Raw genomic sequence first — 57,671 nt, forward strand, 5'->3', positions numbered from 1 at the left:
CGGTGAGTTAAATCTAGACGCGGTATTTCATACATACGATGAAGAAATGAACTGAAGAGGATGGAACCTAATTGACGACTGTGACTTTTGAAGAGGTAACCGAACAACACCTCCCTGAAATTAGAGAGATTTATAACTATTATGTAATGAATACAACGATTTCATTTCATACGGAGGAATTAGATCTTGATCAGATTAAATCCTCTGTGATGAACAAGGATACGCGGTATAAAACTTATGTAATTCTTGAAAACAATCAAATGATGGGTTATGTTCTGATCACTCAATATAAGAGTAAACAGGCATATGACATTTGTGGTGAAGTCACCATATATCTAAAGCCCGACATTTTGGGAAAAGGCTTGGGGAAACAAGCACTACGTTTTATTGAGAAGGTTGCAAAAGAACAAGGATTCCATACCTTAATTGCGACAATTTGCATGGAGAATACAAGAAGTAAATCATTATTTGATAGAAATGGTTATGAACAATGTGCTCTGTTTAAAGAGATTGGGTATAAATTCGATAGAAAACTGGATATTGGAAGTTTCCAAAAGATATTGTAAGGAGAATAGAGAATGAGTAGAAACCTATATATTATATCTGGCCCCCCTGGAGTAGGGAAATCTACAACTTCCAAGCTGCTGATTCAGACTTTAGATAAAAGTGCCTACATTTCTGGAGATGCGGTTAGTCACATTCCGGTCAAAGGGCGAGGTAAACCCTGGCTTGATAAGGATACAAACGACTTAACTTGGAAAAATATATCTAGCCTAGTGAAAAACTTGTTGGATTATAAATACGATGTAGTGCTGGACTATGTGGCCTTTCCTGAAGACATTGATGGATTAATGACGGAATTGGAAGACTATCATGTTCGCACAATCTATGTTGTACTCATGGTTGATCGTCAAACGATTATTCGTAGAGACCGTCTAAGAGCGGAAGAATATCAAATGAAAGAAAGAAGTATAATTCTGCTGGATGAGTTTGAAAATCATCCCGATCTGAGAGTAGATAACAAGCTGTATACTAATCATTTTACAGAAGCACAATTACCTGAAATAGTAAGTGGAATTATAAATAACGAGAAATATCGAGTGAAATAACTGTACTGTTATTGTGCTTCGAATTGAAAATAATAAGAGGGTGAGTAGATGAACAGAGGAATACGTTTTGAAATACCAAATGCCTATGGTCGCTTTCTTGGGGAGATTTTAAAACCAATGGAAGTATCTAATTTCGATTGGTTTATTGGTGAGGAGGAGTCCTATTTCGTTGTTGATGATACGTTAGGGGATGATCTTTTTCCGGATATGATTATGGGCATGAATGGAGAAGAATTACAGAAGCTTATTGATAACAACGAGTATTATTTAATATTTGCGAATTTAAAAGCATTTCCAAAAGGCACACAAATAACAGATATTATCACCTATGAAGATTATATGTTGAGTGACTGTCAGATGGTTCTTCTTGTGATCGATAGTACCTACGTCACGGTTTATTGTAAGGATTTAGAGAAAGTCGAGGAATTGTATAATCATATAAATAGACAGGGATTTGAATCTCTCGAATATTTAACAGATGAGAATGATGCTAGGACAAAACTATCGGTCTGGTGATAAAGGAGCATGGGATTAATAGCGATGAGTTTAGGTGTTAACGCTAACGAACCTGACACATCTTATTCGGGAATTTGAAACGCCCTCCGAAATCTAAGGAACCTGAGACACGCTATACCAGGTAAAATAGCCTTTTGTAGCGTTTTTATCAGATGATTTTGGAAAATAAGATGTCTCATGTTCCTTACAATTTTAAAAGAGGACGTGAAGGCCGAATAAGATGTCCTGTGTTCCTTAGAAAATCGCCTGGCGATTCGCCAGCATCAGTCACTCTGAACTTCAGCAATTTTCGGACGGTAAGCTGGCACCCATCACTGTTTACTTGCCTGAGTTTTCAGACACGCTCTAGTCCGTTTCCCTATGATATTTGAATGTTTATGAATACGATTACATCTTTATGAAGCAGGGGAATTGCCTTGTCTGATTACTATTGGGATGACCAAATTGAATATCTGAGAAATATGCGGTGGCTTTACTATAACGATGATTATCTTGAATTTTTGTTTTTGGTTCAACGTGTATGGAAGATTAAAAATTTAGTAGATATTATCAACTTGGTTAACCTATGCTCCGAACATGAAAATTACATCGGGAATTGTGACGAGATAGGTGTACTGCTTTTATTACACATAAGGAGGTACACATGATGATATATAGGAGAAAAACCTATATTATTGCGACTTCTTTTGTAGATGAGTTTAATGCTCTGTTTAATGATATTTTGCTGCCATCCCAGTTGAAATACGGATCAAGACTTATTGGGAGATGGCACACAACAATCGATGATGAAACCAGCGAAATTTTTGCGATGTGGGAATACGATACCTTTGAACAATACGAAGAGATTGAGAAAAAGATAAAATCAGATACAGAACACGTAATGCGAGTTCAAGCCCGTTTTGATCAGATTGGAAGACATCGGTATAAAGATGTATTTCGAGAAGAGATTAGGCAAGCGTTTTTCACATCGACAGTAGAGCGCGAACAAACGATTTTGAAGTGAATGAAAAAGGAGTTGAGAGAAAGATGGAGACAGAACGACTTATATTTCGGAAATATACCAAAAATGATTTCGATTTACTTTTTGAAATGACTCGTGAGCCAAATATGATGAAATTTATAAGACATGGAGGACCCTGGACCAATGAAGAAACCATGCAAAGCCTGGAAAAGTTCATCAACTGGAATAAAGACGATAAAGGGCTGTTACTCGCATTTAACAAAGAGGATAACAAGTTAATTGGAACCTCTGGTCTGATTCCTCAAATCATTGAAGGCACTGATGAGCTTGAAGTTGGTTACTGGGTTATAGAGCAATACTGGGGAATGGGTTACGGATATGAACAAGCAAAAGCGTGGAAAGAATATGGCATGGATCACTTGAAGCAGAAAAGATTAATATCGTTAATTCAACATGGCAATGTGGGTTCTATGAAAGTCGCGCAAAAGAATGGCATGAAACACGAGAAGGATGTAGACATAATAGGGAAAAATGTAGCAGTATACTCGATTGAGGTGAAGTGAATATGACTCCATTTCCTGAGCTAGAAACCAAAAGATTGCTGTTAAGAGAGATTAAACAGAGTGATTCCCAAGACATATTTCAATATTTTTCTTCAGATGAAGTTACAAAGTTCTACGATGTACAAAGTTTTACGAATACCAAACAAGCAGAAGAACTCATACAAAGATGGAAAGAACGATTCGAGAATGGTCAGGTCATCCGCTGGGGAATTGCTTTGAAATCGGACAACAGAATTATTGGAACATGCGGATTTCATGGTTGTATGAAACAACATTATAAAGCTGTGATGGGATATGAGTTAGCACCGGAGTTTTGGCGACAGGGTTATATGACCGAGGTAACTCAGAAAATCGTTGAATATGGATTCAAGAACCTTGAATTAAACAGAATTGAAGCATTTGTAGAGCCAGAGAACGCGGGATCAAGAAAGTTGCTTGAGAGAATTGGGTTCAGTGAAGAAGGCATATTGAAAGAACATTTTTATTGGAAAAATCGATTTGTTGATAATGTCATCTATGCAATTTTGAAGAAAGAATATGTATGAGAATCCGAATTATTGGATCTTGCGGTAGTGGGAAATCAACATTAGCCCAAGAATTGTCGGATCAATACGGTATTCCTTCTTATGAATTAGACAATCTCATCTGGGACAGAAGTGCCGAAAATCTGAGATATCCTGAACATGTTAGGGATGAATCCCTCCAATCTATTGTCAGTTCCGAAACTTGGATCATAGAAGGAGTACAGTGCAAAGATTGGACAATAAAGTCCATCCAGGAAGCGGATTTGATTTTTGTATTAGCTCCAAATGTTTTCATTAGAGATTATCGGATTATAAAAAGGTTTGTATTGTCCAGAATGGGTTTGCAACCGTGGAATTACAAGCAGTCATTTAAGAACTTATGCAAGATGATTGTGAAATGGAACCATCAATATAATATAGAAGAAGTTATATGTACAATTAACAAAAACCATAAGACTGCAACAATCACGAAGAATAAAAAACAAGTGATACAGTTGATTGAACATTATTTGGAAGTGGTTGTAAGTGAGAGTGAAAAGAACCTTAGAGGTAATCAGAGATTATCGAAAGAGGAGATACAGTGGTGAATATAAAGATACAACCCGTCACACGAGAGAATTGGGAAGAGGCGCTGAAGATCTCTTTGTATGAACACCAAGTCTCATTAGTTCCATCTGTTATTGAGGGGATCGCTTACGCCTATATAAAACCGTGGGATGAAGCATTCGATCCTTACGTACTTGAGATTGATGGGGAGGTATTTGGTTTCTTTTATCTGAGTTACACTCCCGATAGTACAGATAATTACTGGATTGGTGGTTTTCAAATCGATCAATCCTATCAAGGCAAAGGAATGGGAAAGCGCGCTATAAGAGCCATTCTAGATTACATTACAAAACAGCATCCGTTGTGCAAGGTTATTTCATTAACGGTTGAACGGGATAACGAAATAGCACAGAATTTGTATAAGAGCATGTCCTTCATTAGTGAGAACAGAACCAATTCAGATGATGAAGTGATCTACAGGTTGGCAATGAAATGAAAGACTCAACATTATATCTACATGAAGAAGGCTATAGAGCCTTTGGTAAGATAGATGAGTATCTGGCTAAACAAAACGGAACTAGGAAGTGATAAGATGATTAGTTTGAGGAAAATTACGCTGAATAATCGTCGTGCCATATTTAATCTGGAGGTCTCGGATGATCAACGTCAATTCGTGGCCTCCAATCTGTCGAGTGTAGCCTCATGTTACGTTCTTTCGCAAAATGGAGGTCATCCATTTCCTTTTGCTATATATATGGACGATCAACCGGTAGGATTTGTGATGATTACCTATGGTATTACTGGATATGACCTACCCTCTATCGCGGATAGTAGTTATTGCATTCTGAGACTGATGATTGATCATCAATATCAGAACCGCGGATATGGACGACAAGCTATGGTAGAAATTTTGGAGTTTATTCGTACATACCCAGCTGGACTTGCACAATATTGCTGGATTTCTTATAGTCCCGAAAATGTCAGCGCGAAAAAATTATATGAAAGCTTTGGTTTCGTTGACAACGGCGAGATCTGTCATGATGAGTTAATAACCGTGTTGGAGCTTTGAATCACAGGAGAAGGGAGTGTTATATATCGCTGAATTTAATGATCTTGAACGAGAGATAAAAAGAAATAAAGCGGAGAGCTGCATGATATACCGAGAAAACTCAATTCAATATGAGTATTATCGGAATCGAAAAACGAAAGAAAAACAACATAAAGTGAATTCAATTACAAAAAGTGTGCTCTCCGCATTGGTGGGAATAGCTATAGAACAGGGCTACATTGAGAATGAGGATATTCCAATTGTGAATTATTTTAACGATCTGGATGACAGCAAAAAGGGGATTACGATTAAGCATCTGTTAACGATGTCTTCGGGCCTGCACTATCCAGGGAATGAAGCGATGATTCCATCTAAAAATTGGACGAAATTTGTTCTTGAGCAACCTCTTGAATTCGAACCTGGAATCCAAATGAAATATAGTTGCGGGAGTTCGCATATACTTAGCGCCATATTGCAGAAGGCGACTGGTATGAACACTTCGGAATTTGCAAAAAAATACTTATTTGCACCTCTAGGTATTAACGATTTTCACTGGTATCAGGATACACAAGGGATTGCGATCGGTGGTTTTGGTTTGCGAATGAAGATCGAAGATATGCTGAAGTTTGGAGTGTTATACGCTCAGAATGGGGAGTGGAATTCGAAACAACACATCTCTGCTGACTGGATCGCTAGAAGTGTAAGTCCTTCTCTTACTTCCGAAAACTTATATAGCTACCACTGGCGCATAATGAAAAGCATCAAGGAAGAAGACGCTGAAAATAAAACGTTCTATGCTATGGGTATGGGCGGAGGGAGAGGACAATACATATTTGTTAACCAAGGTCGAGGATTGGTTGCGGTATTCACAACGATTATATCCGATGATAGCTTGTTACCACTTCAATGGTTTAACAATTATATATTGAAACAATAGTTGTTTATAGGAGAGATAACATGAGCCACTGGTTTGATCTAGATGAACTTGATCCGGAGTTAATCAAATTTGCAGTTATGATCGCTAAATACAATAATAAATTCATCATTATAAAAAATAGGAAAAGAGGAGGTTGGGAGATCCCAGGAGGCAACAAAGAAATAGGGGAAACACTTTTACACACGGCAAGTCGAGAACTCTATGAAGAGACAAAGGCAGTACACTTCGAATTAATACCTTATGGTGTATATGAATGGGATGGGAGCTTTGGTATGGTTTCTTATGCTGAGGTTAAATTGCTGGAGAGCTTACCGGAGTCTGAAATCGATGAAATAAAGCTTGTGGATGTATTACCTGAAGGGATGAACTTCGGAGATATGTTTTATCGTTTCTCAGACAGATGGGATAGACTTGAGAACCATAAGCTTAAGAAATACACTATCGAAATAAATCATTTGAATGAGTTACCTGAAATTAAAATAAGCTAGTTTTAGTTGGAGGAACTCTGTTTTGAAACTAAAGGAGATGAAAAGAACTAGTGAATAAGAATAAGGGACTCATCATGTCACTATTACTTTTATTGATTTTAATTTTGTTATGGAATTCCTTTCGAACTTCAATTTTTGAAGCAGTTACTGTTCAAAAGATTAGTGAAAATGAAATGACTGTAATTAATTTTAATAATCTTGAAAGAACAATAGCCGTTCCAATGGATATGTCAAAACTAATTGAAGAGAACAAGGAATACACTATTTTGTACGATAAAAGGGTCTTTGATAAATACAGACTTCGATCAATAAAGCCATAGGATCTTAGAAATAACATGGGGAAGGAGAGATGGCAACAATCATGATAACGTATAGAACGATGACCCTTGATGATGTGAATCAGCTGCAGGAAATAGATCGCTCGGAACATATTGATCTCATTTATGAAATGAGAGAGAACCGATTGGTTGAACTTGAACAAAATCATGAATGCTCAAACTGGGATGAGATGCTTTTGAAAGAGATTCAAAATCGATATGTGTACGAATTAGAACAAGGTGGCATAGCATATGGTGCGTTTGCTGGCGATCAATTCATCGGATTTGGAGTACTGGCACATCAATATAGAGGAAAAGAACGAAATCAATTACAAGTTGACTTGATGTATGTCTCACGCGGGTACAGAAGACAAGGTATTGGAAAACGTATTCTAAACGAGTTAGGTGAAGAGGCTAAGAAACGTGGTGCACAGTATCTGTATATCTCCTCCACAGAGACGAAATCAGCGGTATCCTTTTATAAAAGTCAGGGCAGTCAGATTGCAAGTGAGATTGATCAAGAACTCTATGACAAAGAGCCGAAAGATATACACATGATAAAGGAGCTGGGCACATGAAAACGGTTGGGATACTCGGAACCATTCATAATCCAGAACTCAGAGAGCGATATCATTGTTCTCTTTCTCTTTACAAGAATGTGATAACTGAGTTTAAACCAGATCTCATTTGTGGTGAAGTTCATCCGCAGAGTTGGTTGAGGTATCTGAAGGACAAACATGATAGAGGATACTGGGGAGAACCAGCCAGTGAGTATTGGGAATTGGTCTTCCCTTTATGCGAGGAGCATAACATCCCATTTGTCCCTATTGACTGGTTTGAATTGGATGTGTGGAATGCTTTTGATCTATTCAACGGTTATTCGGACGTGGAACGCAAAGAACTTGAACAACGGGATGATCATTGGTTTGCAGAGCAAATGGAGACGTATCAGTTTGGCGAGATTCCTTTTAATTCAAAGGAGTTCGATCGTGTAACCAGACAAAAATATGAATGGTTGCATCAGGTAAACGCGAAGGCACAGAACTTTCGCTGGGTGGTCCGTAATCAGATTATGATTCAAAGAGTCAAAAATACAATTGAAGCTCATCCAGGAAAACGAATCCTCTGTATCGTTGGAGCCGATCACAATTACATCTTCCAAGAAGAGCTGATGATAGAACCCGTTGAATTGTTGTATCCGTTACGATAAAGGAACCGTTGGTAGAATTACAAATGAAACTTGTTACTTAAGGAGCATTACATGCGCAAAAAAATACGCAAAACACTCAAATACAGCATACTTAGTATTATTTTAATGGTTATAGTAGCTCTGATATTTCCCACATGGACACCCAAAATTAAAGGTGAAAACAGTATCAGCATGTTAGAGCAGGTCGAAATTAACGGTACAGGACATGAAGTCATGATCAGGGGTGTTGATCGGACTAACCCTATCCTGATTTTTGTGCATGGCGGGCCGGGATGCTCGGAGATTCCATACGTAAGGAAGTATCAGAAAGAGCTTGAGCAACACTTCACGGTGGTGCATTACGATCAACGTGGGAGTGGGAAGTCCTATCACTTTTTTGAAGATTACTCGAATCTCACAACAGATGTATTAGTAGATGATTTGTTAGCGGTAAGGGATTATGTATCTAAGGAGTTAGGTCAAGAGAAGGTTATATTAATCGGTCATTCATTTGGTACATACATCGGGATGAAAGCTGCGGCTAAAGCACCCACTCAGTTTCACGCTTATATAGGCATTGGACAGATGGCTAATACACTTCAGAGCGAACTGGAAAGTTTGGAGTACACGTACGAGCAAGCGAAACAAGCCGGTAATGCAGAGGACGTTAAAAAACTGGAGCTAATCCGCAGCTCGATCGAGCAAGGAAAGGAACTTACGCCTAGAATTTTGTTGCAAAAGTACGGTGGTGCAGCCAGACTCATCAACGAGAATAGAGATTATATTTCAGGATTCCTTTTAAATCCCGAATATAATGGGCTGGATATGATTCGCTTTTATTCAGGGATGTTCAGTTCACAAGACATCTTACTGAGGGAAGCATTTTATCAAAATTTACCTGATATTGTTGATCATCTGGAGATTCCTACCTATTTTGTAACGGGTAAATATGATTATATGACCACTGCAAATGCAGCACGTGATTATTTTGACGTATTGGATGCACCGATCAAAGACTTCATTGTATTCAACGAGTCGGCGCATTACCCACAGTTTGAAGAGAAAGAAAAATTCGTAAAGTGGTTAAATGAGCTATTTTAATATGCATTGAGAGGAGCAAGATCATATTGTTAAATGAATTCATTGAGCTTGAAGAAGAGAGTGATGAGAGTTACCGGTGTTACACTCTGCAAAATACTGTGCAAATATTTAAACATTGCATACAGGATGAGGATTTAAATGACTTTCGAATATATGTGTCCACTAATACACCGTTAGATTCAATTGTTCATAAAATAGAAGATTACATTAAGTGGTTTTCAACTTGTGAGACTGTCTTTCGAGATTATTATGAGAATGAACTTCAGGAAAAAGTACATCAGAATTGGTTTAATGAGATTGAAGTCTATCGTGTGGATATCACATTTAACAGTATAGCCGATTACGGCGCAACAATATCTTGCGGAGATCATATTTTGCGCGATCACATTATGATTATTGATTTTGATAGAGAACAAATCCAAGCAATCCACTTAAACGGATAGATGGATTATTTTGTAGTAAATAGTCACAAAAAACAATAAATATATCGCTTTATTTTCCATAAATGTGTTATTATGTTGTTGTTGGACGAAGAATTCATTTGTTTGATCGATAGAGAGAGGAGGCACGTATTCTCGAATCATTCAATCTGTATGCATAGATTAACTGCACTGCTTGTTAAAAATAATAGAATAAGCGGAGGTATGGTTATGTTCAAAAAATGGAAGAAATTTGGCATCAGTAGCTTGGCACTGGTATTGGTGGCTGCGGTAGCCTTTACGGGATGGAGCGCTAAAGCATCAGCAGCGGACGCTTCGCAAATAGTGTCTGAGATGGGTGCAGGATGGAATCTCGGCAATCAGCTGGAAGCATCGGTGAACGGTACACCGAATGAGACAGCTTGGGGCAATCCTACGGTAACTCCAGAGTTAATCAAAAAGGTAAAAGCGGCAGGCTTCAAATCCATTCGTATTCCCGTTTCCTATTTGAGTAACATTGGAAGCGCTCCCAATTATACGATCAATGCGGCATGGCTGAATCGAATTCAGCAAGTCGTGGATTATGCGTACAATGAAGGTCTGTATGTGATCATCAATATTCATGGTGATGGGTTTAATTCCGTACAGGGTGGATGGCTACTCGTGAATGGTGGCAATCAGACTGCCATTAAGGAAAAATATAAGAAGGTGTGGCAGCAGATTGCCACCAAGTTTAGCAACTACAATGACCGTCTTATTTTTGAATCCATGAACGAAGTATTCGATGGTAACTATGGCAATCCAAACTCGGCCTATTACGCCAATCTGAACGCATACAATCAAATCTTCGTGGATACAGTTCGTCAAACTGGAGGTAACAACAATGCCAGATGGTTGCTGATTCCAGGCTGGAATACCAATATTGACTATACTGTTGGTAATTATGGCTTTGCTCTTCCGACAGATAATTACAGATCCTCGGCTATTCCTAGTTCGCAGAAGAGAATCATGATCTCGGCACATTATTACTCTCCTTGGGATTTTGCAGGTGAGGAAAACGGTAATATCACACAGTGGGGTGCAACTTCTACGAACCCTGCCAAAAAGTCTACTTGGGGCCAAGAGGATTATCTTGAATCGCAGTTTAAGTCCATGTACGACAAATTTGTAACTCAGGGCTATCCTGTAGTGATTGGTGAGTTCGGTTCTATTGATAAAACGTCCTACGATTCCAGCAACAATGTATATCGTGCTGCATACGCCAAAGCAGTTACCGCAAAAGCTAAAAAATACAAAATGGTTCCTGTTTATTGGGATAACGGGCATAACGGTCAACATGGATTCGCATTGTTTAACCGTTCAAACAAAACCGTGACGCAGCAAAATATCATTAATGCCATCATGCAAGGTATGCAATAAATTACTGTCTGGCTGTATCCGTGTAAACGGCGTGTTCCTGTAAAAGGGACATGCCGTTTTTTTGTGCTACCGGAGATGAAGATGAACAACATTTACCAATGCATTTTACATAAGCCACATACAGAATTCATTAAATCCCACAATAGCTTTTATATACTTAATTTGCTTGATATAGCGAACTAAAAGGACTAGGTGGTAGACAGAATGTTAAAAAAACGTGATTTGCAGGAATGCCTTTCACTGTACAGCTTAATGATGGACCCCGCAGTTTCTCCTTACGTTCGTTATCAATGCCAATCGTATGAAGAATATCTATTCCTGACCAAACAATTGATGGTCGAAGAAGAGCAAAAGACAGTGATTTCCCGAACGATTTTGAATGAAACAGGGCAGCCTATTGGAACCATTGATCTATATCATATTGAGCATCAAACCGGTTTTTTAGCCACATGGATTGGATCACCGTTTTTTGGAAATGGGTATAGCCAAAGAGCCAAATCAGCCTTTTTTGTTGAATTGTTTCTGGAACATGGGATTGAAACGGTATTTATGAAGATACGCAAGCAGAATATAAGATCCAGAAAAGCAGTACAAAAACTGCCTTATGTGAAGTTAGCCAATGATGTGTATCCAGATGTATATCAACGGATTAATATGAACGAACAGATGTATGATCTGTATTATGTTGAACGGTCAGCCTTTTTCGAAAATAGTATGGATCTGCACCAAGTGGTAGCTACGTAACTTATACCGATAATATAACATGCAGGAATATAGACTAGAGAATCGAAAGACATTAAGTAGATAACCTCATAAAAAGTGGATGGTTAATTAAGGAGGCATGAAATGAATAATATTAACAAGATTTTGGGTGTAGTCCTCATGCTTGGCAGTGTGTTTATTTCAACGATGGAGAGAATTTCAATACGAGTCTCTGTCGCTATAGTAGAAGCAGGATATGCGTCAGGAGGGACGAACGTACCCCAGTTTGCTCAGATGAACGAGCATCCAACAGGTTTACTCGTATACTTCATGTTTTTTGTTGGATTCATACTATTGGTAGCGGGATTCCCCGGGAGTTATAAGAAAAATCGTAATCATGGGTATAACAAGGAAGTTTAGCTTGAGGAGGGATGAAAGTGGCCCAACAGGAGGAAGTGTTATCGGGAGGTAATGTGAATCAGGTCGTCAGAATAGGTGAGACGGTTCGCCGGCATGTGAAACCAAATCCATATGTGGTTGAACTGCTTTTACATCTCGAAAAAGTTGGTTATGATCATGCCCCTCTATTTCTGGGAATAGATGAACAGGGGAGAGAAACGCTCTCTTACCTTGAAGGCATCGTTCCAGGCAATGACTACCCTGATCTAGAAGAGTATATGTGGTCAGACGAATCTTTGATTGAAGTCGCAAAACTGTTGAGGAGTTACCATGATGCGACCGTTGGATTTACAACAACATCAGTTTCAACGAACAGATATCCAGGCATAACAGAAGATGAAGTTGTATGTCATAACGATTTTGCGCCGTATAATGTGGTGTACAAGGATGGCCGTCCTCAAGGCATTATTGATTTTGATATGGCGGGTCCGGGTCCGCGAATGTGGGATATCGCCTATGTCTTGTATACATCCGTTCCACTCGCAAATTTCTCACCAGAGATGGACGGAAAGGGTGTAATGCCATACGTCAGCCAGGCACACGGAACTGTTCGAAAAGAACGGATTGCCTTATTCATGGCTACGTACGGGCTGAGTGTTCCAGCAGATTTGAAGGATTGGGTCATATCCCGTATCCGTTTCATGTGTAAAACACTGACTGATCGTGCGGCTGATGGAGATGTCGCTTTTATGAAGATGGTCGAAGAGGGGCATCTGGCCCACTATGAGAAAGAAGTCATTTTTCTTGAAAACCATTGGGATGAATGGGTTTGAAAGGTAATGCTAATGGACCGCGTGATAGCCTACGGGCTGGACAGCGGTTTTTTTTGTTTTCATCTTTCAAATCCCTATAAATTCCTTTCTAATCATTTTCAACAATTGTGATCAACAATACAGCAATATAGTTCAGATTAGATCGAAATAACTGTGATACAATTCATTGTAAAGCGCTATCATTGTAAATTATTAAACTATATTGCTTTTTATATTCTGGGAAGGGAGATCTTACTGATGCTAACCATACACACCCCGACGAATATTGCTTTGCAGGAAAATGAAGTTTATGTGCGATCAGAAGCAGATAATTTTCAGGATGAATGGCCTGTTCATACGCATAATGGGTATGAGATACATTATTTTATTCAAGGAGATGCAACCTTTTTAATCGGTGACCGAATATATAAGCCGCTGCCTGGAGATATGTTTATATTCAGAGGCGGTGTGCCCCACCGAATCAATCCTTCAAGAGAAATGGTGTACAAGCGAAGTTTTGTCAATTTCACGGAATTATTGCTTTTGGACATGCTTGCTGTCAGTCAGTTGGAGAATCTGATGTCCATATTCCGTCATCCCAATGGGTTATTGGTGCATTGGCCTCCGGAGGAGCGTGAGTATATCACAGCTATATTTAAGGGAATCAAGGAGGAGATGGGGGCAGGAAATACAGGGTACAAAACAATGGTCAAATTAAGTCTTACCCAATTGCTACTGCGGATTTACCGGAAAACAACCAGTGAGCAATCCGCCAATCCTATCTTATGTTCTTCCCAGAAGCAAACAAGCGTAAGCCGGGTTCTTCATTATTTAAACCAGAACTACACGGAGAATGTTTCATTGGATGAACTGTCCAAAACACTCCATTTGAATAAATACTACATTTGTCATTCTTTCAAAGAGACGACGGGATATACCATAAGCAACTATGTTATACGGAAAAGAGTTGCAGAGGCCAAAAAATTGTTACTGTCTACGGATGCACCGATTTTGTCCATATCTGAGACGCTAGGTTTTAACACACCTGTATATTTTAGCAGGGCCTTTAAACAATATGTGGGTGTATCACCACAGTTATTCCGTAAAAGTGAATTGCTCAACGAAGCCAAAATTCATTAGACCCTTCCAAGGAGATGTTGATATGACAAGAAGAACAACGTTTAAGCTCACCACTAGCATGGTATTGGTCATGTTACTCATCGTATTGACTGCTTGCGGAAATTCAGGTACCAATGCTAACCCAAAACAAACAACCCTGGATTTCCTGTGGTTCTCTGACGGAAAAGAAGGAGAAGTCATCAAGGAAATCATTAAAGATTATGAGCAGACCAATACCAAGGTTAAAATCAACCTGATTGAAGTTGGCTTCAAGGATATCCAAACCAAATTAAAAACAATGTTATCCGGTGGAAAGCCACCTGCCCTGAGCCGGGTCACGGATACTGGATCATTTGCTAATCAGGCGGTTGATCTGACACCTTACGTGGACAATGCGGACCAATTCGAGGATCAATTTATTGACTCACTTAAACCTTATTATGTTATTAATGACAAGCTGGTAGCGGCGCCTATGGATGTTACAGCGAATGGGCTTATTTATAACAAAACCTTATTTGATAAAGCGGGCGTCAAAGTACCGACCTCTCCTGACCAGGTATGGACGTGGGATGAATACACAGCTGCGTTAAAAGAGGTTATGGACAAAGGCGGAGCACGTTATGGCATGGTATGGGATGTCACACCGCATAGATGGTCCACTCTTTTGTATCAGAATGGCGGAAGCATCTTAACAGAGGATGGCACTGCAGCAGCGATTAACAGTGAAGCCGGAATCCGTAGCATGGAGCAGTTCAAGCAGCTTCATCAAGAAGGGATCATGCCCGAATCCGTATGGCTCGGAGGGGAAAATCCGAACAACCTGTTCCGTTCCGGGACGGTGGCTACCCACTGGGCTGGCAACTGGATGATCAGCAATTACAAGGATATCACTGATTTTGAATGGGGAGTCACCTATATGCCAAAAGGAACACAACGTTCTTCAGTGCCAGGCGGGAAGTTTCTGATGGCATTCAAAGGCAGCGGATATGAGCAGGAGGCGGCAGAATTTATTGAATACTTAACGTCCAAAGAAGTGAATTCAAAATATAACCAAGAATCATTGTTTATGAGTCCGCGGAAGGACAGCGCTGTATTGAATTATGAATTCGGCAAGGAGATGTTTGAAATTTTCGCAGATGAACTGAAGAACAGTTCGCCTCTTGCAGCTAATGACTGGTCCAGACAGACGATTATATCCAAAATTTCAACGGACCTGAAAAATAATATTGTTGAGGTTTTATCCGATAAGGCAACTCCGCAGGAGGCATTGGATCGAACAGCCAAGCTGATTAACGAGGCTATTGGCAGTCAATAAACGTAAAGCGCTTTGGTTAATTCGTATACGGGGGCTTACCGATTCCTGTGAAGCCTCCCTTTCGAATAACGCATAAGGAAGGGGCAAGCAGATGAGTGAAGGACAACGATTAAACAAAAATACGCTGGCAAAACAGAACAGGAAGCTCGTTATTGCTCCTTATCTGTTTATACTACCCAACCTCCTGATCTTTGGAACTTTTATCGTATTTCCTTCTTTATTGGGCCTCTATTATTCCTTCCATGTCTATGATGGATTGAACCCAATGAAGTTCAACGGGCTGGATAATTATATCAAAATTATAGGGGATCGGGAATTTTGGTCGACCATCGGACGAACGGGGATTTATGCAGCAATTGTTGTCCCGCTAATATATGCAGCAGCGTTAGGCATTGCTTTGCTGCTTGCACGCGAGATTAGAATGCGTGGGTTCTTCAGGGCCGTATTTTACTGGCCGACCATGATTTCTTACATTATCGTAGGATTGACCTGGAAGTGGATTTTCGGAGATTCATTTGGCATCTTGAATCATCTGTTAACCGTGGTTGGTGTGGAACCTGTTGGTTTTTTAACTTCTTCCTTTTGGGCAAATACGGCTGTAATCATCGCGACAGTGTGGTCACGTGCAGGCTTTTTCATGGTCATTTTTATCGCGGGTTTGCAGGCTATACCTACGGATTATTATGAGGCTGCCCGCTTGGACGGGGCAACGGGAATAAAGGTGTTTCGATATATTACGCTCCCGTTGTTGAAGCCCACAAGTTTGCTTGTTGTTATGCTGACTCTGATTGACGCGTTCAAAGCATTCCCACTTATGTTTGCGCTTACAGGTGGTGGGCCGGGCAAAGATACCACCTATATTGTTCAATATATTTATGAGATTGGCTTTAACAGACAGGAGCTCGGTCTGGCCAGTGCCATGTCGGTGATACTGTTTATCCTTATTGGTGGATTCTCGGCTCTGCAATTCCGTCTATCGAAAGGAGGGGCTACGTAATGGTAATGAAGCCTATGGTTAAAATCTTCATCTACAGTCTGTTAAGTGTTGCCGCAGTGGTGTGGCTCCTGCCTGTCCTGTGGGTCGTGATTTCTTCTCTAAAAACGAATAGCGATCTGTACAGCTTCCCTCCCAAGTTATGGCCGCAGCCAATCACCTTCGAGCATTTCAAGGAGGCATTCAGTAAAGGCGATTTTGGCTTGTATTTTATGAATAGTACGATCGTAACTGTAAGCTCAACGCTGCTACTGTTATTGATTAACTCCATGGCAGGTTTTGCATTGGCGAAATATCGCTTCCGCGGAAGCGCGATCATATTAATTGCTTTTGTCTCAACACTCATGATTCCGATTGAGGTAATTATGATCCCTATATTCAAAGTGCTGAGTGCACTGGGGTTGTATAATAGCCTACTCGCGATTATTATCCCGCCAGCAGCAACCCCAACAGGTGTGTTCCTTATGCGGCAGTATTTGTTGTCCGTACCGGACGAGCTGTTGGAAGCTGCCCGGATGGATGGAGCGGGCGAATGGAAAATTTACTGGAGCATTATTCTTCCGATAGCGAAGCCGATTCTTGCGGTGCTCGCAATCTTCTCCTTCATGTGGAGATGGGATGATTTTGTATGGCCGTTAATTGCGATTAGTGATCCATCGAAATATACGATTCAGCTTGCGCTCTCTAATTTTATTGGTGAATACAACGTAGATTGGGGAAGTTTGCTTGCGATGTCCGTCATCACGATGCTTCCGGTACTGATTGTTTTTATGGTTTTCCAGCGGTATTTTGTCAGCGGTATGATTACTTCAGGAATGAAAGGATGAGTTGAATGTCAGATACCACCCGGAGTGGGATGGATACCTTGAATTATAAACCTATGAAATTAGGTCACAATCAGGTCATTAATCATTGGATGATCAGCGGCATATATACAAAGCCTGTTGCCTTTGTTCCAACAACGATGGAGGGAGATATTAATGATTGGCTTATCGATGGTTTTGCCATTCATGAGAATCCATGCAGAAAGGAATTTGTAGAACATAGGAGAACGCAGCCTGTGAACCGATTTTTTGATCAATGGAGCGAGTTTCCTAGCCCGGGAGACGATTTCGTTGGAGAAGAGAACGGAATGCCTTGGGCACTGTATTCTCCTTGGAATAATCCACGGGTGGAGCAATCAGGATTTTGGTTTGTACCGACACATCTGCGCAGTTACGCGGCTACAAGACTCATTTCTCCGACTGCTCATACCGCTTCTTTGCGGATTAAGACCTATGGCAGTCTGACGTTGTGGGTGAATGGGGAAATGGTAACGGATTTTGCGCCACTCATGCGTAACAAGGAGCAGGAAATCGTAATTAAAGCTGAACTTTTAGCTGGAATTAATGAGATCTATGCCTGCTGGGAGGATCTGGCTGAGCGGGATACCATGTATGCTTTTGCGGTGGAATATTTGGGAGACGAGGAATTGGTGATTTCCCTGCCTATTGCTTCTCATTTGGCGGAGTCTGTAAAATCCGCAGAGGAAGCTCTCGAACAGGCTTATTTTCCTTCGGATCTCTTCAGAGGTGAGCAGATTAAGCTCAAGCTGCCGCTTCCCTTGCCGGACATCGTTAGAGAGATTGATATTCAGTATGGCAATTTTTTTGATGGCACCGAAAATAAGACGATACACATAGCTGAGCAGGAAACGGACCTGGTCCTGGCACATACGAATCAACTCGGTCATCATTACGTATATTTCACGCTGGCCATTTCAGTTTCAAATATTGTACTAACCAAGAAGTTTGGCTGCCAATCCTATGATACGAGCTATGATGAGGCTGCTCAGCAAGCTGCGGATATTGAAGCCCGCAAATCCCTGGCTCTGCAATGCATTGCTGAGAAGGGCAGTCCCAATATTCATAAGGCCATCGCCATGCTCAAAACAGGAGGCAATCTGCAAGAAGCGGAGAACATATTGCTTGAGGGTGTGGAAGGGATCGAGCAACGGAAGGATTGCAGTGACTTCTATCTGGTGGGACTGTTCCGTCTATGGAGAGATGAGCGAAATAGCGGTCTGTTCAGTGAACCGTTCTGGGATCGGGTAAAAGCAAGTGTTCTTGGCTATCGATATTGGATTGATGAACCTGGCGATGATGTGATGTGGTTCTTCAGTGAGAACCATGCCTTGTTGTTCCATACCAATGAACTGTTAGCCGGACAGCTGTTTGGGGATGAAATGTTCAGCAACAGTGGTGAATCCGGTGAAGTACACCGTCAAAAAGCAGAGCAGAGGCTTGCATTATGGTTTGAGCGCTTTTTGGATGAAGGATTGGCAGAATGGAATTCAAGTGCATACATTCCGATTGATGCGGTTGGGCTATTGCATATCTATGAATTTGCCCATAATGAACAGCTCAGACAGCAAGCCCAAAAGGCAATGGACCTGTTATTCTATTATATTACCGTTCAGATGCATCAAGGAGTCTTGTCCACAACGTTTGGGCGCAGCTATGAGAAGGAACTGCTGGGTGGTTATGCAGCGGGAACCACTTCAATGTGCTGGATCGCTTACGGCGTTGGCAATGTAAACAATTATTCAATAAGCAATGTTGCCTTGAGTTTATCGGATTACAGTCCTCCAGCAGCATATCAGGAGCATCTGTTGCTTGGGGACAATCAGCAGTTGGTGTTCGCCAATCAGCAGGGCAAGGGAGGTTACGCCAAGCTCTATCACTGTCGGACCAAGGAATACTCCTTATCCTCAATCATTCGCTTTCGTCCAGGCAAGCCAGGTTATCAGGAGCATGTCCAGCATTTATCTCTGTCACCTGAGGCGCTGATCTGGGTGAATCATCCGGCAGAAATATACAAGCATGGGGATGGTCGACCTTGCTTCTGGGCTGGGAATGGAATATTGCCCGATGTTGTTCAACATGAAGGGATCGCTTTGATGATGTTTGATATTCCTGCGGATAACAACTCTGACTGGACACATGCTTATTTTCCTACTCACTCCTTCACGGAATGGGTAAGGCATGAGAACTGGCATTTTGCCCGTTTGGATAAGGGTTATGCAGCTATATATGCGGCTAACGGGACGAGTATGGAGAGTAGCGGGGTGACAAGAGAGCGTGAACTTATTTCCCCTGGCTTGCGTAACGCCTGGATTATAAGAGCAGGAAGCGAGCAACAATTCGGGTCATTTGACGCTTTTATCAACCAAGTTTGTTCTGCAAGCCCGCAATTCGATAATCAAGCTTTAACTCTCACTCTAACAGACCCGGTATATGGTCCAATTCAATGGGGAATGAACAAGCCTTTTCTTATTGAAGAAGAGGAAATTATACACGAAGGTTATGGAGTGAAGGGACAACTGAAGTTACTGGACATGGAGCGCTGAATCGTGTGTAAGAAACCAAGGGAGTGATAACCAACATGCCGAATCAAATGGTGCTGCAGGAGAGAATAAGCAAGGTATCCCAAGCGATGGAGTCTATGAAAAACACAAGTATCAATGAACAGTTTCCCATCGGACTAATCGACATACATCTATGGGAATGGCCGCAAGGTGTCGGTCTGTATGGCTTGCTTCAGCTTCATGAGGCAACGAAAGATCCCAAAGTGCTAGAATTTCTGGAATCATGGTACAATGCAAGGCTGATGGAAGGGTTACCGGAAAAAAATGTGAACACCTGTGCTCCGCTCCTTACTTTGATCTCACTATGCGAGCTGACCGGAAACAAGGAGTACGAACAGGTCTGTGAGGAGTGGAGCAGTTGGATCATGGATGGACTGCTGCGAACCGGAGATGGTGCGTTTCAGCATATGATCACGGGAGACGCCAATGATGGTCAAATTCTGATTGATACCCTGTTTATGACGGTGCTATTTTTGGCCAAGGCAGGGGTATACTTCAAGAAACCCGACATGGTGGAAGAAGCCAAACGACAGTTCCTTGTGCATATCAAATATCTATATAACAAGAAAACCGGATTGTTCTATCATGGCTGGGATTTCAATGAAAATCATAACTATGGTGCTGTTCATTGGGGGAGGGGCAATGCATGGTATACGGCGGGAGTTATGGATTTCCTGAATATCATTCCGATCGAAGACGGGCTGAAGGCCTATCTGCTGGATACAGCAACCGCTCAAGTCAGAGCACTGAGCAAGCTTCAGGGTGAGGATGGCATGTGGCACACAGTGCTGGATGATCCAGCCTCTTACAAAGAAACTTCGGCAACAGCAGCGATTGGATACGGCATTCTCAAGGGAATCCGGTATGGATACCTGGATGAATCCTATCGCCAGAATGGCTTGAGTGCGCTTGAGGCGGTGTTGAAACAAATTGATGATCACGGAGTTGTACAGCAGGTGTCCTATGGTACACCTGTGGGGCAGGATGCTCAGTTTTATAAAGATATAGCGATCAGTCCGATGGGTTATGGACAAGCACTTACGTTGTTTATTCTGATTGAGGGCTTGCGGGTTCCAACCGCCGACTAGAATAAGGTGGACTTTGTGTGGAGGATAGGGGATACAGTTTCCTGTATCCTCCTTTTTGTTTTAGTAAGCTCGAATCTCGATTAATTCGGCATATCTGCTGCCATTTGTGGCATCAATTATGATTCTCAGAGCCTGAGCTGACACAGGGACATCCAGGGAATGAATAACTTTTCTTTTGTGATTTTCTTGCACACTTGCGACTTGTGTCCATTCGCCAGCCGGTGTCAGCACATCCAAGCGATAATCACGCACCAGCTCAGGCATCACACGGAATGTTGTATGATGGTGATGTAAATTAACCAGATCCTCGTTCACATCATCATTAAACGTCAAGTGCAATTCAGCCAAGGTTTGTGGCTCTTCCCATGTCAGTTGTACCCATTCCGGCTTCCCAGACTGCATCGGCTGCGACATCCACTGTTGCGGCCCACCGAAGGGGCGATGATAACCGTTAATCGTGTTGTCCGCTGAATATGCCGAAGTCTCAGAGAGGGTACGACAGCAGAATGGCTGACGCGCCAACCCCTGCATGGACCATAATACGACAGGCTGATCCGTGGCATGATCCTCCAGATTTTTGGACACGTGGTTTTCTTCTGTTTTGAAGAAGATCAACACCCCGCTGTGTGCTTCTGTCGAATGGTAGAGTGAGACGGCTTTATTGGAGCGGATGATCATAAAAGCATTCTGCGGTTCTTCCGGTCGCCATTCGAGCGGCAGCTTCACCCACTGCGCAGTTCCTGTTGTAACGTTAACAGTCGCCGTAACTTGTAACAAATGCGGGACGTAGTTCTCCTTACGCCCCGTATCCCACAGCTCTACCGTCAGTGCGGTATCGCTGGATGCATCCAGCAGCAGCTCCAGGCCGCTGAGCACTGGATGCACAGGCAGCAGCAGGGCGACATCTGTACCCAGCGGGTACGTCTCGCCAGGCTGCTCAAGGGCGATGCCCGTCAGCGTGCTGGAGGCTGTAACCTGGGCACGCCGGGCCAGATCCAGCTCATCGTGGCTGCGCACCCCGATGATGGAAGCGTCCTGCCGCAGCAACGTCTGCTGCAGGACCGCTAGATGCCCCGCGTGCAGCTCGCGCGGCGACACCCCCATGGACGCGCAGAGCGCCGCGCCCGTACCCGCGGCTTCGCCGATGACCGCGCATGTTGCCATGACGCGCGTTGTGCCGAAGGCGACATGTGATGCACTGATGTCGCGCCCGGCCATGAGCATATTCCGCACATTTGCGGAATACAGCGAGCGGAACGGCACGTGATATACGCCATCGGCATGCATATGCTTCGAGCCACTCGCTTCGGCGTACATGCCCTGCGGGGGATGCAGGTCAATGGACCAGCCGCCAAAGGCAACGGCATCCGGGAACTCCCGCTGGCTGATAATATCGTTCTGGGTGAGCACATAGTCACCCGTGAAGCGGCGGTACTCCCTTTTGCCAGGTAGCGAACCAATCCACTCCAGCGTCATATGATCTGCATCAAACTTGCCGGAGTTCTTGATATAGTCCCAGATCCCGTAGATCACGGACCACAGTTCATCACGGATCAGCTCATTGTCATGAACGGTGTCATGTTCACCGCCCCATTCAATCCACCAATAATGACAACCGGAATCCCCGCTGCGAATGACCCGGCGAATCGGAATGCTGGTCTGTGTAATATCCTTGGCAAAAGAAGGCGGGATATAACGGACAGGCGCACCAGCATCCTTGGTATAAAAGAGGAGTGTACTGCCCAGCGTGATCTGATCAGCCACCTCTGGTGCCCACTCTTCGCCATACTCGCTGCGGGCTTCCCGGCCGAGTGCAAACTTGGCTCCAGCCAGAAAGCCTACCAATCCATCACCCGTACAGTCCAGATAGATCTGACTTTCGAATCGGATTTTGCGCTCAGAACCCATCATCCAGCCAGTGACAGAGGTGATCTTTCGTTCATCCCCATCGCCAGTAGCCTCGACTTCATGTACATCCGTGTTCAGGTACAGGCTGATGTTGGATTCAGCTCGAACGGCTTCCAGAATGATCAAGTCCCAGAGATAAGGGTTGCCCTCTGGATTACGATACTGATTCTCTACAAATAGTTCTCCCATGATGCCCGTCTCGCGGGCATAGCGGTTAATTCCGTGGGCGGTGGCACCGCACACCCAGACCCGAACCTCGCTGCTGGAATTGCCGCCAAGCACGGGGCGGTTCTGCACCAGCGCCACCTGCTGCCCCATGCGGGCAGCGGCTATCGCGGCGCATACACCAGCAAGTCCTCCGCCGATGACGGTGATGTCGTATTGTACATGTTCTTGTTTCATATCTGTGACCTCCTTAACTGAAGTTAGATCCACCTTGACTCCAACTACATATCTATAATTTCATCTTAGATTTATATATTCACTTTTTAAATGCACTATACTATCATCAAACATATACTTTATTTCACAGAAAGGGTGGTCAAGTCATGGAGCTGCTTAACCACATCTACTGGAAGCAAAAAGGGGAATTTGCTCTTACGGAAGATATCTATACGACTTGGGTGGCTTTTGCCGTCGAAGAGGGAATATTCCATTATGAGATTGGGGGTCAGATCGGAGAAGCGAGTTTTGGCGATCTGGTGCTGTGCCCCCCGGCGGTTCCTTTTCGGCGGACAGTCATTACCCCGCTGACATTTCACTATTTACAGTTTAGCAGTAGCCTGGAGGAGGAGGAGTTTCTGCCACCAGCCGGAAAATCGCTGATTAATGACACGAAGCGGTTAGCCTCGACGTACGCTTATTTACGTCAGGACAGTGAGGAGAATAAGGGGGAAGTTGCCCGTTGGAAGACACATTTTATGATGGATTTGTGGCAGTTGTATCAGGTGGAACGCAGACAGAATCGCTTAAAGGAGCGGAGATTTACCGAAGACGCACGAATGGCTGAAGCGGCAGCGCTGCTGGAGGAGCGGGCGGAAGAGGAGATCAGCCTTCAGGAATTGGCACAGCGACTGGCATTGAGTCCGGTGCAGTTGACAAGGCGTTTCCGGGAAGCTTTTCAGGAGACGCCATCAGGCTATCTCAAACGGGTCCGTCTGAAAAAAGCGCAGAACCTCTTGGCTGACAGCAGCCTGACACTTAACCAAATTGCCGAGCGATGCGGATATGAGAACGGTTTTTATCTGAGTAGAGTGTTCTCCAAAACGTTGGGCATAAGTCCATCTGAGTATCGCAGGAGACACAGGGTCTAAGCTGAAAGAAGTGAGCAGAAAGCTTTGAAGACAACTTTAAAGACAACTTTAAAGACAACTTTTGAAGCCAGCGGAGCACCAGGTATACACCTTCGTTACGGGTTGTCAGATTATGGAGGAGCTGGTGTGAATGAGTGCAGAAGCAACGGATACTGCATTTCTAACCGAAATTAGAGGGGGAAGTACATTTCAGTTGTAGATCATAGACAATTTATACTATAATTTACCATATGGAGTCCTTATCCGAACGTATGCCCCCCGTATCCGTTTGAATGAGGACTCTGATTTTATAACTAAAACCAAGGAGGTGGATATGGCCTTAGCCTTTGGAATAAGGAATTTATCCTAATATTCGATAAAGGAGAATGGAAGCGATGAGAAAAATGATATTTTTGAAAGCGCTTAAATTTGTTTTGATGATAACTTTGTTAGTTCCTTTGTATTGGGCGGCTCCATCTGTCCATGCGGCAGAAGGGGAAAATACCTTGATTCTGAGTCATGATTTTGAAGATGGCACGGTCCAGAGCTGGAGCGGACGCGGTGAAGTAGAAACGCTTCATGCAAGCGCCGTTGCAGCGCGTACCGGAGATTATGGACTGGAAGTGAGCGGGCGTGCTATGACATGGCATGGGCCAGCGCTGGATGTGACAGAACTTTTGGAGGTGGGACAGACGTATGTGTTCACTGGCTGGGTGAAGCTTCCGGCGGGAGCGTCCAGCACAAACCTCAATATGTCTTTACAGCGTACCCTGCCAGATACAACACATTATGAAAATTTAACATTCGGTACCGCATCCGCAGGCGGATGGACCAAGCTTACTGCACAGTTTAAAATGCTGGAACCAGCGAATCAGTTATCGGTTTATTTTGAAGTGCCAGACCGTGCCACAGCTTCTTTTTATGTGGATGATTTCCGTTTGGAGAAACTGCCAGATCTCGGACCCATTGTGATCGAAGAAGACATTCCTTCCCTACAGGATGCTTTTGCGGGCAAGTTTCGAATTGGGACGGCCTTCACGAACAATGAACTGCTGACCGAACCGGACAAGCAGCTGCTTACGAAGCATTTTGATAGTCTGACACCAGGCAATGTTCTGAAATGGGACAGTACCGAGCCGCAAGAGGGTATGTATAATTTCAGCGGGTCGGATGCCGCAGTTGCTTTTGCAGCAGCGAACGGACAAGAAATACGCGGGCATACCCTCGTTTGGCATACACAAACTCCGGATTGGGTATTTCACGATGCCAACGGCAATCTGGCGAGCAAAACGGTGCTGTATGAACGGATGCAGCAGCATATTGAGACGGTAATGGAGCGTTATCAAGGCCAGATCTACGCTTGGGACGTTGTGAATGAAGTCATTGATGCCTCCGAGCCGGATGGCCTGCGGCGCAGTCTGTGGTACCAGATTGCCGGGGAAGAATATATTGAGAAAGCATTTGAATTCGCCCATGCAGCCGACCCGGATGCCAAGTTGTTTATTAATGACTACAATACCCATGAGCCGGCCAAAAGTCAGGCCCTCTACAATCTGATCACTCGCCTTCAAGCCAAGGGTGTGCCTATTGACGGAGTCGGCCATCAAACACACATCAGCCTCTTTTATCCAACCCTTTCGGAAATTGAGAGTTCCATTGTCAAATTTAAGGCGCTGGGCCTCGAAACACATATTACTGAGCTTGATGTAAGTGTATATTCCAATGATTCGCAATCTTATGATATCTTCCCGGAAGAACTGAAGACACAGCAGGCAGCGCTGTACAAGTCCCTGTTCCAGATCTTCCTGAGGCATACGGACACAGTCAAAAATGTTACCTTGTGGGGCAAGGATGATGCCAATACCTGGCTACGAACCTTCCCGGTCGCCCGCAACAACTGGCCGCTGCTTTTCGACGAGCGACTCCAGTCCAAGCCAGCCTATTGGTCCGTATTAGAGACGGTCCAGGTCGAGGCAGTACCAGCCGCTCCGCAGAATCTGACCGCCACTGCGGTTAGTGACAACAGCATCAATCTAAGCTGGAGTGCATCTGCAAGTGCGACCTCCTATACGGTAAACAGGTCGCTGACAGCAGCCGGACCGTATACATCTGTGGCTGCTGTATCGGGAACAAGTTATAAAGATATGGCGGTATCTGCCGGAACCACCTACTACTATGTGGTGAATGCGGTTAACAGCGTTGGGAAGAGTGTGAACTCCGTTCAAGCTTCCGCAAAGGTTCAGGGTGGAGGGCCGCCAGAGCCTGCTGGCCATCTGACTCTAGCCTATCGTGCAGGGGATACAAATCTGCTCGATAACCAAATGAAGCCGCAGTTTGTCATTCACAACAACGGTACCTCCGCAGTTAGCCTGAATGAACTGACAATTCGTTACTGGTATACAGTGGATGGGGAGAAACCACAATCCTTTTTCTGTGATTATGCACAGCTTGGAGGCAGTCAGATCAGCGGCAGCATAGTGAAACTGCCTGCACCTGTTCCTGGAGCGGACCATTATCTGGAACTGAAGTTCGGTACCGGAGCAGGCGTGATCCCGGTCGGAGGAACCTCTGGGGAGATACATACCCGGTTGCACAAAGCAGACTGGTCCAATTACAGCGAAGGGGATGATTATTCCTTTAACCCGCTGCAGACCTCTTTTGCCGATTGGACCAAGGTAACTCTTTACCGGAACGGCGAGCTTGTCTGGGGAGTGGAGCCTATATCCTAATTTGCTAAGTCGTTATATCTAGCCTAGCCGGAGATCCCAGATCTCCGGTTTTTTTAATGCAATAGAACAAATCTGTGTATCTCTATCCCTTCCCTGGCAACTGGTATCACATATCCATGCGAATGAGCCCGGCCCCGGCCGAAGCGGGGGAACTGATGGTATAATGATCTCAATAATTGCAGGAGGAGCGCTGAGGGGATGACAAAGCCCGACTGGAAGACCTTTTTGCCGCATAAGCTCAGGTATCGGCTGTTTGGTGCGTTTGTGGTGTTGATTCTGCTGCCATTCAGCGTACTTAATGTCTACAACTATGGACAGATCGAATCTCTGGTTGAGCAAAAAATCAGCGAACAGAGCCACGAGCAACTGGTGCAGATGTATGGTTCTCTGGAGGACCAGATGAGTATTGCATTTAAAACCCTGATTTTTCTGGAACAGGATTCAGCCGTAAGAAACGCCCTGACTTCTCCAGACAATCGTTCTCCGCTTGAGAATAAGTCGTTGGTGGAAGAGAAGTTCAAGATGATCAACAACAGCTTTTTTCTATATAATCCTTCCGTGTACTTCACGCTGTTAGATTTTCATGATAACGTTTACACTTCATATTTGCCCAAAAAAGCTCTGGCCTATGGCCCTTATCGGGAACAATTTCGCAAGCATCTTGGAGAAATGACCTTCATCGAGGGCAACACTGATTCAAACTCGTTTCCAGCAGAAGAGTTGCTCTACCGCTGGGATGCCCGGGATACCAACCATGTCCTGCGGGAGTTATCCTCCAGCCCGTATCTCTTGTCCCTCTATGCGTATATGAAGGACAGTGGCGGCAAAAGGTACGGAATGGCACGGATCAGCATCGATTATTCGTACTGGTTTCAGTCTATGCTGAAGGATTCGCAGAGCAATCAGGAGTATTTCCTGATTACTGGCAATGGGGAAACGATTGCCCGCTCGTCCGAAAAAGCGGTACTTTCCCCAGACGTGACCCGGGAAATTGCACTTCATCCGGCAGAGGCCTATCTGACGGATAATGATTCAGATACGCTGATTAACTACGTATACATCGAGTCACTGGACTGGTACATGGTAAATCGTATTCCACTAGCTGTGTTGTTCACGGAGATATCGGGGCTTAAGCAGCGCTATTTTTTAACGTTTTTTGGCTTCACAGCAGCATTTGTGCTCATGGCCTTTATGATCTCGGCGACGTTCACTCGGCCTTTATCACATCTGCAGAACCAGATGAAGGAGGTAGTACGCAAAAACCTCAAGGTCCGTATCCCTGAAGGCCGCAGCCGCGGAGAAGTGCTGGAACTGACCCGTACGTTCAATACGATGCTGGATGATGCCAATCAGATGATCAACAGACTCAAGGCGGAGGAACGCCAGAAGGAAGCGGTACATTTTCATATGCTCCTGGCCCAGATGAATCCGCACTTTCTCCTGAATACATTGAATACAATGAAATGGAGTGCGATCCGCAGCGGGAATGAAGAGATCTCCGAGATGTGTGTTTCCTTGGGCAAATTACTGGAGGTCAGCCTGAATTCACAGGTCGAATTGGTATACCTGAAGGACGAGATTGAGTTGGTTCAAGCCTACCTTCATATCCAGCGGATTCGTTACCGCGATAGCTTCGAGGTGACTTGTGAATTTGACGATAAACTGGAGTATGCGCTCGTGCCCAAGCTGAGCTTGCAGCCACTGGTGGAGAATGCCATTCATCACGGTGTCGGGCCACTGGAACAGCTTGGTCAGATCCGTATCAGCATTTACAGGCAAGACACAGGAAAACTGATGCTGGAGGTGGCCGACAACGGAATTGGCATGGAGGAATCCCGACGTCAGCAGATGACCCGCACACGTCCGGGGATCGGCCTGTCTAACCTTAAGGAACGATTGCGATTATTGTTCAAAGGCCAAAGTGAACTTGAAGTGATTGATACCAAGCCGGGGACATTAGTGAGGTTCAGCATTCCTTTTTTATTGTCGACGCCTTACTTACAGAAGCGGTCAGACTAGGGCGTGTCTGAAAACTCCGAAGGAAGCAGATTTTGCTGAATTTTCGTTCCAAGCAAGGAAGTTTTCCGCAGGCGTGCCGGGGCACGTCAAGGGGAAGTGACGCAGCATGGGGCGAAAAGGCGGTAAAAGATGCACTTCGCGAGTTTTGAGACACGTCCTACACGACTGGAGAGGGGAATCTGGCATGTGGAAAGTATTACTTGTAGAGGATGAGGTATTCGTACGAGAGTCGGTGAGAGAGATTATTTCCTGGGAAGAGCTGGGCTTCACGGTCATCGGGGAATCCGGTAACGGGACCGAAGCGCTGGCGATGATTATACAGGATACACCGGATCTGGTACTGACCGATATTGTCATGCCAGGTATGGATGGTCTGGAATTACTCAAACAGACCCGTCAGGCCGGGTTAAAAACCAAATTTGTCATGCTCACCTGTATGGGGGAGTTCGAATATGTACGCCGTGCAATGGAATACGGGGCTTCCAATTATATTTTGAAACTGTCCATGAGTGTGAATTCACTGCGTGATACACTCCGTAAAGTAAGTGCAGAACTGGGAGCTTCGACTGAAGCCCGGACAGAGACAGATCATCATCAAGTGCCACCTTCCACACCGGTTCTCACATCAACGCCTGTTTCGCCTGATTCTCTTACGGTCTCTTCTGCGCCCCCGTCTGATACGGATCTTCCATTTACACCTGTTCGTGAGCCGATTGTGAAACATCCGGAGATTAGCAAAATAATTCAATATATCGGGCAGCATTACGACCAGGACATTACCGTCAAATCCATGTCACGATATGTGATGATGGGCGAGAATTATGTGAGTGCTCTGTTCAAAAAGAAAACCGGCCATACCCTGATTCATTACTTGCATGGGGTACGGATGGAGAAAGCGGCTGAATACTTGCGCGAGACGGACCTTCCTGTACAGGAGATTGGTTACCGGGTAGGGTTCGGAAGTGATAATTATTTCATTAAAATATTCAAGCGTTGGACCGGTTGCACGCCCAGCCAGTATCGCCATCGTTCGTGACTCACAGGATGAGTAGAAGGAATATGTGTACCGAGTGCTCAGGCAAGCACAAGTAAATCCGTATTTTTGTTCAATCCGAATCATGGATATGTATCTTATGAACCCAGCAAGGTCCCTGCTACGATGTAACGGAAGGTACACTTCAATTCAGGGAGGTCATGTGACCAGATGAGAATCAAAAAAGGATTAACGGGATTAATCGTAGGTGCGCTGATGCTGGGCTTGCTTGCCGGCTGTGTAGGTAAAAATGAGACGAACGGTGGAGATAACGGAGGTGGAGCGGCAGGGGGAAAAGTGAAGCTCACCATGTGGGGCGCGGTGCCGCCCGAGAATGGTCCACAGGAAGTGGTGGATACCTGGAATGCGGAACATCCTGATATTCAGGTGGAATATGTGCGGTTTGTGAATGACGATGATGGCAACCTGAAGCTGGATACGGCGCTGTCCACCGGGCAGAACGTTGACCTGTACGTCAACTATACCCTCACAAATCTGGATAAACGCATCAAGGGTGGGACAGCACTGGATCTGGGCGAGTTCACCGATTACAACATTGATGAGAAAATGGGTGAAGATGCGGCTTCCTGGAAAGTGGACGGCAAATATTACGGGATGCCAACCAAGAAAAACGCTGCCTTTTTCGCTTTAAATATGAAAGCGCTTGATCAGGCGGGACTGAGCGTACCAACAGCCTGGACTTGGGATGAAGCCCGTGAATATGCACTCAAACTGAAGACAGCTGGCTTCAAGTACGGATTGGTGCAACATACCGCTTCCTATGTAGACCCGCTCGATTCCGTTCTGGTGAAGAACGGTTATGTTAAGGCAGACGGCACTTCCAACCTAGATGATCCGCTCGTCACTAAATGGCTGGAGACTTTGAACGGAATGATGAAGGAGGATGCAACCACCCCTCCGCTCGGAGAGCAGCTGACTTCCAAAATGCCGGTGGAGAACATGTTCCTTGGCGGTGAGTCTGCCATGATCAACATCGGCGAATGGCTGATCCGCACATCGAACAACATGACCGAATTCCCGCGGGATTGGAAAATTGCCTTTGCCCCTGTACCGAGACTGGCTGCACAAGAAGCAGATATGGTGAAGAGTGGAGGACTTGGTGACTTTATTGCGATTAATTCCAAGTCGAAAAATAAAGAAGCCGCATGGGAGTTCCTGAAATGGTACGCCGATGGGGGAATGATGCCGATGGCTGCGGGTGGACGTTTGCCTTCCTCCAATGCGGTTGATCAACAGACTGCGATCGATCATCTGCTTGGCGATTATGCCGATTCTTATGATAAAGAGTCTCTGGAATTTGTGTTGTACGGTGACGAGACACCTACGTTTGTCCGCAGCATTGCGCAGGAAGTGGTCGATCTGCGTGCACAGGAGTATGAAAAGTTCTTCCTCGGTAACCAGACTGCCGAAGTAACGGTACAGAACATGGTCAAACGCCATAATGACTGGCTGAAGCAGAATCAATAGGTTGCAAAAGCAATGAGTCCAAAGGCCGTCCCAATGGGGCGGTTTTTTCTATATAAGCAATAGAACAATTCCATGTTGTTTTCCTCCCGAAAGTCACTGCCGAAATACATATATCTGTGATATCAGGTACAGGGTTATGTTCCTTAAATGTTAGAGGACATCTTGTTATGCTTAATTCCAGAACAGATGTTAAGGAGTGGGGGAGCATATGCATAAATCCTGGATGAAACGGCAGAGCAGACTCGGGTATCTGTTTATTGGGCCCAATATGATTGGCGTGCTGTTGTTTTTTATTATACCGGCTGTCTATTCGTTCTATCTCATGTTCACTGATTACAAATTCATGAGCCCGGAGACGAATTTCGTCGGGCTGGACAATATCCGCCGGATGTTGAATGATGATCTGTTTGGCGTGGCGCTGCGAAATACATTTGTATTTCTGTTAGCGGTTCCGGTATCGATGGGGTTGGCATTTATCGTGGCGGTGGCGCTGAACAAGTCGGTGTATTGGCAAAAAACGCTGCGTGCCCTCTATTTCATGCCCTATATCACCAGCGGCGTTGCCATCGCTTTTGTCTGGATGCTGCTGTTCCAGCCAACATCGGGGCCCATTAATGGCTTCTTGCGGGGGATCGGTATTACGAATCCACCCGGATGGTTATCAACAACCGAATGGTCCATGTATGCGATTGATATCATCTGGATCTGGTTCATGTTGGGTTACAACATGATTATTTATCTGGCCGCTTTGCAGGAAATTCCGGAGGAATTGGTTGAGGCTGCACGGATAGATGGAGCCCGTCCTTGGCAGACGATACGCCAAGTGATCTGGCCGCTTGTGAGTCCAACGACCTTTTTGCTACTGATTACGGGGCTGATTATGACGATCAAAAACTTTGGTATCATTCAAGCGATTACCCAGGGTGGGCCGGGGAACAGCACAACCGTCCTGTCACTTTTTATCTACCAGAATGCCTTCCGATATTACGAGATGGGATACGCTGCCGCCATAAGCTGGGCACTCTTTGCCATCATCATGATATTCACTGTTTTGCAGTGGCTCGGTCAGAAACGTTGGGTTCACTATTAAGGAGGGGAGGGATCGTTATGGAGAAACAAATTGCCGCGAATGCGAAGCCCACAGCTCCACATTCACCTAAAGTTAAAGTCCGCATGGAGTCCTTGAGCCAGATTCGAAAAATCATATTGACACTTCTGATGTCCGGGTTTGCTTTGCTGATGATTATGCCGTTTATCTGGATGATCAGCACGTCGTTCAAATCTCCTGCGGACGTATTCACCTATCCCATCCAGTGGATACCCTCCAGCCTGAACTGGGAGCATCACATTAAGGTTTGGAGTGGAGCGGATACCTTTGCGACGTATTATCTGAACTCGTTGAAAATATCGCTAATTAGCACGGTCGGAGCTGTATTTCTCTCGGCTTTTGCAGCCTATGGCTTCGCACGGATTCAATTCAAAGGCCGGGAGACACTGTTTCTGATCTATCTCTCGATGATGATGGTGCCTCCGCAGGTGCTCTTTGTACCGAAGTTCCTGATGTTTGAATGGGTCGGCATATATAATACGCATTGGGCATTGATCCTGCCCGGAATGTTCACGATCTTTGGCGTGTTTATGCTGCGACAATTTTTCCTGTCCGTGCCATCAGAGATATCGGAAGCGGCGTTCATCGACGGTGCCGGTCACCTGCGCATATTCTTCAGGCTGATTCTACCCTTGGCGAAGCCAGCGCTGGCTACCCTGGCGATCATAGATTTCTCATGGCATTGGAATGACTATGAGAATGCGCTTGTGTTCCTGATCGACAAAGACCTGTACACCGTTCCGCTCGGACTGCAGAACTTTATTCTGGAGAATAATGTGGACTACAACGGCATGATGGCCGCTGCCACGGCAGGCATTATTCCGATGATCGTCGTTTTCCTCGTGGGTCAGCATTATATCATTCAGGGCGTGGCCGGAAGTGCCGTGAAGGGCTGAAGCTGCTGTCACTGTGATCCCATATAATAACCCTTTTGCTGAACGAAGAGATTTTCGCGGCAGAAGGGTTTTCTGTTGAAAGGGAGAATTAATCCATGATCTGAGTTTATCCATTGGAGGCGATTCTTTATCGGGATTCATGGGACATATTTAAATGAAGGAAGAGGATGTTGTTGAAGATGAGTATAATCATATTTATTGTTTTTATATTGGTTGGTGTTTCTTCGTTCTTTCTAACCTTTTTTCCTAGTTGGATCTTTTTAAATTTGATTGGAGCAGCCATGGCAGTATTTACACTTGGTATGGGGTTGTTTCATGGCATGAAGCAGATAAAAAACATCGTAAAACGAATATCTTTCAAGTGCTGTTGCATCATTTTTGGTATCGGCTTGATATTACTTTTTGCTCCTAAGATAGTGTCGGGTATTCAGGATATAGGTCCTTATCTCTCCCAAGATTACGAAACAGTAACAGGTAAACCGAACTACATAGGATCCATGGGCAAGAAATGGAGGGAACAAACCATCGAAATAAATCAAATGGAATTGATTAACACTCGGGATATCGCCTGGGAAAATCGAGATAAAACACTGGAAATAAAGTATCTGCCCAGAACGAAATATGTTATGAGTATTAGAGCAGTTGAGTAATCGATATATTTTCAAATATCTCTGAGTCTAATCTGAACGATCAATATCTTCTCCAATACAATAGTTCAAACTTCGTATATAATTAACATTGACATATGATGCTGTATGACTACATAACTATCGCGAGGTGCACTAGACTTATGCCAACCATCTACGACTTTACCGTAACCAGAACCAGTGGAGAGCGTTTCCCACTCTATCAATATGAAGGAAAACCTGTGCTCATCGTAAACACGGCAAGTAAATGTAAATATACGCACCAGTTTGATGACATGCAGAAGCTGTATGACCAGTACAAGGATCAAGGACTTCAGATTATTGGTTTCCCGTGTAACCAGTTTGCAGAGCAAGAGCCTGGAAGCAGTTCGGAAGCGGAATCGTTTTGCCAGATTAACTATGGTGTGAAATTTCCGATGTTCTCCAAACTGGATGTGAATGGAGAAGCGGCGCACCCGCTCTACGACTTTTTGAAAAGATCAGGGCCTTTTGCAGGCTTTGATGAAACAGATATACAGGCAAAATTATTGAAATTAATGGTGGCTGAGAAGGCACCAGAATGGTTACACGGCGATGCAATCAAATGGAATTTCACAAAATTCCTGATTGATGCAGAGGGGCGTGTGGTCAGACGCTTCGAACCTGTCGACTCCATCGACGAGATTCAAGAGAGTATTAAACAGCTTCTATAATTTCACTTTCATATATCCTACAGGGGCATGACACAAATCGTTTCCCTCTTCCGAACAGGAGGTGCATGAATGTGCCGAGCATGATGCAATTTAGCGCTTCACTGGAGTATAGTTACCGATCCACCAGCACGTTTAACCCAGGCAAGTCAGATGGATTCCATTCACATCCACATTATGAGATTTATTATTTTCATGATGGAGAATGTACCTATATCATAGGAGACCGGGTATATAACCTGGAGCCGGGTGATCTGGTGTTAATGCATGGCCTGACTCTTCATCGACCACATCCGAAGCCAGGCAGTGCTTATGAGCGAAGCACACTGCATTTTGATCCGTCTGCAATCCGCAGCAGCCTGCATCCGGACCGTATGGCTGAGGTCCTGAGACCATTTGAAGAACTCAGAAATTGCCGGGTCAATCTGAAGGGAGATAACCGCTCTGAATTCGAAGCTCTATTGCATGATCTTCATCGTCTGTCTCAAAGTCAGAGCAATTTCAGGCAAGAGCGAATGAATGTCAGACTGTGTGATCTGTTGTATTTTGTAGCAGAGATCTGCCAGGGTGATGTCCAGGAACAACTTCCCTCATCGGAGAGGGAGCGGCATGTCCAACACATCATTCGTTATGTGGATACCCATTATATGAAGGACATTGGTCTGGATGATTTGGCACTGGAATTACATCTGTCCAAGCCATATCTGGCAGGCATGTTTAAGGAAATGACAGGTTTGACGATATTCAAATACCTGTATGACCGTCGTATCAATCAGGCGAAGCTTTTGTTTCAGTTCCAGCCTGAGATCACCGTGACAGAAGCAAGTCGATTGTCCGGTTTCAAACGCCTTTCGCATTTTAGTCGGATGTTCAAACAAAGTGTGGGATGTTCGCCTGATCTGTACCGTACCCAATTGCATCGCCAATCATAGAAGTCGTCTTTGAGCTGACCAGCTTGTCTGGTTGGCTTTTTTTGTTGGTTTTTGTTTGAGGAATGCATCCCACTGTGTTTAGAGGACACGCAGAACAGGTAAAGAAAGGTAATGAACCCAGAGGAGGCGAATATGAATGAAACAGCGCACACCGGATCAGAATAACAACGATACCCAACAGGAACAATCCCGTGACAATCCTGAACAATATAAGACAGAGCACGAAAGTCTGCTTGACCGACATGAAGAAGAACAGACTGTAGATCCAATTCCGATGGAAGATCTGAATATGGAAGCTCAGGAAGAGAAGAATAAAGATCAGACAAAAAGTAACTCGTCTACGGAAGAGAAATACCGGGCGGATTATCGCAAAAAGACGGGCGAAGGATAATTCCAATTGCTGTGTTGGGCAAACTTGTGGAAATGTTTTCGGTGAATGTATATTTAGTGAAAATAAATTAGTTTGTTGACTAATGTATGTTACTATATTATAGTTACTATGTTGGCAATTGAAAAAAAAAATTTGGGAGGCGAATAAGAATGACAACTTTTTTTGATGCGTTGAAAAACAGAAGATCTTATTATGGAATCAGCAAGGAATCTACAATTTCGGATGCTAAAATCCAGGAAATCGTAGAAGAAGCGGTGAAATATACACCAACTTCCTTTAACTCACAAACATCCCGTGCCGTTGTATTGCTCGGTGAACAACATGATAAATTGTGGAATCACACAGAAGAAATTTTGCGTGAAGTGGTAGGTAATGAAGAAGCCTTCAAATCCACAGCAGAGAAAATGACTGGATTCCGCAGCGGATATGGTACGGTTCTCTTCTTCGAAGATAACAATGCGATCGCACAGCTTCAACAAAATTTTGCAGCTTATGCAGATAACTTCCCAATCTGGGCTAACCAATCCAACGGTATGTTGCAACTGGTAATCTGGACTGCTCTGGAACAAGAAGGTCTGGGTGCATCTTTGCAGCACTATAACCCGTTGATTGATGAGAAAGTGAAACAAGAATGGAGCATTCCTGAGAACTGGAGATTGATCGCTCAGATGCCATTTGGTAAACCAACGGCAGCACCGGGTGAGAAAGAATTCCAACCGATTGAAGAGCGCGTAAAAGTACACAAGTAAGCTTCGCATTTCCCAACATTTAACCACATACGGCCTCGCTTCAATTTGATACGATGATAGTTGATCGTAATCCAATGAAGCGAGGCTTTTTGATGTGAATAATAGATTAAAAGACATAACGAACCAACGGATATGGAAAATGGCTTTATGCGGGTTATTAACACTTGGATCGCTGGCTGGATATGGCTCTACTGTTCAGGCTGCAACCGTGCAGCAACAGTTTCAGGATACGCACACCAGTTACGCCAAGGATGCCATTACACATCTGGTGGCAAAAGGCATTGCTGCCGGTACGTCAGAGACTACGTTTGAACCGAAGAAAGCCGTTACTCGTGCAGAATTTGCGACGTTTGCTGTGAGATTACTAGGTTTGAAGCCCGTTAAAAATAATATTAATCCCTATCAGGATATAAGCATGAATGCTTGGTATTACGGCAATGTTGCCGCCATGACGAATCTTTTTATTCTGGAGGGTAAGGGTCAGGGAACGTTCCAGCCTAATGCTTCTATTACGCGCGAAGAAGCGGCTGCCCTTCTTGTTCGAATGTTAAAACAACAACCCGTAGAGACATCACTCTTATCTTCAACGTATTTTGACGCAGCGGATATCTCGGACTGGGCACGTCCTTATGTTCAGACGGTATATCAACTTGGACTAATGCGGGGAAGCGGAGGCGTGTTTCGACCACATGACCAGGTAACACGAGAAGAAGCAGCCGTAATGCTCGATGCCATTTTACAAAAGAAAACATGGTCTGAGCAGTTACAACGTGGGGATGAACTTGGCGTTCAGCTGGGCTGGCAATATAACTCCACTACAACTGAATTCAAGAAACAAGTGGAACAGTCTGAGGTCAACACACTTGTCCCACGCTGGTTTTTCCTGAACAGCAGTATGAAAGTAACAGATCACGCGGACCCTGCATTGATCTCCTGGGCATCAGCCACCGACAGGCAGCTATGGCCATTACTTGGGAATCGTTCCGATTCGGCACTTACCCATCAGATGTTATCCAGCTCAGCCAACCGAGCGACAGTGATCTCACAGGTAGCCGCTTATGTCAAAACCTATAAATTGGACGGCATTAATGTGGACTTTGAGAATGTTGATCCTGCGGATCGTGAAGGGCTGACGGCATTTGTGACCTCTTTGACGGCTACGTTGCACGCACTCGGTGCTGTGGTGTCCGTGGACGTTTCGCCCGACCTGGGTACTGATTGGACGGATGCATTTGATTATGCCAAACTGGGCGCTGTATCAGATTATATGGTGCTGATGGGATACGAGGAACACTGGAACGGTGATCCGAAAGCAGGATCAGTGGCGTCTCTTCCATGGGTAGAAAAGGCTTTGGATACCATGCTCTCCGAGGTGGTACGTGCCAAAACAATTTTGGCCCTTCCGTTATATACACGAGACTGGTCTTCCGTGAATCCGGCAACCAGTTCTTGGGACATTACACTGGCAGACCAGGGAATGCGTGCGCATGCTACGGGATCTGTAAGACGATGGGATGCAAGTCTGGTTCAATATATTATCGGGTACAACAGTAATGGTAAGCCAAGATATATATGGGCAGAGGACAGTCGTTCGTTATCAGCCAAAGTGTTAATGAGTGAGCAACGGCAAATTGCTGGACTGGCTTACTGGTATATGGGCGGCGAAACAGCCGATGTATGGAACGCCATTTCAAATGCTTCGCGATTTGAATCATATAACTTCTAAAATTCATGAATCTGATAGACTCAAGCGAACCGGGATGCTGCCGGATGGTTTGGGTCTGTTTGTTTTGGTATAAGATAAGCAATATCAGGAATCGTTTAAGCTTGGCTGAACGGTTTAATGTATATAAGGACAAATTGTTTAATTAAATTAAATAAATGGAAGTTCAGGAGGAGAAGGAGCATGCGAGAGGTTGATTGCATAATTGTAGGTGGAGGGCTCGCAGGGCTTCAGGCAGCCATTCAGCTTGGACGTTATTCAGCTCATCAGGTGTTGGTAATCGACGCGGGAGAAGGCAGATCGACGTTATGCCGGACTTATCATAATATCCTCGGTTTCCCCGATGGGGTATCCGGTGAAGAGCTTAGAGAACGAGGCAGGATGCAGGCAGAGCGGACTGGTGTATCTTTTGAGAAAGACCGTATCATTAAAGCGGAACGTAAGGGAGAACATATTCAATTATTCGGTACTTCCGGATCTGAATATAGGAGCAAAACCGTGTTATTGGCAACGGGGCTCACGGATAGAGTTCCGGACATTCCGGGACTAACCCCTACGCTGGGCCGAACGGTGTATGTCTGCCCTGATTGCGATGGTTATGAGATTCAGGATCAACGTACGGTACTATTGGGATCTGGCGAACCAGGTGCCAATATGGCGATGATTTTAATTCAGCGTACGAATGATCTGTTATATATCAATCATGAGCAGGCTCCCATATCTGCAGAGCTGCATCGGAGCATGAAAGAGGCGGGAGTTCGTTATCTGGAAGCCGCTGTTCAGGAAGTACAACAGATTGAGGATGGCCATATCACCGGTGTTCTGACCGAAGATGGGCAGATCTTTGAGTCGGAGCGTGGATTTATCGCATTTGGAGGTAACCGGGTACACTATGAACTGGCGGAGCAGCTGGGAGCTGTGATTGCAGATAATAAACATGTAGAAGCTGATCCGCGCAGCTTGCAGGCAGCGAATAATGTATGGATAGCCGGGGATCTGGGACTGCACGCAGAACAAGCAACCGTTGCGATGGGTGAAGGTTCCATTGCCGCGATCTGGATTCATAAGGCGTTACAGCAGATGACAAAGGATTAACGTTGAATTTCACCTCCAGATATGAGGTTGATTATTCAATCGTTCATTACCAAAAAGTCCTCCCAAGCCATGCATGTGGCAGGAGGACTTTTTGAGTTATCTTTTGCTAGGGAGAAAAGGATTACGCTTATTTGTCTGATGAATCCGTTGACTTGGAGGAAGACTTCTCGTCCTTCGATTCATGGGAGAAATCTTTGCGAATGTTGTCCACGATATCACCAACCACGCCTTCGATCATATCGGTTGGTCCGGGATTATTTTTGTCTGGATGGATAACGGTATTCACTCCTGGTTCAAGTTCATCGTTTGTCTTCTCATGTTTGGTTTTATCACGCATGGGAAATCCCTCCTGGTTCGATATTGTATAAGGTGTTCATTAACATATCCAAACACCGTTACGTATATGTAAACGATTAACCGCTGTATTTCTTTTGAAACGTGTACTTGCTCATATATAGAAGATATATACAGAATTGAACGTACTGATTAAACTTCTGCAATACGTTTATATTATAGATAACCAATGAGTATTAAGTTTAAAGCTTCAAACCAATAAACAACTATTATGCAGGAGGTTATTCAAATGAATGAAGAAAATCATGTAATCCATAAAGATGGCCAAGTTTCAACTGACAAGGTGGACAATGCAATTGAGAAGATTGCGCCGGAAGAAAGAGAACAGATTCTACAGAACTTTGATGCATTCAAAGAATACCTGGGTAAGCGAATTGCCATGGGAGAATCGATTGGACTAAGTGAGGAGCAGATGGCCAAAATTGCCGAGAAAGTAGCGGATTATCTGGCAGCTCGGGAGGAACCCCGTAATCGTGAAGAAAAACTGCTGCAGGAGTTGTGGAATGTCGGCAAGGAAGATGAACGTCACATGTTGGCTCATATGCTCGTTCGTTTGGCGCAAAGCTCCACACCCAATCATTAAGATTAGTAAGTTAATAACCTCTGAATGGCGATGCCTTCAGGGGTTATTGCCGTTTACGGAGACTACAGACAGGAGTGATGACGCACATTGTAACTATTTTTAATCTGGCTGATACTTTTATAATCCCTGTTCGAAGTATGATAGGAAAAGAAAGAACGTTGGAATCGATAGTTCACATGAGCGTTTGAGAAGCAAGACTTCCGGTTAAGGAATAGTAACGTTCATATTAAGGAGAGATGTTACCTATGAAGAACGCGACAAAACAATGGAAACTAGGAATGATCGGTGCAGTTGTTGCTTTACTTGGCATGATTGTGCTGACTACATATTTACTTACCCCTGCGAATGCTCAAGGTAGTACGGACGCTCAACAACCTTCTGCGAAAGAAGCTCAAGTTGCAAACTCCGAGATGTTTACAGCCTATGTTGAAGGTATGCATATAGAAGACGGCAAATTGTTTATGACAGTGGACAAGATTGGCTGGTATCAGGGTGAAGAAGCTGATGCGATTTTTGCACAGCGCAATCCGGAAGCAGGTATAGACGGTGCTCCAGATGGTTACTATATTGTCAATGATAGCAAAGAGCAGGAACAGGTTGAGGTTAGTGCCGATGCTGAAGTATTGATGCAGTTGTATGATCGGGATGGTACGATGCAGGGCGCAGATATTCAGTGGAATGAACCTGTGACATTATCCAAGTTCGAATCGTTGTATGAGAATACCCGTATTCTTGATCTATCCGTATTCCCGTATCATCTGACGGTGCAGGACGGAAAAGTTACTAAAATTGTGCAACAATACATCCCATAAAATAAGATGAAATCCATCATCAAGCATTCCTCCTGTTCATTGGAACGGTGAGGGATGCTTTTTGGTTATGACAAATTCATGAAAGCGATTGTAATTAATGGTAGGTACATGTATCATTATTGGAATGGCGTTTTTACATAGTTCAGGAGGAGCCTCATGCTTAAAGACATGATTGCATTAACTAAGCCCGGACTTCTAAGGTTAAATGTGTTTGCGGTGGCGGTAGGGTTCTGGGTAGCTTCAAAATGGGATATCAACTGGTTATCTCTGCTCATGGTCGTGATTGGATCAACTTTGGTTATTGCTTCAGCTTGTGTAATCAACAATTATTGGGATCGTGAATTGGACCAAAAGATGGAGCGCACCAAAAAAAGGATGGATTACATTAACCATCTGAAGCCAGGGTTTGTACTTGGCTATGGCATTATCCTTGGTGTTGTGGGACTAGCAGTACTATTTTTCCTGGTGAATCCGTTATCAGGGTGGATGGCACTGCTTGGGTGGTTCGCTTACATCGTGATTTACACGATGTGGTTGAAACGCAGTTCAACGTGGAGCACGTCACTGGGTGGAATTGCGGGAGCGATGCCGCCTGTCATCGGTTATACGGCTGTAACGAATGAAATTGATGCAGGTGCCTGGTTGCTGTTTGCACTATTATTCTTGTGGCAACCACCACACTTCTGGTCATTGGGTATTCGCCGGGTAGAGGAGTATCGCGCTGCGGGCTTCCCGTTGTTGCCAGTGGTTAAAGGGGTGAAACGCACCAAGTTTCAGATGATTCCTTATGTTTTTCTGCTGCTTCCTGCTGTATTCCTGTTGTATTATTACGACTACGTAGGTCTGGTATTTCTGATTGTATCTCTGGTCGGTGGACTGATCTGGTTTGTGCATACCCTTAGCGGACTGAAGACACAGGATGATGAGAAGTGGGCAAAATTAAACTTTTTGATCTCGGTGAACTATCTCATGATTGTATTTATTGTTATGGTAGCGAATACGGTATGGTCATAATTAAACGATGAACAGATCGTTTTCAGAGAGATTTCAGCTTAAGCTATATAAATTGAACTAAACATTTACACAAAACGGAGAGGACAGAAAGAACCTGAAGAAGCGAAAGCGTTCGCCTTTATCCCCGGATTTTCACCTTTGTTAAAATGATTCGAAAAATCCGGGGATAACAGCGATCGGAAGGTGGTTCTGTCATCGAAGTGTCCAGTGGAAATATGCTTTAGTCCATTTTTTATAACAGGCTGCATCGAATGAAAAAGCACACGATGGAATAGCGTTTGGACAACCTTGAGTTGTTACAACATATTCTATAGGGTGCTTTTTTGGTATAATAAAACAATTGAATTATATATGTGGAAATTATAATGCAAGATGGGAAGTGACAGCATGAGTAATTTGGAACAGGCCGTGCAATGGAGACAAGAAGGCAAGGTGCAGGAAGCGATTGAACTACTGCAAGAGATTACAGTCCAGGAACCCGAGAATGCCAATGTCTGGTATCAGCTGGCTTGGGCACATGATTCGCTTGGATTGGAGCGGGAAGCTGTCCCGCATTATGAGAAGGCACTGAGTCTTGGTCTTTCTGGTGAGGACAGAGCAGGGGCGATACTCGGGCTGGGCAGCACATATCGAACGCTTGGACAGTATGAGCAGGCAAAGGTTTGGTTTGGAACGGGCTTGAAAGAATTCCCGGCGTACCGGGAATTTGAAGTTTTCTATGCCATGGTGCTCTACAATCTGGGTGAACATGCAGAAGCGATGCAAAGACTGCTCGTGCAACTTGCGGACACATCAAGTGACAAGAGAATCAATGACTATAACAGAGCAATCCGTTACTACGCAGATCAGCTCGATCGGGTGTGGGAATAGATCGAATACACAGAAAAGGGAGAGATGGATGAATGAACTCCAATCAAGATCTGAAACAGGTAAATGAAAGGTTGGATCAAATTGAGCAGAAGCTGGATAGATTGGGAGAGAGCCAACAGGGCAAACGCTCACCTGGCGTGCGCTTCCTGATTGGTTTTGGCATCACGATTGCGATTATATCTGTACTGTTGCTGACTCTTGGTGTTATCCAATTTGTGAGTAATGTGAGTAATGGATAGAAAAAGTCGATCATGACGACAGGTAGTGAGTTCTCCAAATTTACATTACCTGGCCGAGCCACTGTTGTACCTCTTCAATGAAACGCCGCGTAGCTGGCGATAGATTGCCCAAAGATGGGCAGGCCATGCCAATTGTACGATAAGGATCTCCAGAGAGTGGCACGAGCGCGAGTGAATCGGTATGATTTTGAAGAACCATTTCCGGAAGCAGGCTGATGCCGAGGCCATTACGGACCATCGCCATAATGGCTTGATCTTCGGCTACTTCATAGACGACATTAAGCTTGGCCGCATGCTGTCGGATCAGTCGTTCAATCTCGTTATCTCCGCCCCACTTGGGCAGTATAAAGGGTTGCTCCAGTAAAACATCAAACGAAACAGACTCCTCTGAGGCGAGAGGATGATCCAGAGGCAGGATGCACATCATCCTGTCTTTTTGTAATGGGATCGTCTCAAAAGGTGAAGAATCGCCGAGAGACAGAAATCCGAGATCGATGGCGCCTCCAGCCAACCAGCCCTCAATCTCAGCATAATCGCCCTCCCACAACTTAATCTCAATTCCGGGATGACGCAGGCGAAATTGTTTCAGGATGCCCGGCAACCATTGTGTGGAGACACTTGCGAAGGTACCAATACGCACCGTACCAATCTCCGCGCCGCGAATGAGGGAGATTTCCTGGTTCATCAGTTCCGTCCAGCGCAGAATCTCACGTGTGTATCCCAGAATGCGTTCCCCTTCAGCGGTAACCCGCACACCCGAGCGGCTGCGATGGAGCAGGGAAAAACCACATTCTGTCTCCAGACTGGCGATGGCATGGCTGACTGCGGATTGGGTGATGTTCAACGCTTCTGCCGCTTTGGTGAGACTGCCATATTCCACAACGGTATTCAATATTTCGTATTTGATCAGGGACATGAATGGTTCCGTTCCTTTCCATTTTTGATGTATGAGTTTATTTCATATAATATATTATAAATATTCATTTTTATAATGCAAAGAGATCGTTTATACTTGCCAAGGCGAGTTAGTTTGACGCACGATCACACAGCTCAGAATACATAGAATGAAGGTTGAAGCAAGATGAATGGTGTACAGGTTAATCAAGGTCAGGCAACAAGAAGAGCGGACATACAGATGCTGCTCGCAACGGTTATATGGGGATCTTCCTATCTGTTTATGAAATCGGGTCTGGAGTCCATGCAAGAATTGAATCTGGTCGCATTTCGTTTTGGAATTGCCTTTATTGCGGCAGGACTTCTTTTTCATCGGCGGTTGTTTAACATGGATCGCAGAACACTTGTGGCAGGCGCTATTATGGGGACAGCTTTATTCGCTGCATTTGTATTCATCACCTATGGTGTGCAACGAACCACGACATCTCAAGCGGGATTCCTAATAAGTTTGGCCGTTATTTTTGTACCGATCCTGACGACGATCCAGCATCGTCGTATGCCGGATAAACGATTGACACTCAGTATCCTGGTTGCCGTTACCGGCCTTGGCTTGCTGACGCTTCAGCATCAGCTTAGTCTGCACACGGGAGATATTCTCTGCATACTAGCAGCACTTGTGTATGCCATCTATATAATGATTGCTGGCAAGTTCACACCGAAGCATGATCCGTTAACATTGGGAACAGTTCAATTGGGTGTTGCAGCGATGTGGGGAATTGCAGCTACATTTATGCTGGAAACGCCACGTATGCCCGATACGGCTGAATCCTGGGCAGCCATTCTTGGCTTAGGTGTTTTGTGTAGCGGCTTGGGGTATATTCTGCAGACACTCGCGCAGCGTCATGCCTCTCCCACAAGAACAAGTCTGATTTTTTCACTCGAACCACTGTTTGCAGCAGCCTTTGCATTTACCTTTCAAGGGGAATCGCTAACGTTGCAAGGGTATGCGGGAGCAGCTTTGATGTTGGTTGGTGTTCTGATCACAGAGATCAAACTTCCACAGCCTATCTTCTGGCGCAGAAAACGCCCGGTTTTACAGTCGGAACTTGGCGATCAGGGAGCACCAGGCATATAATTGGGGGATAAAAGGTCCTTTCGTCATCTTCTATGGAAGGTGGGGAGAGGGCCTTTTTTGGTTATGTCGTCCACCTTGTGAAACAGATAAACATCTACCTAACAAAAACAAAATAACATAACCTTGTTTTGTTGATTTTTGTTTTTTATGCTACACTGAATGGAAAATTAGGAAAAACGGGTGAGTAGGATGGCCAAAAGAGTAACGATGCAGCAAATTGCGGATGCTGCGGGGGTGTCCAAATTCGCAGTCTCCCGTGCGCTGACAGGCAAGCCTGGTGTGAGTGAGCATACACGCGAGATGATTGTCAGAACGGCGGGGCAGCTCGGGTATTTCAGAACTGAGCCTAAGCGTTATCCGGGGGAGACACAGATATCAACGGAGATGAAGCCAGAAGCGGAGCGACAAGGCACCATATTGATTTTGTTCCCCAACATTCGTTCTCAGAATCGAGCTTCCTTATACTGGGGGCCTGTGTTTGATGGCATTTCTGAGAGGTTGAATGAGAAGGGGATGGATATTTTAACGCTGACAGAACCCTCTTCAGATCGGATGTTCTCGGTCCTTAATCCCGAAGCAATCAGCGGAGTCATTACCGTGGGCACCATCTCGACATCGGTATTGCTGGAGATTTACAGACTGCGTATTCCGCTTGTCATGGTGGATCATGAAGACCCTGCCATATACGCAGACTCGGTTTTTACGGACAATATGAAATGTATGAAAGAACTGGTTCTCATGCTCGTTGGTAAAGGGTATAGAAGGTTCCAGTTTGCCGGGCAACTGCCCGATGCAGCAAGTTTTAGAGAACGCTGGCTTGGATATCGTATGGTGCTGGAAGAGAAACAGTTGGAGGGGGAACAGCAAGACGGCTTGCTGGGACCAGAGTATGATCAGATCCGGAGATCCATTGCTGAAATGGAGCTGGAGGATATCCCTGAAGTTATCGTGTGTGCAAATGACCATACAGCTGTCATTGTCATTCAGGCACTCCAAAGTCGAGGCATTCAGGTGCCCGAACGTTGTGCCGTAACCGGATTTGACAATACGCAGACGGATGAACCCATTCTTGCTTCGGTACATATTAACAAAGAGAATCTGGGAACGAGAGCAGTAGACCAGCTATTGTGGCGGATCAAACACCTGGATGAACCTTATGAACGCAAGCTGATCTATTCGGAATTAATTATTCGTGATGAATATAACGCCAGTATACTGTAACGGGATATGAATTTACGGGCTCATTTTAACAATGATCATACGGGTAAATGAAATCAGGTGAAAGACATGGAGAGGTCAGAGCTTCATGTCTTTTTGTTATGCAGAGATTGTTTAACAAATTAAATCACAAAACAGATTGACTATAAGAAGCATATCGTGTTAATTTTGTTTTGTAAGTTATTTGTTTTTATAATAACAAAACCTAACAAAATGTTATTTACCAACTCTAACAACAATGGAGGCTGTCATGAGCACAATACAATCACATGTTTTTCAGAATTGGACGTTCAAGGCTTGCGAAGATCAAGAGTGGATGCCGGCTCAGGTGCCCGGCTGTGTGCATACAGATTTGCTGAAGCTGGGCAAGATTCCAGATCCTTTTTATGGAACAAACGAGAAGGAAGTACAGTGGATTGATAAGATAGATTGGGAATATCAGACGGAATTTGACGTTGCCGAAGGGTTGTTCTCCCAAGAACATCTGGAACTGGTGTTTGATGGTCTGGATACATATGCGGATGTGTATGTGAATGATGTGCATGTGTTATCAGCAGATAATATGTTCCGGGTATGGAAGGCAGATGTAAAGTCTGTATTGAAGGGGAACGGCAACATTCTTCGAATACGTTTTCGGTCACCAATTCAGGAAGATCTGCCTAAGCTGGAGAAGCTCGGATATGCATTACCTGCATCGAATGATCAGTCCGATGTTGGTGGACTTGGCGACAAGAGAGTAAGTATTTTTGCACGTAAAGCCCCGTATCACTATGGTTGGGACTGGGGTCCGCGTTTTGTAACCAGTGGGATCTGGCGTGAAGCACGTCTTGAAGGTTGGACACAGGTACGAATCAATGATGTGTATATCCAGCAAAATGAAGTAAGCGCTACCTCAGCTTCATTAACTGCTGTTGTGGAAGTCGAGACATCACAAGCGGTAGATACGATTATTCGTATCGGCGCAGATGGACAGAGATGGGAAAGATCCGTATCACTACAACCCGGAACTCAGACTGTGGAGATTCCAATCTCTATTGATGAACCGAAACTGTGGTGGAGCCGTGGGCTTGGTGATCCGCATATGTACACCTTCCTTACCGAAGTGCTTCAAGGTGAGCGAGCTGTGGCTGAATCTACAGTGAAGACGGGGCTTCGTTCCATTCGGCTGGTACGTGACAAAGATGAAGCAGGAGCATCCTTTTACTTTGAACTAAATGGTGTTGCGGTCTTTGCCAAAGGGGCCAATCACATTCCAAATGATAGCTTCATCACTGAAATTACTCATGAACGTTATCGTCATGAGATCGTATCCGCAGCCGAGTCTAATATGAATATGCTACGCGTGTGGGGTGGCGGAATCTATGAGCAGGATGTGTTCTACGAACTGTGTGATGAATACGGAATCCTGGTATGGCAAGACTTCATGTTTGCATGCAGCATGTATCCAGGAGATGAAGCGTTCCTGAACAGTGTGAGACATGAGGCTATTGATAATGTGAAACGTCTGCGCAACCATCCAAGTATTGCACTCTGGTGTGGGAACAACGAGATTGATTCGGCTTGGGCTCACTATGTTGAGAATGGTGGCTGGGGTTGGAAAAAGGAATTTACTGCCGAGCAGCGTGAGAGCATCTGGGCCGATTACGAAGCCATCTTCCATGATTTGCTGCCAGAAGTCGTTGAAGCATATGCGCCAGGTGTGGATTACTGGCCTTCCTCACCACTGGTATCACTGACAGGGGATGAGACGCAACATGCGCACCCATCCACAGCTGAAGGGGATATCCACTACTGGGGCGTGTGGCACAATGTAGAACCATTCGAGAACTACAACGTGCATGTGGGTCGTTTCATGAGTGAATACGGATTCCAGTCTTTCCCGGAGTACAAGTCAGTACGCACTTACGCGGAAGAAGAGGATCTGGCTCTGGAGTCGGAAGTCATGTTGGCTCATCAAAAGAATGGCGCAGGCAATCGTCTGATCAAACAGTACATGGATATGTACATGCATGAATCGAAGGACTTCCCATCGTTCCTGTATATGAGCCAGGTGCTTCAGGCGGAAGCAATGAAGACAGCCATTGAAGCGCACCGTCGCCGCAAACCATTCTGTATGGGCACACTTTACTGGCAAATGAATGATTGCTGGCCAGTGGCTTCATGGGCAGGTATGGACTACCTTGGTCGTTGGAAAGCATTGCAATATTATGCGAAACGCAGCTTCAGCGATGTGTTGGTATCGGTAGATGGAACCAAAGAAGAAACAACAGATATATATATCATCTCGGATCAATTACAACCTGTAAAAGGGCAGTTACAGATTCGTTTGCTCGGGTTCGATGGAACGGTGCATCGTGATGAAACACATGACGTGACCTTGGCACCTAATACAGGTGATCGAGTGCTGTCATTACGTAACGTGGAATGGCTTGAAGGTCATGATACAGCTAACACGCTGCTGCGCCTGGATCTGAAACAGGAAGGTGCTGCGAATATCGTACAGGAACACTATTTTGTACCGTCCAAAGACCTTGCTCTGCAGCCTGCAAACATCAATGTAAGCGGAGGAGCGGATGAGAACGGCGTTCATCTGGTACTGGAAAGTGACGTGCTTGCTAAACAGGTATGGCTATCTTCGGATGTGGAGGGTGTCTTCTCAGATAACTTCTTCGACTTGATTCCTGGCATTCCAGTGAAGGTGCAGTTCACTTCCAGAGAGGGATTGCAGTCTAATGATGTGATATCAAATCCGGGACCGATCGAGGTTCGATCCATGATTGATTTTATTCGTTTGACCTAGAAGACACGGTTGGAGTCTCTCATAAGAGAGATTTCAACCGTTTTTTTATTGAAAACTGACCCCATTTATATATCGTAATGGTTTCGTAATACTTCGCTTAGAGAATCGTAAGCTGTCTTGCTTATTGTAATCCATGTAAGTAATAAACGAATGGAGAGTGATAAGAATGATGAAAACAAATAAGAGCAAAAAAGCGATGGTAGCAGCGGTATTGATGATGTCTATGGCCTTTTCTGGATTGGCAAGTGCTGCAGATATGAAAACGATTAAAAAGGATGGCATGGAGCTTGTTCAATTGAGACAGGCGGCGAAAATGTATGATTACAGCATTATGTGGGACAGCAAGGACAGATCTGTAACTTTGATGTATATGGGCAAAATGGACGACAAGATGATGAAAGACGACAACATGATGGAAGACGACATGATGATGGAAGATGACAAAATGATGGAAGACGACATGAAGATGAAAGACGACACCATGGTGGAAGACGACATGAAGATGAAAGACGACACCATGATGGAAGAAACGATGATGCCTGCGGGGAAAACGATTAAATTGTGGATTGGATCGAAAAAAATCATGGTAGACGGTATGCAAGTTAACTTGAAATCGATGCCTGTCATCCATGAAGGGAATTCGTATGCGGCTGAGTCTGTAATTAAACAATACATGATGCCCGCCATGGGAATGAAGTAATTTAAGGGCTAAGCATCGCCATCACCATATGATATGATTGGCTCAAATGTATTTTCTGGAATATGGGGTGGGTTCGTTTGAATGAATGTGTACTGGTTGCCGATGATGATACAAATATTACGGACGTTTGTCGCAGGTATCTGGAACGGGAAGGTTATCTTGTCGTGACGGCCAAGGACGGTTTGGAGGCTATTGAGCTGTGGCAGAGCCAAACGCCAAGCTTGATTGTGCTCGACCTGATGATGCCACATAAGAATGGCTGGGAAGTTTGCAACGAGATTCGGCAAACTGAGGATGTGCCCATTGTAATGCTGACGGCCCGTGGTGAGGAACAGGACCGTCTGATGGGACTGACGATGGGGGCGGATGATTATCTGACCAAACCATTCAGTCCAAGAGAACTTGTTTTGCGTGTGAAGGCAATCCTGCGGAGAATGCGAACTGCGCAGGCATCACCTGTAACAACATCTGAATATACGATTAATTATGAAGGGCTTACCATTGATTTTACCAAGCGTGAAGTGCACATCAACGGGCAGGCCATTGAATTGACCGTTACAGAGTTTGAGATGTTGTATTTGCTGGCAAGTCACCCGGGTCAGGTGTTCTCCCGTAACCAGATGTTAAGCAAGATTTGGGATTTTAGCTATGAGGGAGATACAACAACGGTGACTGTACATGTTCGGAGATTACGAGAGAAGATCGAACAGAATCCTTCTGAGCCAAAATATATTAAAACAGTTTGGGGCATAGGCTACAAGTTTGCGGGTGGCAGTTCATGAAACTTCGCACATACTTGGTGTTGTCCAGTCTCACAGGCATTGGCGTATTATTAATTTGTTTGTTCATCAGTTATTCCAAAATGCTGCTTACGATCGAACAATTGTATTGGTTATCGGCTATAACGGCAGGGGTAGGCTTACTTTCGTTTATTCTTCAATATTTGCTGACTAAGCCATTGGAGAAATCAATTGCGCGAATTACACAGCAGACGATACGAATTGCCGAAGGGGATTTCCATACGGAAGTCCCTCTCATCGGTACGCAGGAATTTAAGCTCCTGGCACAGCAATTTAATGAAATGAGTTCCAAGCTGAAGGAAAGCTTTGATCATCTGCATCACTCAGAAACTGCCAGACGAGAGTTGATCGCCAATGTTTCCCATGATTTACGGACTCCCTTGGCATCCATTCAGTCATTCGTCGAAGCGTTGGAGGATGATGTCATTAAGGATAAAGAAACCTTTCAACGTTATCTGAACACGATACGACTTGAGACGAAGCGTTTGGGAGGGCTTATTCAAGATTTGTTTGAATTATCCAGCCTGGAAGCGCAAGGGGAGGTATTTGACCCTCAGCCTTGTCACGTTGATGAGTTGCTGCTCAGTACGTTGGAGAGTTTTTCGTTTCATCTCGCCGAGAAAACGCTGAACGTTGAAATCGATTTGCCCGATAAATTACCAGCCGCGGTCATGATGCCTGCACAAATGAAGCGGGTCCTTTCCAATTTGCTACAAAATGCCATTCAATACTCTCCTGTTGAAGGGAAAATCATTCTGGCTGCCGAAGAAAAGGGGCCGTTTATACGAATTTCAGTTACGGATGAAGGGGAAGGCATTGAAGCCGAGGAAACTTCGCGTATATTTGAACGTTTTTATCGAATTGACAAATCACGCAGCAAGAGTAATGGGGGGGCCGGGCTTGGCCTTGCCATCGCTCAATCAATTGTGGAACTCCATGGTGGCGAGATCGGGGTTCAGAGTACAAAAGGAGAAGGAAGCTGCTTCTGGTTCACGCTTCCGATCTACGTCAGTCGTTAACCTTGGTTAATCAAACGTAGTATTTATTCAGGTGGTGAATGACTTGACCAGTGATTTGGTTTTTCTTTTCGGGGTTTTTGGTGCAGGATTGTTATCGTTTTTTGCGCCATGTATTCTGCCGCTGATCCCGGTATACGTGTCTTATCTATCCGGAAGCATGGTCAACGGTACGAATCAGCAGCAGCCTGACACCCATTCGGTTCGGTTGCGGTCCACACTTGTTTTGCGGACATTTTTATTTGTTCTTGGGCTGTCCCTGGTATTTGTTTTACTCGGTTTTGGTTCCGGCATGGTTGGTAATTTGATCTCAAGTCCTGTGTTTATTGCGATCTGCGGAGCCATCGTGGTGCTTTTTGGGATTTATCAAACCGGTTTGATCCGACTATCCTGGCTGGAACGGGAGAGAAAGCTGTCAAGCAATCAAGCCAAACGGGGAGGGTATGTCGGAGCATTCCTGTTGGGTCTAACGTTTAGTTTTGGCTGGACGCCTTGTATCGGGCCTGTGCTGGCGGCCATTCTTGGTATCGCCGCAGGAGAAGGCTCTCCACTGTATGGCGGGTTTCTCATGTTCCTGTATACCCTTGGATTGGCGATTCCTTTCCTGATTCTGTCCGTTTTTTCGGAATATGTTATGAAGCGGATACGTCGTTTATACAAGTACATGGGCGTCATCAAAATAACTTCCGGCTGTATTCTTATTGTCATGGGACTATTGTTAATGACAGACCGACTAAACAGCTTGGTGACCTGGTTTCAATAATCATTGGAGGAATTTGGTATGAAGACGGCACGGAAATGGATGGTATCTGTAATCGTATTTGCTGGAACCCTGTTGATCTTGAGCGCATGTGGAGCACAGCAAACTGAATCAAAACAAACGGGGTCATCATCAGCCCCAGCATCAACATCCGATATGAGTTCGTCAACCATGATGAACAAGGGCGAGACGGCTCCTGAATTTTCATTGCGTGATTTGAAAGGAAACACGGTTGGACTTTCTGATGTTCAAGGCAAGAAAGTGTATGTGAAATACTGGGCTTCCTGGTGTTCCATCTGCCTTGCGGGTTTGGAAGACCTGAACAATCTGGCTGGTCAAAACAATGATTTTCAAGTCATTACGATTGTGACGCCAGACTACAAGGGAGAGAAATCCTCCCAAGCGTTTACCGAATGGTTTGACCAACAGCCGTATGATAACATAACTGTTCTTTTGGATGAGAAAGGTTTATGGGCCAAGGAATTTGGCGTAAGAGCATATCCTAGTTCCTTTTATATTGGCTCTGATGGTATTTTAACGAAATCGCAGCCAGGGCATGCATCCAATGAACAGATCATGGAATCATTACAAGAGATTTTGTGAGAAAGGAGGAAGTGTCATGAAAAGGACGCTGCTGGGCCTGTGCCTCCTTGTTATAGCGATAGTTGTGTCTGCTTGTGGAAACAGGGCTGAGAGCCATTCAGCTTCATCTTCGATATCCACTCAACCTGTCAAGGCATCGAGTGTCTCCGAGGAAAACCTGAGTAACCTGTACTTGGCAGGAGGCTGTTTCTGGGGTGTGGAGGCATATATGGCTCGTATTCCGGGGGTTCAGGATGTGACTTCCGGTTATGCCAACGGTGAAGGAAAGAATCCAACCTATGAGGATGTTATTCGCGGGGAGCAGGGGTTTGCGGAGACTGTTCATGTAAAATATGATCCGCAGCAAGTATCTTTGCAGAAACTGCTTGAATCTTATTTTCGAGTTATTGATCCTACCAGCTTGAATAAGCAGGGCAATGATCGTGGAGTTCAGTATCGGACTGGCATATATTATACGTTGCCTGAAGATGCCAAAATCATCGAGCAGGCTGTAGCGGTAGAGCAAGAAAAATATGACCAACCCATTGTAACGGAAGTGATGCCTCTGCAGAATTATTATTTGGCGGAGGAGTACCATCAGGATTATTTGGAAAAAAATCCGAACGGATATTGTCACATTGATATGACTGTCCTGAATGACCTGGAGATTGGAATTGATCCCGCTCAATATCCACGTCCAACAGATGAACAATTAAAGGAACGATTAACAGACGAACAGTATGCGGTCACGGTAAACAATAATACGGAGCATGCGTTCAGTAACGAATACTGGGATAATGAGGAGCTCGGTCTGTATGTGGATATTGCAACGGGAGAGCCGTTATTCACCAGCCGGGATAAGTACGATTCCGGTTGCGGGTGGCCGAGTTTTACAAAGCCGATTGTACCTGAGGTTGTTACCTATACAACGGATACGAGCTTTGGGATGGAACGCACGGAGGTACGAAGCCGGGAAGGTGACATCCACCTCGGTCATGTGTTCGATGATGGTCCCGAAGATCGCGGCGGCAAACGTTACTGTATTAACAGTGCATCGATCCGGTTTATTCCGTTAGACAAGATGGAGGAAGAACGGTACGGGTATTTATTGTCATTTATCGAGTAGAGAAGGGCAGCTGACTTTATCAAAACATAATAAGGCCATAATCTTAGAACGGTTGAGATCTCTCTATGAGGGATTTCGACCGTTTTTTATTTTGCAGCATCTAACAAAAACGAAGGTAGGCTTCAAAGATGGTTGCATCATTGTTATAATTGATAATCATTATCAATTATAGGTGGGTTTTTAGTCACAATGCCAAGGTATTGTGTGTGTTTGATCGCTTAGGAGAGGGAGTTTATATGGGAATTCAGAATGACATCAAGCTGTGGGATCAGGTTCAGGTTCGCGTGCTTGATGTGCGTCTTATATCACTCGCAACACACGAGTTCATACGCAATTATGTGTTACCAACCAGTGCATTTGTGTATGTTCAAGGCAGGGGTCAGGTCTGGCTGGATGAAGAGGTATGGACTACAAAACAGTTCTTGCTGTTGCATGGGGGAAAAGGAAGACGTCTGACACTTGAAGCGACAGGGGTTATGGAGGTACATCTGATTTTGTACAAATCAACCTTGCCTTCCAATGTGCTTGTGGAGTACCGAATGATGTTGAACCAGCGTAATCCGTTTGAAGAGTCCTGGGCGACAGTGCCGGATCATACACTTGAGCTGCGTGAGCTTGTGCGGAATATACATGAATGCTGGTCAGGGCAGGAGCGAGTGGGCAAAATTCAGGTCAAAGTGTATTTTTTTCAACTGGTACAGCTTGTCTTGTTACAGCGGAGTCGCATGTCTAACGAATTTCAACAGCCTTCGCTTACCGATCAGGTTTTGCGATATATCAAAGCTCATTACCGGGAATCCATCTCACTTGATTTGCTTGCCCAGTCCTTGAGTTACAGTCCGCAATATTTATCACGCAAATTCAAGGAACAGACGGGATGTACACCGACAGAATATGTGATTCGGTTACGAATGGGTGAGGCAAGGAGTCTGCTTGCGTCCACAGAAGCTTCATTACAGGAGATTGCTGCGTATGTGGGTTATATGGACCCGTTTTATTTCAATCGTATATTCAAAAAAGAGATCGGTATCACACCGGGGCAATATCGGTTGAAGCAGCAGGAAAACTCGAAATCAGTTTCAAAAAGTACATTAAATGCAACAAATGAATCCATTGTAACAGGAGGGGATGAACGTTATCCTTTAATTGATGATGATAATCATTATCAATATAAGGGAGATGAGGAAATCAACATGTTTAACCATTTTAAATCAGCGATTATGTCGCTTGCGCTTGTACTCACATTGAGTGCTTGTGGAACAGCCCAGCAGGGGGCAGAAACATCCGAAGTTGCGGCTGAACCCGAACAACCGGCAGTCGTGGAAACCCAAATGGTAAATACGACCTTTGGTGAGGTAGAGATTCCTGCACATCCGGAGCGAGTTGCTGCCATAGATTATCTGGGAACGGTGCTTGCTCTGGGTGTCAAACCGATTGGTGGAGGCCAATTTCTGATGAACAGTCCTTATCTGGAAGGTCACATGGATGGTCTTGAAACGATAGGGGATTCCGTTGAACAATTGATGGAGCTGGAACCTGATCTTATTATTACATTGAATCCGGACAAGGCGGCTTATGAGAAATATAGCAAGATTGCTCCGACCGTTTCGATCGCATCCATCACTTTTCCGACACTCAAGGACGAAGTGAACTATTTCGGTAAAGTCCTTGGCAAAGAAGCGGAAGCAGAGAAGTGGCTGGCTGATTTTGATGAGGAGATTGCCAAAATCAAGCAGGAGGTGCAGAGTGTTGTTCCAGCTGATGCTACATTCTCCGTTATGCAGGAATATGATCGCCAAGTCTTCATTTTTGGCAATCAGTCGGGTCGGGGAGGGCGTAACATCTATGAATTGCTTGGTTTGCAAGCACCAAAGAACATTCCATCGGAGTTGATGCAGGGCGCCTATCATGAATTCTCCATAGAACTGCTCTCCAAATACGCTGGAGATTACATTGTGCTGACCAGCAAGTCTCAGTTGAAAGACCTTCAGGCAGATCCGATCTGGGGTTCATTGCCTGCTATCAAAAATGGAAAAGTGTACATATGGACGGAAGAACAATCCTGGTTCCGTGACCCTATTGCCTTGTTAAAACAGACACAGGATCTGGCTGAATGGATTATTGGACTTAATACACCGTCTAAATAAGGAACTTCAAAAAACCGTGCCGCCCAGTTTGCTGAGCAGCACGGTTTTCATTTTCTTATGTAGGACTGAACAGTAGAGGGGATTAGCTGCCTGTACGGAGATGAAATAACAGTGTGGTGTGATTACCGTATAAGAGTTTATTCGCTCTTTTGTTCGTTCTGAATTTCTTGCAGATCCTCTAGTTGCAGTGTGAGGTCATTCTCGGGGTTTGCGCTCACAATGACTTCTGACGGTGATTGTTGCTGACCTGGCTGATTCGACTTGGCGGCAGGTTTGATCACGTAGAGACTTTGAACGGAGTTGAGCAGGCTGGCAGGGGTGTCTTCATACGTTTCCAGGAAGAGTACATAGTCTTTGGTAGGAATCAGCTTGAGGTTGTCATCATTAATAATCTCGGTGTTGCCTAGTTGTCCGCCAAGTTGCTTCACTTCAAGTTTTTCCCCGGCAGTGTAACCGCCCTTATAGGATTCAGCGACCTGAATCGTGTGGATCGTATAGATTTTGTCAAAAGAAGCTGGCTCTCCGCCCGGATCGGACGCAGGGTTTAACTCGTTTTCATTGGCAGCATCAGTAACTTGTACGATATCGTTTAAAGCTTCCACACGAGTCTCAACAACACTACCTTTTACAATGGTATTTGCTCTCTCGGACAGGTCGCCAATGCTGCCATAACTCGGGTAATCTTCAGAAGCAATAATGGTCATGGGTGCATCGGATGGGGACGCGGTAGGTGTAACAGAAGAACATCCAACAGCAGATAAAATGAAAATGGAAGAGAGAAGCAGCGTTAATACTCGATTTTTGTTCATGGACAGGAATCCTCCTTGGATTTTTGGGATAAGTTCGTAGCGGATTAGTACTTGGATTTTACGTTATTGATATCAAAAGTTTGGGGTTGGGTCATGGAATTGCGGTTACGGGAGTAAGACATAATGGAAGGACTACTTGTT

At 44.6% G+C, this 57,671-nt stretch carries 60 protein-coding genes (2 of these 60 only partly in view); 55 read left to right on the forward strand and 5 right to left on the reverse strand.

Annotated features, from left to right (window positions below):
• The 26 genes from V6668_RS32215 to V6668_RS12475 form a co-directional block, all read left to right on the forward strand.
• Positions 1 to 55 carry the 3' end of a DUF952 domain-containing protein gene (locus V6668_RS32215; protein WP_143781349.1) on the forward strand. It extends 95 nt beyond the left edge of the window, so only the last 55 of its 150 coding nucleotides appear in the window; the start codon falls outside the window, past its left edge; its stop codon occupies positions 53 to 55.
• A 25-nt stretch (positions 56 to 80) separates the two neighbouring features.
• The gene (locus tag V6668_RS12355; protein ID WP_338708931.1) at positions 81 to 566 is read left to right on the forward strand and encodes an N-acetyltransferase family protein; all 486 of its coding nucleotides are present in this window, start codon (positions 81 to 83) and stop codon (positions 564 to 566) included.
• A 12-nt stretch (positions 567 to 578) separates the two neighbouring features.
• Positions 579 to 1,109, forward strand: a complete 531-nt coding sequence (locus V6668_RS12360; protein WP_338708558.1) for an AAA family ATPase — start codon at positions 579 to 581, stop codon at positions 1,107 to 1,109.
• Positions 1,110 to 1,157: 48 nt separating this feature from the next.
• On the forward strand, positions 1,158 to 1,625 hold the full coding sequence (locus tag V6668_RS12365; RefSeq protein ID WP_338708559.1) for a DUF2691 family protein: 468 nt from the start codon (positions 1,158 to 1,160) through the stop codon (positions 1,623 to 1,625).
• A gap of 646 nt (positions 1,626 to 2,271) precedes the next feature.
• On the forward strand, positions 2,272 to 2,628 hold the full coding sequence (locus V6668_RS12370; RefSeq protein ID WP_076249723.1) for an NIPSNAP family protein: 357 nt from the start codon (positions 2,272 to 2,274) through the stop codon (positions 2,626 to 2,628).
• A gap of 23 nt (positions 2,629 to 2,651) precedes the next feature.
• A complete protein-coding gene (locus V6668_RS12375; RefSeq protein ID WP_338708561.1) occupies positions 2,652 to 3,149 on the forward strand; it encodes a GNAT family N-acetyltransferase in 498 nt (165 codons plus the stop codon).
• Between the two features lie 2 nt (positions 3,150 to 3,151).
• Positions 3,152 to 3,694 carry a GNAT family protein gene (locus V6668_RS12380; RefSeq protein ID WP_338708932.1) on the forward strand — a complete coding sequence of 181 codons (543 nt, stop codon included), beginning with the start codon at positions 3,152 to 3,154 and terminating at the stop codon, positions 3,692 to 3,694.
• Positions 3,691 to 4,260, forward strand: a complete 570-nt coding sequence (locus tag V6668_RS12385; protein ID WP_338708562.1) for a hypothetical protein — start codon at positions 3,691 to 3,693, stop codon at positions 4,258 to 4,260. Before V6668_RS12380 ends, V6668_RS12385 begins: the two co-directional genes overlap by 4 nt.
• Positions 4,257 to 4,715: a GNAT family N-acetyltransferase gene (locus V6668_RS12390; RefSeq protein WP_338708563.1), complete on the forward strand. Its 459-nt coding sequence runs from the start codon at positions 4,257 to 4,259 to the stop codon at positions 4,713 to 4,715. Before V6668_RS12385 ends, V6668_RS12390 begins: the two co-directional genes overlap by 4 nt.
• Before the next feature lie 96 nt (positions 4,716 to 4,811).
• Positions 4,812 to 5,288: a GNAT family N-acetyltransferase gene (locus V6668_RS12395; protein WP_338708564.1), complete on the forward strand. Its 477-nt coding sequence runs from the start codon at positions 4,812 to 4,814 to the stop codon at positions 5,286 to 5,288.
• A gap of 82 nt (positions 5,289 to 5,370) precedes the next feature.
• On the forward strand, positions 5,371 to 6,204 hold the full coding sequence (locus tag V6668_RS12400) for a serine hydrolase (protein ID WP_338708565.1): 834 nt from the start codon (positions 5,371 to 5,373) through the stop codon (positions 6,202 to 6,204).
• A 20-nt stretch (positions 6,205 to 6,224) separates the two neighbouring features.
• Complete coding sequence (locus V6668_RS12405; RefSeq protein WP_338708566.1) at positions 6,225 to 6,692, forward strand: NUDIX domain-containing protein; 468 nt, start codon at positions 6,225 to 6,227, stop codon at positions 6,690 to 6,692.
• A 349-nt stretch (positions 6,693 to 7,041) separates the two neighbouring features.
• Positions 7,042 to 7,587 (forward strand): GNAT family N-acetyltransferase, encoded by a 546-nt coding sequence (locus V6668_RS12410; protein WP_338708567.1) that lies wholly within the window; start codon positions 7,042 to 7,044, stop codon positions 7,585 to 7,587.
• Complete coding sequence (locus V6668_RS12415) at positions 7,584 to 8,219, forward strand: hypothetical protein (RefSeq protein WP_338708568.1); 636 nt, start codon at positions 7,584 to 7,586, stop codon at positions 8,217 to 8,219. The genes V6668_RS12410 and V6668_RS12415 overlap by 4 nt, the downstream gene beginning before the upstream one ends.
• Before the next feature lie 51 nt (positions 8,220 to 8,270).
• Positions 8,271 to 9,299 (forward strand): alpha/beta hydrolase, encoded by a 1,029-nt coding sequence (locus V6668_RS12420; protein ID WP_338708569.1) that lies wholly within the window; start codon positions 8,271 to 8,273, stop codon positions 9,297 to 9,299.
• A gap of 26 nt (positions 9,300 to 9,325) precedes the next feature.
• Entirely contained in the window at positions 9,326 to 9,742 is a 417-nt protein-coding gene (locus tag V6668_RS12425) for a hypothetical protein (RefSeq protein WP_253507730.1), read from the forward strand.
• A gap of 207 nt (positions 9,743 to 9,949) precedes the next feature.
• Positions 9,950 to 11,137 (forward strand): glycoside hydrolase family 5 protein, encoded by a 1,188-nt coding sequence (locus tag V6668_RS12430; RefSeq protein WP_338708570.1) that lies wholly within the window; start codon positions 9,950 to 9,952, stop codon positions 11,135 to 11,137.
• A gap of 204 nt (positions 11,138 to 11,341) precedes the next feature.
• On the forward strand, positions 11,342 to 11,881 hold the full coding sequence (locus V6668_RS12435) for a GNAT family N-acetyltransferase (RefSeq protein WP_076327776.1): 540 nt from the start codon (positions 11,342 to 11,344) through the stop codon (positions 11,879 to 11,881).
• Between the two features lie 102 nt (positions 11,882 to 11,983).
• Positions 11,984 to 12,259, forward strand: a complete 276-nt coding sequence (locus tag V6668_RS12440) for a hypothetical protein (protein ID WP_036609065.1) — start codon at positions 11,984 to 11,986, stop codon at positions 12,257 to 12,259.
• 11 nt (positions 12,260 to 12,270) lie between these two features.
• Positions 12,271 to 13,071 carry a phosphotransferase gene (locus V6668_RS12445; protein WP_338708571.1) on the forward strand — a complete coding sequence of 267 codons (801 nt, stop codon included), beginning with the start codon at positions 12,271 to 12,273 and terminating at the stop codon, positions 13,069 to 13,071.
• Between the two features lie 237 nt (positions 13,072 to 13,308).
• Complete coding sequence (locus V6668_RS12450; protein ID WP_036609061.1) at positions 13,309 to 14,190, forward strand: AraC family transcriptional regulator; 882 nt, start codon at positions 13,309 to 13,311, stop codon at positions 14,188 to 14,190.
• A gap of 22 nt (positions 14,191 to 14,212) precedes the next feature.
• Positions 14,213 to 15,484, forward strand: coding sequence for a sugar ABC transporter substrate-binding protein (locus V6668_RS12455; protein WP_338708572.1), 1,272 nt, complete (start codon positions 14,213 to 14,215; stop codon positions 15,482 to 15,484).
• Positions 15,485 to 15,575: 91 nt separating this feature from the next.
• A complete protein-coding gene (locus V6668_RS12460; protein ID WP_074094691.1) occupies positions 15,576 to 16,481 on the forward strand; it encodes a carbohydrate ABC transporter permease in 906 nt (301 codons plus the stop codon).
• Complete coding sequence (locus tag V6668_RS12465) at positions 16,481 to 17,305, forward strand: carbohydrate ABC transporter permease (RefSeq protein WP_036609056.1); 825 nt, start codon at positions 16,481 to 16,483, stop codon at positions 17,303 to 17,305. The genes V6668_RS12460 and V6668_RS12465 overlap by 1 nt, the downstream gene beginning before the upstream one ends.
• Positions 17,306 to 17,358: 53 nt before the next feature.
• Entirely contained in the window at positions 17,359 to 19,866 is a 2,508-nt protein-coding gene (locus tag V6668_RS12470; protein ID WP_338708573.1) for a hypothetical protein, read from the forward strand.
• A 35-nt stretch (positions 19,867 to 19,901) separates the two neighbouring features.
• Positions 19,902 to 20,972, forward strand: coding sequence for a glycoside hydrolase family 88/105 protein (locus V6668_RS12475; protein WP_338708574.1), 1,071 nt, complete (start codon positions 19,902 to 19,904; stop codon positions 20,970 to 20,972).
• A 60-nt stretch (positions 20,973 to 21,032) separates the two neighbouring features.
• Here the strand turns inward: V6668_RS12475 and V6668_RS12480 are convergent, their stop codons facing one another.
• Complete coding sequence (locus V6668_RS12480) at positions 21,033 to 23,282, reverse strand: FAD-dependent oxidoreductase (RefSeq protein ID WP_338708575.1); 2,250 nt, start codon at positions 23,280 to 23,282, stop codon at positions 21,033 to 21,035.
• Positions 23,283 to 23,428: 146 nt separating this feature from the next.
• On the opposite strand from V6668_RS12480, the gene V6668_RS12485 reads away from it, so the two are divergent.
• From V6668_RS12485 to V6668_RS12550, 14 genes are all read left to right on the forward strand, one after another.
• Positions 23,429 to 24,193, forward strand: a complete 765-nt coding sequence (locus V6668_RS12485) for a helix-turn-helix domain-containing protein (protein ID WP_036670526.1) — start codon at positions 23,429 to 23,431, stop codon at positions 24,191 to 24,193.
• A 374-nt stretch (positions 24,194 to 24,567) separates the two neighbouring features.
• A complete protein-coding gene (locus V6668_RS12490) occupies positions 24,568 to 26,901 on the forward strand; it encodes an endo-1,4-beta-xylanase (RefSeq protein WP_338708576.1) in 2,334 nt (777 codons plus the stop codon).
• A 198-nt stretch (positions 26,902 to 27,099) separates the two neighbouring features.
• Positions 27,100 to 28,920: a sensor histidine kinase gene (locus V6668_RS12495; RefSeq protein ID WP_338708577.1), complete on the forward strand. Its 1,821-nt coding sequence runs from the start codon at positions 27,100 to 27,102 to the stop codon at positions 28,918 to 28,920.
• Positions 28,921 to 29,104: 184 nt separating this feature from the next.
• Complete coding sequence (locus V6668_RS12500; protein WP_036670530.1) at positions 29,105 to 29,956, forward strand: response regulator transcription factor; 852 nt, start codon at positions 29,105 to 29,107, stop codon at positions 29,954 to 29,956.
• Between the two features lie 168 nt (positions 29,957 to 30,124).
• Entirely contained in the window at positions 30,125 to 31,441 is a 1,317-nt protein-coding gene (locus V6668_RS12505) for an ABC transporter substrate-binding protein (RefSeq protein ID WP_047842606.1), read from the forward strand.
• Positions 31,442 to 31,649: 208 nt separating this feature from the next.
• Positions 31,650 to 32,531 carry a carbohydrate ABC transporter permease gene (locus V6668_RS12510; protein WP_036670532.1) on the forward strand — a complete coding sequence of 294 codons (882 nt, stop codon included), beginning with the start codon at positions 31,650 to 31,652 and terminating at the stop codon, positions 32,529 to 32,531.
• Positions 32,532 to 32,548: 17 nt separating this feature from the next.
• Complete coding sequence (locus tag V6668_RS12515; RefSeq protein WP_422395255.1) at positions 32,549 to 33,445, forward strand: carbohydrate ABC transporter permease; 897 nt, start codon at positions 32,549 to 32,551, stop codon at positions 33,443 to 33,445.
• Between the two features lie 179 nt (positions 33,446 to 33,624).
• Entirely contained in the window at positions 33,625 to 34,095 is a 471-nt protein-coding gene (locus tag V6668_RS12520) for a hypothetical protein (RefSeq protein ID WP_076318600.1), read from the forward strand.
• Between the two features lie 140 nt (positions 34,096 to 34,235).
• Positions 34,236 to 34,784, forward strand: coding sequence for a glutathione peroxidase (locus V6668_RS12525; RefSeq protein ID WP_036609037.1), 549 nt, complete (start codon positions 34,236 to 34,238; stop codon positions 34,782 to 34,784).
• Between the two features lie 65 nt (positions 34,785 to 34,849).
• Complete coding sequence (locus V6668_RS12530; RefSeq protein WP_036609035.1) at positions 34,850 to 35,713, forward strand: AraC family transcriptional regulator; 864 nt, start codon at positions 34,850 to 34,852, stop codon at positions 35,711 to 35,713.
• Positions 35,714 to 35,849: 136 nt separating this feature from the next.
• Positions 35,850 to 36,104, forward strand: coding sequence for a hypothetical protein (locus tag V6668_RS12535; protein WP_036609033.1), 255 nt, complete (start codon positions 35,850 to 35,852; stop codon positions 36,102 to 36,104).
• A gap of 149 nt (positions 36,105 to 36,253) precedes the next feature.
• Positions 36,254 to 36,853 carry a nitroreductase family protein gene (locus tag V6668_RS12540; protein ID WP_074094703.1) on the forward strand — a complete coding sequence of 200 codons (600 nt, stop codon included), beginning with the start codon at positions 36,254 to 36,256 and terminating at the stop codon, positions 36,851 to 36,853.
• A 94-nt stretch (positions 36,854 to 36,947) separates the two neighbouring features.
• On the forward strand, positions 36,948 to 38,579 hold the full coding sequence (locus tag V6668_RS12545) for an S-layer homology domain-containing protein (protein WP_338708578.1): 1,632 nt from the start codon (positions 36,948 to 36,950) through the stop codon (positions 38,577 to 38,579).
• 180 nt (positions 38,580 to 38,759) lie between these two features.
• Positions 38,760 to 39,671, forward strand: a complete 912-nt coding sequence (locus tag V6668_RS12550) for an NAD(P)/FAD-dependent oxidoreductase (protein ID WP_338708579.1) — start codon at positions 38,760 to 38,762, stop codon at positions 39,669 to 39,671.
• 127 nt (positions 39,672 to 39,798) lie between these two features.
• On the opposite strand, the gene V6668_RS12555 is transcribed toward V6668_RS12550, so the two are convergent.
• On the reverse strand, positions 39,799 to 40,008 hold the full coding sequence (locus tag V6668_RS12555) for a hypothetical protein (protein ID WP_338708580.1): 210 nt from the start codon (positions 40,006 to 40,008) through the stop codon (positions 39,799 to 39,801).
• Between the two features lie 246 nt (positions 40,009 to 40,254).
• Between V6668_RS12555 and V6668_RS12560 the strand changes: the two genes are divergently transcribed.
• The 5 genes from V6668_RS12560 to V6668_RS12580 all read left to right on the forward strand — a co-directional run bounded on the left by V6668_RS12560 (position 40,255) and on the right by V6668_RS12580 (position 43,543).
• A complete protein-coding gene (locus tag V6668_RS12560; protein WP_036609024.1) occupies positions 40,255 to 40,608 on the forward strand; it encodes a DUF3243 domain-containing protein in 354 nt (117 codons plus the stop codon).
• Between the two features lie 245 nt (positions 40,609 to 40,853).
• The gene (locus V6668_RS12565) at positions 40,854 to 41,420 is read left to right on the forward strand and encodes a hypothetical protein (protein ID WP_047842614.1); all 567 of its coding nucleotides are present in this window, start codon (positions 40,854 to 40,856) and stop codon (positions 41,418 to 41,420) included.
• A 156-nt stretch (positions 41,421 to 41,576) separates the two neighbouring features.
• Positions 41,577 to 42,434, forward strand: a complete 858-nt coding sequence (gene cyoE / locus V6668_RS12570; RefSeq protein ID WP_338708581.1) for a heme o synthase — start codon at positions 41,577 to 41,579, stop codon at positions 42,432 to 42,434.
• 387 nt (positions 42,435 to 42,821) lie between these two features.
• A complete protein-coding gene (locus tag V6668_RS12575) occupies positions 42,822 to 43,304 on the forward strand; it encodes a tetratricopeptide repeat protein (protein WP_338708582.1) in 483 nt (160 codons plus the stop codon).
• Between the two features lie 32 nt (positions 43,305 to 43,336).
• Positions 43,337 to 43,543 (forward strand): hypothetical protein, encoded by a 207-nt coding sequence (locus V6668_RS12580; protein ID WP_282321732.1) that lies wholly within the window; start codon positions 43,337 to 43,339, stop codon positions 43,541 to 43,543.
• Between the two features lie 40 nt (positions 43,544 to 43,583).
• On the opposite strand, the gene V6668_RS12585 is transcribed toward V6668_RS12580, so the two are convergent.
• Positions 43,584 to 44,459, reverse strand: coding sequence for a LysR family transcriptional regulator (locus V6668_RS12585; protein WP_282321731.1), 876 nt, complete (start codon positions 44,457 to 44,459; stop codon positions 43,584 to 43,586).
• A gap of 165 nt (positions 44,460 to 44,624) precedes the next feature.
• Between V6668_RS12585 and V6668_RS12590 the strand changes: the two genes are divergently transcribed.
• From V6668_RS12590 to V6668_RS12635, 10 genes are all read left to right on the forward strand, one after another.
• Positions 44,625 to 45,572: a DMT family transporter gene (locus V6668_RS12590; protein WP_036609019.1), complete on the forward strand. Its 948-nt coding sequence runs from the start codon at positions 44,625 to 44,627 to the stop codon at positions 45,570 to 45,572.
• 189 nt (positions 45,573 to 45,761) lie between these two features.
• Complete coding sequence (locus V6668_RS12595) at positions 45,762 to 46,793, forward strand: LacI family DNA-binding transcriptional regulator (RefSeq protein WP_100528793.1); 1,032 nt, start codon at positions 45,762 to 45,764, stop codon at positions 46,791 to 46,793.
• 247 nt (positions 46,794 to 47,040) lie between these two features.
• Entirely contained in the window at positions 47,041 to 49,590 is a 2,550-nt protein-coding gene (locus V6668_RS12600) for a beta-mannosidase (protein ID WP_338708583.1), read from the forward strand.
• A gap of 166 nt (positions 49,591 to 49,756) precedes the next feature.
• Complete coding sequence (locus V6668_RS12605) at positions 49,757 to 50,290, forward strand: hypothetical protein (RefSeq protein WP_338708584.1); 534 nt, start codon at positions 49,757 to 49,759, stop codon at positions 50,288 to 50,290.
• Positions 50,291 to 50,367: 77 nt separating this feature from the next.
• Positions 50,368 to 51,072, forward strand: a complete 705-nt coding sequence (locus tag V6668_RS12610) for a response regulator transcription factor (protein WP_338708585.1) — start codon at positions 50,368 to 50,370, stop codon at positions 51,070 to 51,072.
• Complete coding sequence (locus V6668_RS12615; protein ID WP_036670551.1) at positions 51,069 to 52,109, forward strand: sensor histidine kinase; 1,041 nt, start codon at positions 51,069 to 51,071, stop codon at positions 52,107 to 52,109. The genes V6668_RS12610 and V6668_RS12615 overlap by 4 nt, the downstream gene beginning before the upstream one ends.
• A 34-nt stretch (positions 52,110 to 52,143) precedes the next feature.
• Positions 52,144 to 52,869: a cytochrome c biogenesis CcdA family protein gene (locus tag V6668_RS12620; RefSeq protein ID WP_338708934.1), complete on the forward strand. Its 726-nt coding sequence runs from the start codon at positions 52,144 to 52,146 to the stop codon at positions 52,867 to 52,869.
• 18 nt (positions 52,870 to 52,887) lie between these two features.
• Positions 52,888 to 53,469, forward strand: a complete 582-nt coding sequence (locus V6668_RS12625; RefSeq protein WP_338708586.1) for a redoxin family protein — start codon at positions 52,888 to 52,890, stop codon at positions 53,467 to 53,469.
• A gap of 16 nt (positions 53,470 to 53,485) precedes the next feature.
• Complete coding sequence (msrB, locus tag V6668_RS12630) at positions 53,486 to 54,574, forward strand: peptide-methionine (R)-S-oxide reductase MsrB (protein ID WP_338708587.1); 1,089 nt, start codon at positions 53,486 to 53,488, stop codon at positions 54,572 to 54,574.
• Positions 54,575 to 54,810: 236 nt separating this feature from the next.
• Complete coding sequence (locus V6668_RS12635; protein ID WP_338708589.1) at positions 54,811 to 56,721, forward strand: AraC family transcriptional regulator; 1,911 nt, start codon at positions 54,811 to 54,813, stop codon at positions 56,719 to 56,721.
• 137 nt (positions 56,722 to 56,858) lie between these two features.
• Here V6668_RS12635 and V6668_RS12640 read toward each other — a convergent pair whose 3' ends face one another.
• Complete coding sequence (locus V6668_RS12640) at positions 56,859 to 57,530, reverse strand: hypothetical protein (RefSeq protein WP_338708590.1); 672 nt, start codon at positions 57,528 to 57,530, stop codon at positions 56,859 to 56,861.
• A gap of 44 nt (positions 57,531 to 57,574) precedes the next feature.
• Positions 57,575 to 57,671, reverse strand: the 3' end of a protein-coding gene (locus V6668_RS12645; RefSeq protein ID WP_315372625.1) for a hypothetical protein. The gene runs 425 nt beyond the window's last position; 97 of the gene's 522 nt are visible here — the last part of the coding sequence; its start codon lies off the right edge, out of view; it ends in the stop codon at positions 57,575 to 57,577.

This window comes from Paenibacillus amylolyticus (genome assembly GCF_036894225.1).
Taxonomy (GTDB): domain Bacteria; phylum Bacillota; class Bacilli; order Paenibacillales; family Paenibacillaceae; genus Paenibacillus; species Paenibacillus amylolyticus.

Excerpts from the sequence above, each read along its gene's own strand:
- V6668_RS12360 (WP_338708558.1), top strand. The coding sequence starts at position 579 with ATGAGTAGAAACCTATATATTATATCTGGCCCCCCTGGAGTAGGGAAA.
- V6668_RS12365 (WP_338708559.1), top strand. The coding sequence starts at position 1,158 with ATGAACAGAGGAATACGTTTTGAAATACCAAATGCCTATGGTCGCTTT.
- V6668_RS12370 (WP_076249723.1), top strand. The coding sequence starts at position 2,272 with ATGATATATAGGAGAAAAACCTATATTATTGCGACTTCTTTTGTAGAT.
- V6668_RS12375 (WP_338708561.1), top strand. The coding sequence starts at position 2,652 with ATGGAGACAGAACGACTTATATTTCGGAAATATACCAAAAATGATTTC.
- V6668_RS12380 (WP_338708932.1), top strand. The coding sequence starts at position 3,152 with ATGACTCCATTTCCTGAGCTAGAAACCAAAAGATTGCTGTTAAGAGAG.
- V6668_RS12385 (WP_338708562.1), top strand. The coding sequence starts at position 3,691 with ATGAGAATCCGAATTATTGGATCTTGCGGTAGTGGGAAATCAACATTA.
- V6668_RS12395 (WP_338708564.1), top strand. The coding sequence starts at position 4,812 with ATGATTAGTTTGAGGAAAATTACGCTGAATAATCGTCGTGCCATATTT.
- V6668_RS12400 (WP_338708565.1), top strand. The coding sequence starts at position 5,371 with ATGATATACCGAGAAAACTCAATTCAATATGAGTATTATCGGAATCGA.
- V6668_RS12405 (WP_338708566.1), top strand. The coding sequence starts at position 6,225 with ATGAGCCACTGGTTTGATCTAGATGAACTTGATCCGGAGTTAATCAAA.
- V6668_RS12410 (WP_338708567.1), top strand. The coding sequence starts at position 7,042 with ATGGCAACAATCATGATAACGTATAGAACGATGACCCTTGATGATGTG.
- V6668_RS12415 (WP_338708568.1), top strand. The coding sequence starts at position 7,584 with ATGAAAACGGTTGGGATACTCGGAACCATTCATAATCCAGAACTCAGA.
- V6668_RS12420 (WP_338708569.1), top strand. The coding sequence starts at position 8,271 with ATGCGCAAAAAAATACGCAAAACACTCAAATACAGCATACTTAGTATT.
- V6668_RS12430 (WP_338708570.1), top strand. The coding sequence starts at position 9,950 with ATGTTCAAAAAATGGAAGAAATTTGGCATCAGTAGCTTGGCACTGGTA.
- V6668_RS12435 (WP_076327776.1), top strand. The coding sequence starts at position 11,342 with ATGTTAAAAAAACGTGATTTGCAGGAATGCCTTTCACTGTACAGCTTA.
- V6668_RS12440 (WP_036609065.1), top strand. The coding sequence starts at position 11,984 with ATGAATAATATTAACAAGATTTTGGGTGTAGTCCTCATGCTTGGCAGT.
- V6668_RS12445 (WP_338708571.1), top strand. The coding sequence starts at position 12,271 with ATGAAAGTGGCCCAACAGGAGGAAGTGTTATCGGGAGGTAATGTGAAT.
- V6668_RS12450 (WP_036609061.1), top strand. The coding sequence starts at position 13,309 with ATGCTAACCATACACACCCCGACGAATATTGCTTTGCAGGAAAATGAA.
- V6668_RS12455 (WP_338708572.1), top strand. The coding sequence starts at position 14,213 with ATGACAAGAAGAACAACGTTTAAGCTCACCACTAGCATGGTATTGGTC.
- V6668_RS12460 (WP_074094691.1), top strand. The coding sequence starts at position 15,576 with ATGAGTGAAGGACAACGATTAAACAAAAATACGCTGGCAAAACAGAAC.
- V6668_RS12465 (WP_036609056.1), top strand. The coding sequence starts at position 16,481 with ATGGTAATGAAGCCTATGGTTAAAATCTTCATCTACAGTCTGTTAAGT.
- V6668_RS12470 (WP_338708573.1), top strand. The coding sequence starts at position 17,359 with ATGAAATTAGGTCACAATCAGGTCATTAATCATTGGATGATCAGCGGC.
- V6668_RS12475 (WP_338708574.1), top strand. The coding sequence starts at position 19,902 with ATGCCGAATCAAATGGTGCTGCAGGAGAGAATAAGCAAGGTATCCCAA.
- V6668_RS12480 (WP_338708575.1), bottom strand. The coding sequence starts at position 23,282 with ATGAAACAAGAACATGTACAATACGACATCACCGTCATCGGCGGAGGA.
- V6668_RS12485 (WP_036670526.1), top strand. The coding sequence starts at position 23,429 with ATGGAGCTGCTTAACCACATCTACTGGAAGCAAAAAGGGGAATTTGCT.
- V6668_RS12490 (WP_338708576.1), top strand. The coding sequence starts at position 24,568 with ATGAGAAAAATGATATTTTTGAAAGCGCTTAAATTTGTTTTGATGATA.
- V6668_RS12495 (WP_338708577.1), top strand. The coding sequence starts at position 27,100 with ATGACAAAGCCCGACTGGAAGACCTTTTTGCCGCATAAGCTCAGGTAT.
- V6668_RS12500 (WP_036670530.1), top strand. The coding sequence starts at position 29,105 with ATGTGGAAAGTATTACTTGTAGAGGATGAGGTATTCGTACGAGAGTCG.
- V6668_RS12505 (WP_047842606.1), top strand. The coding sequence starts at position 30,125 with ATGAGAATCAAAAAAGGATTAACGGGATTAATCGTAGGTGCGCTGATG.
- V6668_RS12510 (WP_036670532.1), top strand. The coding sequence starts at position 31,650 with ATGCATAAATCCTGGATGAAACGGCAGAGCAGACTCGGGTATCTGTTT.
- V6668_RS12515 (WP_422395255.1), top strand. The coding sequence starts at position 32,549 with ATGGAGAAACAAATTGCCGCGAATGCGAAGCCCACAGCTCCACATTCA.
- V6668_RS12520 (WP_076318600.1), top strand. The coding sequence starts at position 33,625 with ATGAGTATAATCATATTTATTGTTTTTATATTGGTTGGTGTTTCTTCG.
- V6668_RS12525 (WP_036609037.1), top strand. The coding sequence starts at position 34,236 with ATGCCAACCATCTACGACTTTACCGTAACCAGAACCAGTGGAGAGCGT.
- V6668_RS12530 (WP_036609035.1), top strand. The coding sequence starts at position 34,850 with ATGAATGTGCCGAGCATGATGCAATTTAGCGCTTCACTGGAGTATAGT.
- V6668_RS12535 (WP_036609033.1), top strand. The coding sequence starts at position 35,850 with ATGAAACAGCGCACACCGGATCAGAATAACAACGATACCCAACAGGAA.
- V6668_RS12540 (WP_074094703.1), top strand. The coding sequence starts at position 36,254 with ATGACAACTTTTTTTGATGCGTTGAAAAACAGAAGATCTTATTATGGA.
- V6668_RS12550 (WP_338708579.1), top strand. The coding sequence starts at position 38,760 with ATGCGAGAGGTTGATTGCATAATTGTAGGTGGAGGGCTCGCAGGGCTT.
- V6668_RS12555 (WP_338708580.1), bottom strand. The coding sequence starts at position 40,008 with ATGCGTGATAAAACCAAACATGAGAAGACAAACGATGAACTTGAACCA.
- V6668_RS12560 (WP_036609024.1), top strand. The coding sequence starts at position 40,255 with ATGAATGAAGAAAATCATGTAATCCATAAAGATGGCCAAGTTTCAACT.
- V6668_RS12565 (WP_047842614.1), top strand. The coding sequence starts at position 40,854 with ATGAAGAACGCGACAAAACAATGGAAACTAGGAATGATCGGTGCAGTT.
- cyoE (WP_338708581.1), top strand. The coding sequence starts at position 41,577 with ATGCTTAAAGACATGATTGCATTAACTAAGCCCGGACTTCTAAGGTTA.
- V6668_RS12575 (WP_338708582.1), top strand. The coding sequence starts at position 42,822 with ATGAGTAATTTGGAACAGGCCGTGCAATGGAGACAAGAAGGCAAGGTG.
- V6668_RS12580 (WP_282321732.1), top strand. The coding sequence starts at position 43,337 with ATGAACTCCAATCAAGATCTGAAACAGGTAAATGAAAGGTTGGATCAA.
- V6668_RS12585 (WP_282321731.1), bottom strand. The coding sequence starts at position 44,459 with ATGTCCCTGATCAAATACGAAATATTGAATACCGTTGTGGAATATGGC.
- V6668_RS12590 (WP_036609019.1), top strand. The coding sequence starts at position 44,625 with ATGAATGGTGTACAGGTTAATCAAGGTCAGGCAACAAGAAGAGCGGAC.
- V6668_RS12595 (WP_100528793.1), top strand. The coding sequence starts at position 45,762 with ATGGCCAAAAGAGTAACGATGCAGCAAATTGCGGATGCTGCGGGGGTG.
- V6668_RS12600 (WP_338708583.1), top strand. The coding sequence starts at position 47,041 with ATGAGCACAATACAATCACATGTTTTTCAGAATTGGACGTTCAAGGCT.
- V6668_RS12605 (WP_338708584.1), top strand. The coding sequence starts at position 49,757 with ATGATGAAAACAAATAAGAGCAAAAAAGCGATGGTAGCAGCGGTATTG.
- V6668_RS12615 (WP_036670551.1), top strand. The coding sequence starts at position 51,069 with ATGAAACTTCGCACATACTTGGTGTTGTCCAGTCTCACAGGCATTGGC.
- V6668_RS12625 (WP_338708586.1), top strand. The coding sequence starts at position 52,888 with ATGAAGACGGCACGGAAATGGATGGTATCTGTAATCGTATTTGCTGGA.
- msrB (WP_338708587.1), top strand. The coding sequence starts at position 53,486 with ATGAAAAGGACGCTGCTGGGCCTGTGCCTCCTTGTTATAGCGATAGTT.
- V6668_RS12635 (WP_338708589.1), top strand. The coding sequence starts at position 54,811 with ATGGGAATTCAGAATGACATCAAGCTGTGGGATCAGGTTCAGGTTCGC.
- V6668_RS12640 (WP_338708590.1), bottom strand. The coding sequence starts at position 57,530 with ATGAACAAAAATCGAGTATTAACGCTGCTTCTCTCTTCCATTTTCATT.